Below are 57,671 nucleotides of genomic sequence, written 5' to 3'. Positions count from 1 at the left end.
GCCCAGCCCTGGCCGTTGAAAAGCTGGCCCGCGCGCGCGCCGTCGGCCGCGGTCTTCTGGTCGTTGAGTGCGCGGCCGTTGTTGTAGGTCAGCGACTTGACCGCATCGGAAATGCTGCCCGACGCCGGGTTGAAGCCCATCTCGAGATTGAACACGAAATCGAGGCCGTCGGCGATCGCCTCGGTGCCCTTCAGGCCGACCTTCGACTGGCTCATCGCGTTGTTGGTGATCGAGGTCACCGACTTGTTGCTGTTCTTCGAGACCAGATACTCCATGCCGATGTACATGTCATGGCTGTAGTCGGTGCCGTGGTTCTGGTAGGCCGCGCCGACGTCGACGGTGCCGTACAGCGTGATGCCGTTCCAGGTGAGATTGATGTCGTCGGCGAACGCCGACGCCGACGTAGCGAGGCCGGCGAGCAGCGCGGCGCACAGCAGGGTTTTCTTCACGGACACGGACGAGCGCGAATGGATGTTCTTCTTCATGGGTTGCCTCGGGGTAGTGAAAAGCCGGGAGAGGCAACGGCCGCCGTCGACGCCGCGCGCACCGTTGCTCTGGTGCGCGCATGGTAGAAACCGGATGTGACAGATTTTTTACGCGGCGGCCTTGGCGTTGGTAAAGCGGGGCGTGGCGAGCTGGCCCGCTACACGATCGGCTCGCGCCGCCGGCACACGATCCGCGCCCGCGTGCCGCCTTCGGCCGCCTCGTCGAGGATGAAGGCGAAGCCGTGCAGGCGCACGATCGCGTCGACCAGGCTCAAACCGAGTCCGCTGCCGGGCACATTGCGCGCCTCGTCGATTTGCGCTGGTCGGGCGCGATGCCCGGCCCCGAGTCGCTGACGCCGATCACCGGTTCCTCCTGCGTGCCGCCGAGTTCGACGCGAACGACGCCGTTCGGCTGCGTGAACTTGATCGCGTTGTCGATCAGGTTACCGATCGCCTCGAACAGCAGTTCGCCGTCGCAGACCACGGTCGGGCTCGCGGCGACGTCGAGCGCGAGCCGTGCGCCGCCCTGGACCGCGAGCGGCGCATAGAGTTCGACGAGCTTGCGCGCGATCGGTTCCAGCGGCGTCGGCAAGAACCCGGCGCGGCGCCGGCGGCTTTCGATTTCCGAGATGCGCGAGAGCGCGCGGAAGCGCGCCAGCAGCAGGTCGGTTCTGGGTCAGCGCATGGTCGAGCGCAGCATGGTGCGGCGACGCGTCTTCGAGCGACTGCGAAGTGCGGTAGATCGACGCGCGGAGCCGGGTGAGCGACGTGCGCAGGTGTTGCGCCGGCCGAGCGGCAGGCGCTGTGTATAGTCGCCGTCGCCGATGCGCCGCGCCGCGCGGCCGATCTCGCGGATGTGGCGCACCGCCGGCAGGCTGTAGAACACGCCGCCGAGTACGCCGAGCAGCAGGATCACCGCCGCGATCAGAAAACAGCCGCGTAGCAGCGACTGGCGGATTCTGTTCGAGCAGGGCCACGTCGCGCGCGACGACGAGCACGTTGCCGTCGGCGAGGGTCTGGCCGAGTGCGCGGATTTCCAGCGCCTGCGGAAACAGCGCCGCGTTGGTTTCCATCGGTAGCGCGTGCGGCTTGCCGTCCAGAAGCAGGCCTTGCGGCGCGCGCGCAAGATTGCCGGCCAGTACGCGTCCGTCCGGCGCGAACACGCCGAAGAAGCCAATGCGACGGACGTCGCGCTCGATCTCGTAAGCGATGTCCTTGTCGAGCTGGTCCACCCTGGCGCTCGAAAACACGTGCGCCTGGTTGCGCAGGATCTGGTCGACCTGCTGGTTCTGGTAATGCGCCGTCTGCCAGTAGATCAACGCGAACAGGCCGACCACCGCGAGCGCGAACAAGCCGCCGTACAGTAGGTCAGGCGGAAGCTCGTGATGCGCCAGAGTTCAGCCAGCATCGCCGAACACGTAACCCGAGCCGCGCACGGTCTGGATCAGCGGCGGACAGCCGGCCTGCTCGAGCTTCTTGCGCAAGCCCGCGATGTGGACTTCGATCAAGTTCGTGCCCAGATCGAAATGGTAGCCCCAGACGCTCTCGAAGATCATCGTGCGCGTCAGCGTCTACCCCGAGTTGCGCATCAGGAAATCGAGCAGTTGGTATTCGGTCGGCTTCAGGTCGAGATCGCGTCCGTCGAAGCTCGCGGCATGCGCCACGCGGTCGAGGAGCAGCCCCTGCACGCGCAACTGGGTCGGCTCGGCGGCCTGCGCCTGGCGGCGCAGCAGCACTTCGACACGCGCGGCCATTTCGTCGGAGGCGAACGGCTTGGTTAGATAATCGTCGCCACCCGCGCGCAGGCCGCGCACGCGCTCGTCGACGTCGGAGAGCGCGCTGATCATCAGCACCGGCGTGTGGATTCGACGCGCGCGCAGAGCGCTCACGACGCTGAGCCCGTCGATGTCCGGCAGCATGCGGTCGAGCGTGATTGCGTCGTAGTCGCCGCGCAGGGCGAGCTCCAGGCCTTCGCCGCCCGTTGCGGCGCGGTCGACCTGGAATCCGTGCGAAGTCAGCTCGGCCACGATTTCCTCGGCCGTGCTGTCGTCGTCTTCGATTCGGCGAGTCCGCGTCGAAATTCTCGCTGCCGGCGCAGGTCATCGAATTGCCGCTGCCCTCGATCCCGTTCGCACTGCCGTCAACTCTGCTCGAACGCCGCCCCGACATCGCGGCCGCAGAACGCCGCGCGGCCGCGGCGAATTCGATGATCGGCGTCGCCCGCGCCGCATTCTTCCCGAGCATCAGCCTGACCGCGACCGGCGGCTACGAGAACACCGGCGGCGCCGGTTGGCTGACCGCACCGAACGGATTCTGGTCGATCGGCCCGCGCTTCTCGTTCGCGCTGTTCGACGCCGGCAAGCGCCGCGCCATCGCCGCGCAGGCGCAGGCCGTGTTCAACGAAGCGGCGGACCGCTACCGCGACACCACGCTCGCCGCGTTCCGCGAAGTCGAGGACAATCTCGCCCTGCTCCACCTGCTCGACGAGGAAGCGAAGCAGGAAGACGCCGCGGTCGCCTCCGCGCAGAACGCCCTGCACCTCGCGACGGACCGCTACGAGAACGGCGCGGTCAACTATCTCGACGTGGTCGCCTCCCAAACCGCCGCGCTGCAGGCGCAGCGTAGCCTGATCGCGCTGCGCGATCGCCAGCTGCGCGCCAGCGTCGGTCTGATCCGCGCGGTCGGCGGCGGCTGGTCGGGCAGCGGTATGGCCGACGCCGATACCGCCAAGATGGCGAACCGCGGCGGCGGCCGACCAACCACAGCGGACTGATCGCCTTCGCAAACGGCCGCCCGGCCGGCTGCCCCCTTACCCAACGCATCGCGCCCGAAACATGAGCTTGCCCGCGAGTCCGCGATCGCGCCTGTAAGGAAATCCGCTTCGGCCCCGTCTACTGGCTCAACGCAGCGCAATATCGGTTTATCTTGCCTGCGCTACGGCCGGGACATACCGTAGGGGAAAGTCGAAGTGACGCACGAGGGGATTCCTGCGCGCGTCATATGACTTTTTCGCCACATCGATATGCCCGCCAGAAGCGGTGCCTGGGATGCCGCTCGAGTCGACGCAGAAACTTTCATCCACACCACGGAGTACATCGTCATGTCGAACAAACTGGTCAAACCCCTCACTCTCGCCATCGGCACGGGCCTGGTCGGCGCCTTCTCGCTCGCGCAGATCGCGCAGGCAAACCCGACGTTCCACCTGAACAGTCTGGTCGCCGGCTACACCCAGTCGGCGGTCGGCGATGAGGGCAAGTGCGGCGAAGGCAAATGCGGCGCCACCAAGGGCAAGAAGTGCACGGAAATGCCCGACAAGGCCGCGCAGGACAAGTGCATGGCCGACGCTCATGCCAAAGGTAAAGAAGGCTCGTGCAGCGCGGACAAGAAGGGCAAGGAAGGCTCCTGCAGCGGTCACTGAACGTAATGCTTCGTCCCGCCGCCATACACGGTGCCGGACTCGGCCTGCGGCGGTCCCTGCTGGGGCCGCTGCAGGACTGGCGTGCCTCGCGCGAGCGCAGTGACGACGACCGTGCCGGCGCGATCGATTTTTTCGAAGTCGCGCCGGAGAACTGGATCAACGTCGGCGGCCGACTCGGCAAGACGTTGCGTTCGTTCACCGAAGCGCATGCGTTCGTCTGCCACGGCCTGTCGCTGTCGCTCGGCGGCCCCGCGCCGCTCGACGAAACCCTGCTGCACAAGATCCGCCGCCTGCTCGACGAACACGGCGTTGCGATCTACAGCGAGCATCTTTCGTACTGCTCCGACGACGGCCATCTCTACGACCTGCTGCCGATCCCGTACACCGAGGCGGCCGTGGATTACGTCGCCGCGCGCATCCGCCGCGCGCAGGACATCCTCGACCGGCGCATCGCGATCGAGAACGTGTCGTGCTACGCCACGCCCGGACGCGAGATGAGCGAGGCCGATTTCACCAATGCCGTGCTGCGCGCCGCCGACTGCGACCTGCTGCTCGACGTCAACAACGTCTACGTCAACAGCGTCAACCACCGCTACGACGCGAAAGCGTTCATCGACGCGATGCCCGCCGAACGCATCGCCTACCTGCACATCGCCGGGCATTACGATGAAGCGCCCGACCTGATCGTCGACAGCCACGCCGCGCCGGTGATCGATCCGGTCTGGGACCTGCTCGATTACACCTACGCGCATTGCGGCGTGAAGCCGACATTGCTCGAACGCGATTTCCGCATTCCACCGCTGGCCGAGCTGCTCGGCGAACTCGACCATATCCGCGCGATCCAGTCGCCGCGCCAAGTTGAAACCGCTCTTCCCTTCGCCCGCCGGGAGAAGGTGGCGCAAAGCGCCGGATGAGGGTTCGGCATGCGACCGGGACTCCATGATGCGTGATCTGAACGCCACGCAGGACATGCAATTCCGCTTCACCGCGCACCTGCGCGATCCCGCGCACGCGCCCGCGCCGGCCGGCATCGAGGAGCGGCGCATCGGCGTCTACCGCGATCTCGTCTACGCGAACATGGAGAGCTTCATTTCCTCGAACTTCCCGGTTATCCGCACGCTGTATGCCGATGCGGAATGGGAAAGCCTCGCGCGCGAGTTCCTGCGCGAGCACCGCTGTCATACGCCGCTGTTCCCCGAATTCGGCCGCGAGTTCCTGCGCTGGCTGGAGACGCGGCAGGAACAGGGCCACGACGATCCGCCCTTCCTGCTCGAACTCGCGCACTACGAATGGGCGGAACTGGCGCTGTCGCTCGATGAAGCCGACATCGATTCGCTGCCGCACGATCCGCACGGCGACGTGCGGACTCGCGTCCCCGTCGTGTCGCCGCTCGCCTGCGTCCTCGCCTACCACTTTCCCGTGCATCGCATTTCGCCGCATTTCCGCCCTGCCGAAGCGCCGGCGGAACCGACCCTGCTGCTGCTCGTGCGCGGCCGCGACGATGCGGTGCGCTTCCACGAGATCAACGCGCTCAGCGCGCTGCTGATCGAACGGCTGCAGCGGAACGCGCGGGCCAGCGGAAGCGAATGCCTCGCCGCATTGCTCGCCGATTACGATACGGCCACCGCGGCCAACCTGCGCGCCGCGGGCGAAGCCATGCTGCGCGAGTTGAAGGAACGCGAGGCCATTCTCGGCACCCTTCCCGAATAGGCATGACCGCCGAACAAGGGCGGGCGCTGCGGCGAGGTTCGCGCCGACCACGCGCATTGTGGTCCCCGCCGCGGCCACGTATGCTCGCGCCATGTCTTTCGTCCCTTCCGCGAAATACGCCGAGCGCTTCCGCGGCTTCCTACCGGTGGTCGTCGACGTCGAAACGGGCGGCTTCGACAACGAACGCGATGCGCTGCTCGAGATCGCCGCCAGCGTCGTGCGCATGGACGAAGCCGGCATCGTCCATCCCGACGCGGTCGTATCGACCCACGTCGTGCCGTTCCCGGGCGCGAACATCGATCCGCGCGCGCTCGAAATCACCGGCATCGATCCGACCCATCCGTTCCGCGCGGCGGTCGAGGAGCGCGAGGCGCTCGACCTGATCTTCCGCCCGATCCGCCGCGCGCTGCGCGAATACGAATGCTCGCGCGCGATCCTCGTCGGCCACAACGCCTCGTTCGACCTCGGCTTCCTCAACGCCGCGATACGCCGCACCGGCTACAAGCGCAGCCCGTTTCACCTGTTCAGTTGCTTCGACACCGCCACGCTCGGCGGCCTCGCCTACGGCCAGACCGTGCTGAGCCGCGCCGTGCAGGCCGCCGGCTTCGACTGGAACGAGTCGGAAGCGCACTCGGCCGTCTACGACGCCGAGCGCACCGCGCTGCTGTTCTGCGAGATCGTCAACCGCTGGAAGACGATGAGCGATGCGCACCCCGCATAGGTACTGCTAACGCTCGTGCCGGCACCCTGTCTCTTTTCGCCGGAGACCCGAGCCATGCCCCTGACGCGAGAGCCGCGCTTGCATCCCGTCGCGATCGCCGATCTGCGCCCGACCCAGATCACCGTCGGCATGCGCGAGGTCGAGGCCAAGCGCAAGAGCTGGAAGCATCACCCTGCGGGCAAGAAGGCCGACTACCTCGGCAAGCACATGATCCCGGTCGTGTGGGGGCCGAAGGGTCGCTACTACGTGATCGACCATCATCATCTTTCGCTCGCGCTGCATCGCGAAGGCGTGAAGGACATCGCGGTCACCGTCGTCGCCGACCTGCGCAAGCTCGAACCGGAGGGCGTTCTGGATCAATCTCGACAATCGCGGCTGGATGCACCCGTTCGACGCCAAGGGCCGGCACTGCGACTACTCGGCGATTCCGAAAAAGATCACCGGCCTCGTCGACGACCCGTTCCGCAGCCTCGCCGGCGAACTGCGTCGCGTCGGCGGCTTCGCCAAGGACACGACCCCGTTCAGCGAATTCCTCTGGGCCGATTTCCTGCGCCACCGGATCAAACCAAAACTGGTCGACGCCGGTTTTGACACGGCCCTGGAAAAAGCGATGAAGCTCGCCAAGAGCGAAGACGCCGACTATTTGCCCGGCTGGTGCGGTCCGATCGTCTGACGGGAATCGGCAAGCGGATCAAGCCGGGGATGCCCCACGGGCATCCGGCGAAAGCGAGGCTAAATTCGCCGGCATCGCCTGTCGCTGCAGACCGGTTCTTGCGGCGCAGTCGCCGAAGGAATCACGCCGGCTCGGCCTCTTGCAGTGCCGCGATACGCTCCGCGATCGGCGGATGACTCGTGAACAGGCGCGCCACGCCGCCGTCGCCGGCGATGCCGAAGGCAACGAGCGCCTTCGGCAGGCCCGCGTCACCGTGATCGCCCGAGAGCGTGCGCAGCGCCGCGATCATGTTCGCGCGGCCGCCGAGTTTCGCACCGCCCGCGTCGGCGCGAAACTCGCGCCAGCGCGAGAACCCCATGACAATCATCGTCGCGAGCACGCCGAGCACCGTCTGCAGCACCATCGTGATGACGAAATAGCCGATGCCGTAGCCGCCTCCGCGATCGTCGCGGTTGCCCGAGATCGCGTTGTCGACGATGCCTCCGAGCACGCGCGCCAGGAACATGACGAAGGTGTTGACCACGCCCTGGATCAAGGCGAGCGTGACCATGTCGCCGTTCGCGACGTGGCTGATCTCGTGGCCGAGCACGGCCGAGACCTCGTCGCGACCCATGCCCTGCAGCAGCCCGGTCGAGACGGCGACGAGCGCGTGATTTCTGCTTGCGCCCGTGGCGAAGGCGTTCATCTCGGGCGCGTCGTAGACGGCGATCTCGGGCATGCCGATGCCGGCGTTTTTCGCGTGGCGCGCGACGGTGTCGAACAGCCACTGTTCGGCGGCGTTGCGCGGCGATGCGATGACCTGCGCGCCGACCGACATCTTCGCCATCGTCTTCGACATCAGCAGCGAGATGAACGATCCGCCGACGCCGAACAGCGCGCAGAAGACGAGCATGCCGGTCAGATTGATGCCGGCGTGCGCGTAGGCCCAGCGGTCGAGGCCGAAAATCGAGGCGACGACGCTCAGCACGAGCATGATCGCAAGGTTGGTCAGCACGAACAGGGCGATGCGCAACATGGTGCCTCTCGAATTCACTGCAATGTGGAAAACAGATTGGGATGCGCCGGGACCTTTCAACTCCGGCACGCCGTCGATCTTGCCTTCATTCACGCGTTGCACCCACAATCGCCGGCGTGCGCGCCAGAGCACGAAGGCCGCCTTGCCGAATCCCGAATCTCCATCCCCGAATCCCGGCGTCTACCGCGGTCGCTTCGCGCCCTCGCCCACCGGGCCGTTGCATTTCGGCTCGCTCGTCGCCGCCGTCGGCAGTTGGCTGCGGGCGCGTTCGCAGCGCGGCGCGTGGCTGGTGCGGATGGAAGACCTCGACCCGCAGCGCGAAGTTCCCGGCGCGGCGCGGGATATCCTCGCCACGCTCGCCGCCTTCGGAATGGTCCCGGACGAGCCCGTGGTTTGGCAACGCCGGCGCGAGCAAGCCCATGACGCCGCGTTCGCGCGATTGCGCGAACGCGTGTTCGTTTGTCGGTGCAGCCGCAGCGATCTCGACGCGCACGGCGGCCTGCACCGCGGCGCCTGCGTCGCGCGGCTCGACCCCGCGCGTGCGCCGGCGTGGCGCGTGCGCGTGGACGATCGCGATATCGGCTTCGACGATCTGCTGCAAGGGCCGTACTCGCAGAACCTGCTGCGCGACGTCGGCGATTTCGTCGTGCGCCGCGTCGAAGGCGGCTACGCTTACCAGTTCGCCGTCGTCGTCGACGATGCGGATGCAGGCATCACCGAGGTCGTGCGCGGCAGCGACCTGCTCGATTCGACGCCGCGCCAGATCTTCCTGCAGCAACTGCTCGGCCTGCCCACGCCGCGCTATCTGCATCTGCCGCTCGTGCTCGACCGCGCCGGAGCGAAGCTGTCGAAGTCGACGCGCGCACTGCCGGTCGATCGCAACGATCCGTTGCCGACCCTGCGCACCGCGCTCGATTTCCTCGGCCTGCGCGAGGCGGCACGAACGCCCGCGTCCACGCCCGAAACGCTGCTGGCCGTCGCCGCGGCGAGCTTCGAGCTTGGCGCAATGCGCCGAAAGTCCGATGCGTTCGCCGCCTTGGAGTGACCAGGCGAACGTGTACAATCGAACCAAAGATTCCGGCGGCTGATGCCCAGCCGCCCTATAACCGGAGGGAGACAGTCATGACGTCACGCACTGCACTCGTCACAGGCGGCACCGGCGGTATCGGCACCGCCATCGTCAAGCGCCTTGCAGGCATGGGCCACAAGGTGGCCACCAATTACCGCGACGAAGCGAAGGCCAAGGCGTGGGCCGACAAGCTCAAGGCGGCGGGCGTCGACGTGCTGCTGGTCAAGGGCGACGTCTCCGACCCCGCCTCGGCCGAGGCGATGGTCAAGGAAGTGGAATCCAAGCTCGGCCCGATCGACATCCTCATCAACAACGCCGGCATCACGCGCGACACGACCTTCCACAAGATGACCGCGCTACAGTGGCAGGAAGTCATCAACACCAACCTCAATTCGGTGTTCAACGTCACCCGGCCGATCATAGACGGCATGCGCAACCGCAAGTGGGGGCGCATTATCCAGATCAGTTCGATCAACGGCCAGAAGGGCCAATACGGCCAGGCCAACTACGCTGCGGCCAAGGCCGGCATGCACGGCTTCACGATCTCGCTCGCCCAGGAGAACGCGAAGTTCGGCATCACCGTCAACACCGTTTCGCCAGGCTACGTCGCCACCGAGATGGTCATGGCCGTACCCGAGGACGTGCGCAACAAGATCGCCGCGCAGATTCCGGTCGGCCGCCTCGGCGAACCCGAGGAAATCGCCTACGCGATCGAGTTCTTCGTCAAGGACGAGGCGAAGTGGATCACCGGCGCCAACCTCTCCATCAACGGCGGCCAGTACATGGGTTGGTGAGGCGGATCAGCAACGGCGGCTATCCGCCGAGACCGAACGCTTCCCCGAGGAATTCTTTCATCCGTGCGAACGCGCGCTTGGCCGTGCGCGCGTCGTACTTGCAACCGGGCACCTTGCCGTCGGCGCTCGGAATCGCGAAGCAGTGCACCGCGCCGCCGAAGTTGAGGAACTGCCAGTCGACGTTGGCGTCGCGCATTTCCTTCTCGAACGCAACGATCGAGTCGTCCGACACGAACTTGTCGTCGCCGCCGTTCATCGCGAGAATCTTGGCCTTGATCTCGTCCTTGAACGCCGGATCGCCGACGAGATTGCCGTGGAACGAGACCACGCCGGCCACGTCCGCGCCGCTGCGCGCGAGGTCGAGCGTGGCCGTGCCGCCGAAACAGAAGCCGAACGCGCCCCAGTGCTTGCCGTCGAGCGGTGCGTTGCCGGCCTGTGCCCGCAACTGCGCCAGCGCCGCATTGATGCGCGCGCGCAGGTCGTCGCGATGCGCGTACATCGTCTTCGTCGCCGCGCCGGCCTCGTCGGGATTCTTCGGCCGCGCGTCGAGTCCGTAGACGTCGGCGACGAGAATCACGTAGTCCTTGCCGGCGACCTGTTTCGCCAACGCAAGATTGTCGGCGGTGATGCCGAGCCAGTCCGGCGTCATCACAAGCCCGGGGCGCGGTGTCTTCACCGCGTCGTCGTAGACGAGTACGCTCTGCATCTTCTTGCCGCCGACGTCGTAGTCGACGTTTTTCGCGACCATCGCGGCGTGGGCGCTGTCGGCGACGCAAAGCGACAGCAGGAAAAGACGAACGGGAAACTTCATGGCGGCTCTCCTCGATGATCGAACACGACGAAACGGGATTTTCGCACAGCCTTTGATAAACTTGGGAAGGTCTGCACAACCCCATCCCGGGGTTGGCAGCCCGCGCCGAATCCGAAGTGAATTCGGATTCGGCTACGGCGAATCAAGCACTTGCGTGCTTGACTCGCCGAGCGAGCCATCCCTGACTCGCGGAAGCTCTGCATGTGCAGAACTTCCTTGCCACGCACTCCAGCCCGAAGCCAGAGACTACCCATGAACAAGAGCCGCCTGCTTGCCGCCGCTTCCGCCCTGACCCTGTCCGCGCTCGCCTTCGCCCATGGCAAGCCGGACGACGCAATCGACTACCGCATGGGCCTGATGACCGTGATCGGCTGGAACATCGACCCTCTCGGCGCCATGGTCAAGGGCAAGACGCCGTTCGACGCCGCCGATTTCGCCAAGCACGCCAACCGAATCGCCAATCTGAGCGACCAGATCGTCGAAGGCTTCCCGAAAGGCTCCGACCAAGGCCACACCGACGCCAAGCCGGACATCTGGGCGAACTGGGACGACTTCCAGTCCAAGGCCAAAGACCTCGACACGCAAGCCAAGCTGCTCGCCGAAGTGGCCAAGGCGAACGACGAGGCCAAGGACAAGGAGCAGTTCAAGAAAGTCGCCGAGACCTGCAAGGCTTGCCACGACAAGTACAAGAAGAAGGACTGAAGAAACGTCGTCGGCTTCGAGCTTCAGCCGCGAATGCTTTGGCTCGTAGTTTCCGCTTGCGCGGGAATGACGGAGTTGAAGTACGAAGCTGGCCGTTAGTTCGCGGCGCGGGATTTAGCTGCGGCGAGTTCTTGCCGTTGCTTGTCGACGAGCGCGAGGCTCGTCTCGCCGGCCTTGCCCGCCGCCGCGTACGCCGACTGCGCCGCATCGAGATCGGCCTCGGCATCCGCCCAGCGGTGCTGCAATGCGCGCAAGGCCGCACGCGCACGATATACATTGCCCGCGAATACATTCTTGTCGCCATCGGCGCTGCCCTTGGCGACGATCTGCATCATGGCGTCAAGCAACGGCTCCGCATCGACGGCTCGCCCCGCGGCGACGTAGGCTTTCGCGAGCGAGAGCCGTGCCATGGTGGTCAGCCGACCGGCACCGCCCTCCTGCGTTTGCGCCATCTGCAGCGCCTCCTCCTCCAGGCGCAAAGCTTCCTCCGGCTGCGTCGTCGCAATCGCATTGCCGAGGTTGATCAGGCTCCCGGTCAAGGTCAACGACGGTCCGTACAGTTCGCGGTTGAGCTCGACCGCGCGGCGCAGGTCCGCGACCGCCTCGTCGTCGCGACCGAGCGCCTTCGCCGCCTGCGCGCGGTTGTTGAGCGCGGCCAGGCTCGAACGCGTGCGCTCGAGGCCGAGCCGCTGCGCCATGCGATAGCTCTCGTCCGCGCGCGCGTAGGCCTCGGCATTGCGTCCGGCCTGCAACAATGCGATCGATTGCGCCGACAGCATCACCGCCACGTCGCGGTCGTCTTGCGCGCGCAGCGGGCGCAGCTCGGCGAGGCCGCGGTCGAGCGTGGCGATGGCCGCGTCGGTCTTGCCTTCGCTACGCTCGAGCGCGGCCTGCAGCACGCGGCTGTCGCCGAGCTTGTCGGCGTAGCGCTCGCGATCGCCGTTCCAGCACGCCTGTGCCTGGTCGAGCAGTTCGCGCGCGCGCTGGCGGTGGCCGCGGAAATACTCGGCCTGGGCCAGATCGTGGCGCGCGCTCGCCAACACCGGCGCATTGCGCTCGATCCCTGGCCATTGCAGCAGGCGTTCGAACAGCGGCGCCGCGCTGTCGGGATCGTTCATCAGCATGTGCAATTCGCCGAGCATCAGCGCCGTCGTCTGGCCGGTCTCGGGCCTGTCGGCGAACTGGGAGAAAATCGTGTCCGCACTCTGCTTGAGCAGATCGTTCGCGGTGAGCTTGGCCGCGTCGCGCTGTTCGCCTGCGTTGCGGAACATGAGCGCCACGTACTCGCGCACGGCGTTGGCGCGGCCGAGTTCGGTCAGCGCGACGTCGCGCTGGATGCGCGCCTGACGCGCCTTGTTCAACGCGACCGCCGCCGTCGCGAGCAACGCCAGCGCCGACAGCGCGGCCACCGCGACCGCCGCGCGATTGCGCCGCACGAACTTGCCCGCGCGATAGCCGAAGCGGTTGCCGGTCGCGCGCACCGGCGCGCCCGCGAGCCAGCGCGAAAGATCGTCGGCGAAGGCCTCGACCGAGGCATAGCGGCGCTGCGGTTCCTTCGCCAGCGCCTTGTCGAGGATGCGCGCGAGATCGCCGCGCACCTCGTACGCGTAGCTGCGTGCCGAGGTGCCGCGCGCGGCGAGGCGCGCCGCCGCGCCACCGTCGCGCGCGATCGCCTGCGTCAGCGGCTGCGGCAGCGCGTCGCGCACGACGCGCGCGGCGTCGGCCAGATCGCCGCGATCGAGCGCGTACGGCAGCACGCCGCCGACGAGCTGATAAAGGATCACGCCGAGCGAGTAGACGTCCGCGGCGACGCCGGCTTCCTCGCCGGCGAACTGTTCGGGCGCGGCGTACTCCGGCGTCATCGCCAGGCGCAGGCCGATCGTGCTCGACGCCGCGCCGTCGTCGCTGCCGCGCAGCAGGCCGGCGACGCCGAAGTCAAGCAGGCGCACTGCGCCGCTCTCGTCGACCAGCACGTTGCCAGGCTTGAGATCGCGGTGCACGACGAGCTGCGCATGCGCGTACTGCACGGCGGCGCAGGCGTCGAGGAACAGGCGCACGCGCGCGCGCACGTCGAGGCGGTGCGCATCGCACCAGTCGGTGATCGCCGCGCCCCGCACGAATTCGAGCGCGAACCACGGCCGGCCGTCCGGCGCGACGCCGCCGTCGACGAAGTGGGCGAGATTGGGATGATGCAGGCGCGCGAGGATGCGCCGCTCGCGCAGGAAGCGCGCCTGCACGTCGTCGAAATCGAAGCCGCGGCGGATCAGTTTGAGCGCCACCGTCTGGGCGAAATCCGCGCCCTGACGCTCGCCGCGGTAGACCACGCCCATGCCGCCGCGACCGACGCGTTCGATCACGCGGAACGTGCCGAGGCGCGCGCCGAGCAGCGGATCGACAAACTCCTCGCGATCGCGCGCCTGCGCATCGCCGTCGTCGTCCAGCGTGCGGTAGTCGCGCAACAGCGATTCCACTCGCGCGCGAACGCGCTCGTCGCCGCCGCAACGGCGATCGATCAGCGCCGCATGCTCGTCTGTGTCGAGATCGAGGCAGTCGCGGAAAATGTCCAGCGCGAGTCGCTCGGGATCGCTCACTTCACTCCCTCCCCGGAGTTTTCTGCTTTCGTTGCGCTACGCGTCGAGCCTCTGCTTCAGCCAGACGCGCGCGGCGGTCCAGTCGCGATGCGCAGTGCGCACGGTAATGCCGAGCGCGGCCGCCACCTCGTCCGTGTCGAGGCCGGCGAAGTAGCGCAACTGCACCACCTTCGCCATGCGCTCGTCGAGCGCCTCGAGATCGGTCAACGCGGCGTCGAGCGCGACTAGGTCGGTACCGTCGGGAATCGGCAGCTCGAGCGCCGCGGCGAAGTCATCGCGCTGCCACAGGCCGCCGCGCTTCTCGCGCGCCGCCGCGCGCGCGCGGTCGATCAGCACGCGGCGCATCATCACCGTCGCCGCGTTGAACAGATGCTCGGCCGAATCGAACTCGGCATGATTGCGGCCGAGCAGATGCAGCATCATCTCGTGGACCAGCGCCGTCGTCTGCAAGGTCGCATGCCCCGGATGCGCGCGCAGCAGCGCGGCCGCCGTGCGCCGCAGGTCGGCGTAGACCAGCGGCAGCAGCCGTTCCAGCGCCGCCTCGTCGCCGGCCTTCCAGCGCCGCAGCAAATTCTCGATGCTGGTTTCGTTCGCCGTCATCGCCACGCGAAGGTAACGCGCGCGGCGAGACGATGTAAAGGGTGCGCATGCCAGTCCGCGATCCCCGGAATCGCTAAAAGATGATCACCCAAAAAGATCCGTCCACTGGCCCGACATCGTCGCAAACAACGAGGCGGCTGCAGTTGCCGTTGTCGTCCTGATTGGACCAGCGGATCGCAAAATTCATTTTCGTCGGCGTGGCAGAGTCCACAACCGGGTTGATGACCACCGCAATGGGTGCAGACAGATTGAGCGTGGCCGAAACGAATCGGTGATTCACGGGAAATCCAAAATCCAACTCCGGTTTGCCCGTACCGTTGCGCGTTACGGTGAATCCGCAGCCAGCCGTACCCGGTGGCAATTGGGAATTGAAGCAGCGTGAAATTTCGTACTGATTGCCATCCCAGTGGACATATGCCATCGCCTTGACCCATCCGCCCTCATTGAGTGCTTGCGTCGCCGGGCCATTCGCATTCATCGCGTAACCCGAGGCGCTTTGGCCGTAGACACCATTGCCGCTGCCGTTGGCCACGCCGTGCACGCCGTCGCCGCCTTCGCCGTATCCGTAGACTCCGTTGCCCGTGCCATCGTGGATGCCGGCCACACCTGAGCTGCCGGTCGTCGTGTGGCCCTCCACGCCTCTGCCATCCGCGCTCACGCCATACACGCCCGCACCCGAGCCTTCGTGAATGCCGGCCACACCCGATCCTCCATTCACCGTGTGCCCTTGCACGCCATCCCCGTTCTCGCTCTTGCCATGCACGCCCGTACCGTCCATGCTTTCGCCGAACACGCCGTCGCCCGACCCGCGCCCGCCGCTGCCGTGCACGCCGGCGCCGCCCGTCGTCGAGTCGGTGGTGCCGGATACGCCCGTGCCGTCGTCGCTCGAACCGTAGACGCCCGTTCCCTGACCGCTGAAGCCACGAGTGCCGATGCCGTTGGCGGCATTGCTCTCGCCGTACACGCCGGAGCCGCTGTGGGCGACGCCTTTCAGCGCACCGCCCGCGCCGGAATTGGTCAGCGCGAACAGCGGACCTGCATCGCTCAGCGTCTGCGCATACGGCAGCGTGAAACCACTGCCACCGCCCGACATCGCCGCGCAAGCCCAAGCCGCGCCGGTCCATTGCGGCACCTGATTGGCCGCACAGCCCTGCGGCAATTGGTACGGCGGCGCCACGGCGAACGTGGTGCCGGTCAGCGTCAGTCCGGTCGCCGCGGTGTAGCTGCCGCCGCCCGCGTTCGCCGCGCACGGCCCGAGCTGGCCGCCCGCGCCCGAACACACCGGGGATGTCTGCTGCGCGCCCGCGGCGAGCACGGGAATCCACACTTCGCCCGTCTCCGCCACGCGCAGGCGCGCGTTGGCGCCGCTCGCGTCGGTGATCGCCACGCCGCCGCCCACGGCGGGTTTGATCGTCACGTCGGCGGCGAGGACGCTGCCCGTTGCAAGCAGGCAGGCAAGTGCAAGGCACGATAGAGGAAAGGCAGAATGCAGAAAATAAGTGCGCATGATCGAAGACCCCCGAACGGTCAGTAGACGAAAACCATGAAGTCGCCTTTGCTGTCGGATCCGCTCAAGTCGAACGAATTGACCACTACTGCATCCGGATCATTCGAAGCGCCAACCGCATACAGACCGGCGATCACCTTCGCAGCTTTGGCCTTCGCGTTGTAGAACTGAACGACGTTGGCAAAGCGATCGCTGAGGTCGAAACCGAAGTGCACATGCACTTCGCAAAATTCCCCACTGCAAACACCCTGTGCGCTCATCCCGCATGGCGCCGTCGACGCTTGAGCGGCAGCCAACTGCGAATTGAAACAGCGCTCGATTGTGTAGTCGACTCCTCCATCCCAATGGACGAACGCCATCGCCTTGACCCAACCACCCGCGCCGCGCGCCTGCGTTGCCGGGCCATCGGCGTTCATTGCGTAGCCGTTCGCGCTTTTTCCGTACACGCCATTGCCATCCGTGCTTTCGCCATGCAGGCCATCGCCGCTGTGTCGCGCAAGCCCATACACTCCGGCGCCCCCCGTCGTCGAATCGTTTTCTCCGTTCACGCCATAGCCGTCCTTGCTGTAACCATGAACACCGCTGCCGTAATCGGCTGAGCCAAGTACGCCGGCGCCGCCGGCTGCATTGCTGCTGCCGAGTACGCCAGGGCCGGTATCGCCGATACCTTCCAGACCCGCGCCTTGGTCGCCGGTATTGGTCAGCGAGAACAATGCCCCGTTATTTCTACTCGCCGTCTGCACATACGGCAGCGCAAAACCGCTGCCGCCGCCCGACATCGCCGCGCAAGCCCAGGCCGCGCCTGTCCACTGCGGCACCTGATTGGCCGCACAGCCCTGCGGCAATTGGTACGGCGGCGCCACGGCGAACGTCGTGCCGGTCAGCGTCAGTCCGGTCGCCGCGGTGTAGCTGCCGTCGCCCGCGTTCGCCGCGCACGGCCCGAGCTGGCCGCCCGCGCCCGAACATACCGGGGATGTCTGCTGCGCGCCCGCGGCGAGCACGGGAATCCACACTTCGCCCGTCTCCGCCACGCGCAGGCGCGCGTTGGCGCCGCTCGCGTCGGTGATCGCCACGCCGCCGCCGGCGGCGGGCTTGATCGTCACGTCGGCGGCGGCGGCCAGGCCGGTCGCAAGCAGAGCGACGAGCACAGTCAGGGCGAAGGGAGATACTGCAGGGAGTCGATGTGCGTGCATGGCGAATGTGTCCCGGAAAGGTCAATAGACGAAGATCATGAAAGAGGTTTTGGTGTCGTCTCCGTTCACGTATGCGATGTCGATGCAGCCCACATCCCCCGATGTGGTCGGCAATGCGTCGGGGTTGCCAACCTGAGAAAGTTCGACGGAAAGCCTGGTGCCGTCGTTGTTGAAATTGCTGAATGGCGTGACGCTGACGAAGCGATCGGTGATATCGAAACCGAAGTGCACGCAGGGCAATGACGGCGACGGCAGTTCGAGACTCATTCCGCACGGCGCCGTCGACGACTGCGCCGCCGCAAGTTGCGAGTTGAAGCAGCGCTTGATCGTGTACGCGTTGTTTTTCCACTCCACGAACGCCATCGCCTTGACCCAGCCGCCCGCACCGAGCGCCTGCTTTGCCGGACCATCGGCATGCATCGCGTAACCCGAGGCGCTCGATCCATACACGCCATCACCATTCATGCTCACGCCGTAAACGCCCGCGCCACCGCCGCTGCCGTACTGATGAGCTTCCATCGCGGGGCTGGCATCCGCCGCGTTCGATTCTGCGCGCACGCCGGTTCCGTGCTCGCTCGAACCGAAGACGCCTTGGCCGTTCGTGCTCTTGCCGGACACGCCCTTGCCATTGCCGTTGGCTTCGCCGTGCACGCCATCGCCGCCTTCGCTGTATCCGTACACGCCGCTGCCGTTGCCCTCGTGAATGCCGGCCACGCCCGATCCTCCGTTCGTCGCGCGCCCTTGCACGCCATCCCCGTTCGCGCTTTGGCCGCGTACGCCGATGCCCACGCCGCGGTCGCCGGCAATACCTTCGACGCCGACACCGCCGTAGTCGCTTTCGCCGCGCACGCCGACACCGCCCGCCGTCGACTCGGTGGTGCCGGTCACGCCCGTGCCGTCATTGCTGGAACCGAGAACGCCAATCCCCTGATCGCTGGTGCCGCGAACCCCGAAGCCGTTGGAGGCGTTGCTGGTGCCGAGCACGCCGGCACCGCTGCTGGCAACGCCTTTGAGCGCACCGCCCGCGCCGCTGTTGGTCAGCGCGAACAACGGGCCCGCATCGCTCACCGTCTGCACGTACGGCAGCGAGAAGCCGCCGCCGCTCACCGTCGCGCAGGACCATGCGGCGCCCGTCCATTGCGGTACTTGGCTGACCGCGCAGCCCTGCGGCAACTGGTACGGCGGCGCCACGGCGAACGCGGTGCCCGTCAGCGTCAATCCAATGCCGGCGGTGTAGCTGCCGCCATCCGCGCCGGCCGCGCACGGCCCGAGCTGGCCGCCGCTGCCGTAACACACCGGCGATGTCTGTTGCGCGCCGGTGGCGAGAACGGGAATCCATACTTCGCCCGTCTCCGCCACACGCAGGCGCGGGTTGGCACCACTCGCGTCGGTAATCGCCACGCCGCTGCCCGCGGCGGGTTTGATCGTCACGTCGGCGGCGTTCGCGGTCGTGGCGGAAAGCGCCAGCGCAAGCGTCAACATCGGGCGGTTCCGTCGATTGCGAATTTGTCGGATGCTCATGGAATTTCCCTCGATTCGTGAACGCGAAGCCGCAAAAAGAAATGAGGTGCATGGTTGCTCACCGCGTCAGGCTGGCCGTGGCGAGCGCGGATGCCGGGTGCTCGCGCAAGGCGGCGAGTTCGGCTTTGACGCGCGCCATGTCGCCGGCCAGTCTGCCCAGTTGCGTCAGTTGTGCTTGCTGCGCGGACAGCTGCGCCTTGAGCGCTGCGATTTCGCCGTCCTTCCGCACCAGCGCTGCGGCCATTCGCGCGTCCGCATCCTTCCATTGCGCGTGCAAGCCCTGGATCGCCGCCAGCGCCACGCCCTGCGCATCGCTCGCGGAGATGTGCTTGTCGTCGGCGTCGCCGAGATCGAATGCCGCCTTGAAGTCCTGCGCCATTGGGCCGATGTGCGCGTACTGCGGCGCGGTCTTGAACGCCCAGGTCGCCACCGGCAGCGCAACGACTTTATCCAACACCGCGCGCGCGTCGACCGGCACGATGTTCGTTTTCAGGTTGCGGTCGCTCGAACAGCTCCAGCCGGCCGAGCCGGGATTGCTCATTACGCAGCCGCCGGAGCCGTTTGCGCCCGAGTACATATAAATGCCGCCGGGCGCCACGACGGCGAAGCTATGGTCAGCCGGGCTGAAGGCGGCATTCTGGTTATCGCCGCTCCAGACAAAGGAATAATCCTTGGTCGCTCTGGCGTTTGCTCCCATCGCCGTGGACCAGTTGCCGCTGGCGGTCGTGAAAAAGCCCGTCGCCATGGAATAGTTGCCACTGGCGGTCGTGGCATCGCCCATCGCCGTGGAGAGGATGCCGCTGGCCTGCGTGTCGAAGCCCATCGCCGTGGATTCATAGCCGCTGGCGATCGTGTCGACTCCCAGCGCCACGGACCCGACGCCGACATTCGGATCGTCCCATTCCGTGCCATTGGCCATCCTGACTGCGTCCATCAAGTCATCGACATAGCCGGCACGGAACGCAGCCTTGGCCGGATACCACATCATGCGCGCGCCCACGCCGCTGGCCGGTATCGTGCCGACCGGCGTCTGGTGGTTGGCGATCGCGATGTTGACCGTCGCGTTGGTGGCGAGCACGCCGCCGTCGGGGAATACCTGCCAGTCGCTGGTGGCGGCCAGTGTGTCGATACCGGCGTAACGCAAGGTCTGATTGGCGATGCCCGACGGCAATGCCGCGCCGCCGCCCGGGTCGCCGGGGTCACCCTTCGGGCCTTGTGGACCGACGGGCCCGGCCACGCCTTGCTCGCCTTGCGGACCGGCGGGGCCGGGGTCGCCCTTCGGGCCTGTCGGACCTTGCGGTCCAACCGAGCCGCCCGCGCCCGGCACGCACGGGCCGATCTGGCCGCTCGCGCTGGCGCAGATCGGCAAAGCTTGTTGCTGACCGTTGACAACGACCGGCATCACGATCCCGCCGTTCTCATTCACGCGCAGGCGGGTCTGCTCGCCATTCGAGTCGGTGACGACGAAGCCGCTCCCCGGCGCCGGTTTGATCGTCATGTCCGCGGCAACGGCGCTGTCCGCGGCGGGTAGGCAAGCGAGAGACAGGCCGCAGGAAAGCAATGCAATGCGTAGCCCGGAGGAAGGCGCGGACAGGCCGGAATCCGGGATCGGGAGTGCCGCATTCCGCTGACGCTGCGTGCGGGCTGCCAACTTGGTTTTCTTATGGTTGTGCAGGGTCATGCGATATCTCTTTGAATGCGGACGAACGGGGAAAAACCGTTGTTCCAAATCGGTCGATCACGCATCGCGCTTTCTCCAGCCGAACCAGCCGAGCAGGAAGGCGAGCAGGATCGCGGCGAAGGGGCCGAGCGCGGGCGTCGGCACAGGTCCCCTACCCGTGCTGCCCGGATCCCCGGTCCCGGCGCTGCCGAACCAGTTGGTCAGATTGCCGCTGTCGATCGAGTTGTAGAGCGAGGGCAGCCCCGGCGCGATCGTCGCCTGGCTGGCGAGGTTATCGCGCGCATCAACGTAGGAAACGACCTGGCTGGCCGCCGCGGCGATGGCGAAACGCGCCTGCTGCCCCGCGCCGGAACTGAGCACGCGCAGCAGTTGCCCGGCCGCGCCTTGCAGCGTGAACGCATGGCTCACGCTCTGGGTGAGGCCGGCATCGAGCACGAGCTGCTTGCCCGCGGCGGTGCTGGCGGAGAAATCGTAGAACGCGCTCGATCCACCGAGCCGGCTCACGCCACTGCCGCAGGCGTCGACGATCTCCACGCTCGATGTGCCGGCGTTGAAGGTGCCGCTGTCGACGAAATCGCCACCGACCGCGAAGAGAGCGCTGCCGGCATCGAGCGTACCGCCGTTGATCGTCAGATTGGCGATGCCGCTCACCATCGCACTGCCGCCGGTAAGCGTACCGGCGACGGTGAGATCGCTGCAGGCCAGATGGATCGCACCATCGGCGAGATCCATCGACGCCCCGCTAGGCACGTCGATCGCGGCCCGGGCATCCACGCCGGCCAGACACAGGGCAAGAATGCCCGCATAGTTCGAGAATCGCACGATGCCGCCTCCCGTTGAATGCGGGAACCGGCATCCAAATCGCAACCGCGCGATTCACCCAAACATCGGCTCCCGTTAGGGGATACGCCGAGAACGGAAATTTTCGGACATGGAAGCGGCGCCCCGCGCGATGCGGGTGACGGCGGCTTCGCCTGCTACGGACCTTTTCAGCCGCCCGCGCGGCTCAATAGAGCGACCACCGCCACGACGGCCGCGAACAGCACAAGCGCCAGCCAGCCACTGACGAAGCGTAGCGATGGCGGGGAGTCGATGCGCTTGCGGCCCGTGATCATCGGCACGATTAGGTTGTCGTGCTTGACCAGCCAGTGCAGCAGCACGGCAGCAACATGCAGGGCGATCAGCGCGATCAGCGCCGTTTCGCCGAGATGGTGCAGTTTCGTCGCGAGCTTCACCGTCGCGCCCGATACGGCATCGACGAACGGGCCATCCTCGTCGATGCCGTCGCTCGTGAACAGGCCGCTAACGGCCTGCACGAGCACGCATGCCAGCATCGCGAGCACCGACCAGCCGCCGAGCGGATTGTGGCCGATATGCACTTGTGGATTTGTGGAAAACATCGCCTTGGCATAGCGCATGACGGCCGCCGGCCCGCGTACGAAATCGGCGAAGCGGCTGGTCTGCGAACCGGCGAACCCCCAGGCGATGCGGAACACGATCAGCGCCAGCGTCGCCCAGCCAAAACGATAGTGCCATTCCATCGATAGCAAGCCGAATTCGGCCGTGGCGAACTGCAGCGCGATCAGCGCGACGAGCGTCCAATGGAACAGGCGCGTGGGCAGGTCCCAGACGCGCTGCGATTTTTCTCCGGTACGCATCGCCATCCCGCTCAATTGAGGCAGGCCGGAAACTTCGGCAGCGCGGCGAAATCCGCCGGATCGCCCTGGGCGACGACGCGCGCCTTCTGGTTGGCGGCGATCTTCTCGATGCGTTCCATCGAGGCGAGCGCGTCGGCGCGACTCGTGCTGGTTGCCGGCACGCGGCGCTGGCCGCGGCTTTCGCGCAGCGGGTACAGACCGCCGGCGAGCAGCACCGCACCGGTCTTCTTCAAACGCAGCAGCAGCACCTGATGGCCCGGGGTGAGGCCGGGCGCCTTGAGGATGATGACGCGGCCGTCGCCGAACACGTCGAAGTCGCCGTCGATCCGTTTGACGTCGGCCGATTCGACGCCGGAGAACAGGCCGGCATCGACGCGCAACGGCGGCGGATCGGACTTCGCCCAGGCGAGTTCCTTGTCGTTGACGACCCACGTCGCCGTCTTCGCAAACAGATTGGCGTTGCCGACGTGGTCCTCGTGCAAATCCGCAAAGGCGACGACGCGGATGTCCTTCGGCGCGAGATTCAAGATGGCGAGCTGCGCGGCGAGAGTGACCGGCACCTGCACGTGCACGAGGCCGCCGAACGCGTCGACGCCCGTGGCTTGCTGCGCGTACCGGTCGCCGAGCCCGGCGTCCCACAGCATCCACCCTTGCGGATGGCGGATCAGGAAGCACGGCGTGAGGATACGCCCGGGCCTGCCGTCGTATTCGCCGGTGTCGGAGAACATGCCGAGGCTCTTGAAATCGAGATGGCCGCAGTCGAGCGCATAGAGGCGCACATCGGTATCGGGCGCGGGCGCCGCGGATTTCTGCGCCGGCTTGTCGGCGGGCGCTGCGGCAACGGCGCCGGCCGCAAGCAGGCCCAGCGACAACGAAAGCAGACGGCTTTTCCAGTTCGGCATCGATTTCTCCATTGCGGTCGCGGGCTGACGCGCAGCCATTGTGCAGAAGCCGTCATTGCGACCACAAGCTACGGTACGGAGTTCACCATTTCTTGCCTGTCATTCCCGCGCGCCTGCGCGGGAACGAAAAACGGAGAACGGGTTCAGGCGATGCCCAGTCCTTCGATTGCCGCGATCGCAGTCGGGTCGAACCCGGCCAGGCGCGCGAACTCCCGTCCGCGTTCGGCGTAATCGCTGAACTGGTCGAAGCTCGGCGCGCCCGGAGAAAGCACGATCGCACCGCCGGTCTCGGTCAGCGAACGTGCGCGCCCCACGGCAGCCGCCAGCGAGTCGGTCGACGCGAGCGCGACCGGCGTCTTGAGCGCCTCCAGCCTTGCAGCGATCGCGTCGCCATTCGCACCCAGGGTCACGACTGCATGCGGCGGATGGCGGCCGACGTGCTCGACGAACGGCGTCCAGTCGACACCGCGATCGAAGCCGCCGACAAGGATCGTCGAACGCCGCTCGCCGACGCTGCGCAGCGCCTCGATGGCGGCATACGGCGTCGTCGAGATGCTGTCGTTGACGTAGTCGATGCCGTCGCGTTCGCCGAGATATTGCAGGCGGTGCGGCAAGCCCTTGAACGAGGCGACGAAAGGCGCCGATGAAACCGCATCCTCGCTCGCGGCCTCGATCGCCGCGAGCGCCGCGCAGACGTTGAGCGCGTTGTGCGTGCCGGGCAACGGGATTTCACCGCGCGCCAGAACCCGTCGATCGGCGCGCCACAGCTCGCCGTCGCGCATGTGCCAACCCGAAACCTGGTTGAACGAATCGGCCAGGTCGCCTTGCGTCATCGCCACGAGCCTCTTTTGCCCGGCGTTGATGACCAGGCGTTTCGCCCTGGCGGCGATGCGCAACTTGTCGGCCGCATAGTTCGCGCCGTTCACATGCCAGTCGAGATGCTCCTCGTAGAGATTGTTGATGACCGCGACCGTCGGCGCGCCGTCGAAATCGCGCGTCTGGAAACTCGACAATTCGATCACCCACCAGTCCGGTTCCGCCGCGACGTCGAGCAGGTCGAGCAGCGGCATGCCGATGTTCCCCGCCAGCGCGGTAAGCCTGCCGCCGGCACGCAGCAGATGCGCTATCAGCGCGGAAACGGTGCTCTTGCCCTTGGTGCCGGTGATGCAGATCGTTCTCGCCTGCGAACGCTCGCCGAACCAGAGCGCGGTTCCCGAGGTGAAGCGCACCCCGGCATTTTCCGCCGTGCAATAGGGTTCGCGATACGGACTGATGCCCGGCGATTTGATCACGATGTCGAATGCCGCCAGAGCGGCTTCGTCGACCGGCGTGGTGACCACGAGGATGTTCGGCTTGTCGGAGGCGTTCGCGCTGCGAAAAGATACCCTCGCGTCCGCCACCAGTGCGGCCGCCTCCGCTTCGCTGCAGAACAACGTGACGTGCTGTCGCGGAAATCGGCGCCGCAGCACGGCGAGCGCCGCCCTCCCCTCGCGGCCGCAGCCCCAGACCGCGACGCGTTTGTGCTCGAGATCAGCGAGGCGCATTCGTTGCGGCGGCGAAGCGCGACGGAACGAAATGCTCGCCCGCCGACGCGAGCAACGGCTCTAGCGCCAGCCCGGCGCGGTCGAGCTGCGGCAGGATTTCTTTCGCGAAGCGCGCGACGAGCGCGTCCTCGCGCCACTCCGCGCGCTGCGTCAGCGCGTACATCGCCGCGCGCGACTCGCGGCCTTCGCCGACGCACTCGAACGGCTTGTGATCGCGGTATTCGAGCAGTGCGTCGAAACCGGGCGCGAGCGTCGCATCGTCGAGCAGGTTGCGACCGAAGATCTTCAACAGGCGCGGCTTGGCGACGAACGGCGCCAGCGCAAGAAAGACGAAATGGCACTTCGGGCACTGCCCGCACCAGCGGTCCGACGGATGCCCGCCGAGAATGCGGAAGTTGCGGTTGCAGCTCGAGAACGCGGCATCGTACTGCGAGTGCCTGGCGAACTCGCGCGCGACGTCGAGTTCCGACCACGGCCGCAACAACGAGAAGTAATCGAGGTCGGCAGCGACGTGCGCATGGATCTGATACCGCAGCAGGCGCTCGAAGTCCAGCGACTTGCTCCACTGGTGGTTGATCGGGCGGCCGAGGTATTCGAGCGTCGCGCTCGACGCCGAGCGTTCGTTGGAAAACGCGATCGCATCGTAGCCGTAGAGGATCGCCGCGCAGACCAGGATCGCCGAGTTGATCGCGGTCACCGGCACGTGGCCGTTGTATGCGCCGCGGCGATTGTATTCGAACAGCTCCAGCGCGATGTGCCGCCCGATGTCGAGCCGCGGCAAACCCGTGCGTTCGGCGCAGGCGGCGATCAGCGCCGAATCGCCGATCCAGACCGCGGTCGCGGGCTCGCCGATGCTTTTGCACAATTCCGCGCTGACGAGCGAATCCTTGCCGCCGCCGATCGGCAGCAAGGTGCGGCGCGGGAGATTGAGCTTCTTCCCTTCTCCCACCGGGAGAAGGTGCCCGAAGGGCGGATGAGGGAAAGGCGCTGCGGATGCCGGTGCCACTTCGGCCTTGGAAGGCTCTTCCCTCATCCGCCCCTTCGGGGCACCTTCTCCCGGTGGGATAAGGGAAGCAAGGCGCTCGCTCAGATCGAGTTTGTTCTGATAGGCGAATTCGGCCAGGCCGTTGAAATACAGTTCGTGCAGGAACACCGCCGTATCCGCGGCGAGCGCGCCGGTTTCGACGCGCAGTTCGGGCGCGATGCCGGCCTTGTAGTAGCTGACGCCCGCGATCAGATGCAGCAGGCGCAACGCCTGCGCGAACGCTGTCGCGCGCCCGGCCGGCAACGCGGGCGCGGCGGGAAACACGATACGCTCGGTCAGCAACGGTCCGTCATCGAACGCATACGACAAACTCGCCGTGCCGCTCGCCGCATCGAAATCGCAGGATGCGAAACGGAACACCCGCGCGTTGCGCGGGTCGGCAAAACGGTCGGCGGCCGGCAGGGTCACAACACCGTCTCTACCGCTCGTCCGCGCAGATTGTAGTCGGACGACATGACCGCGCCGTAGGCGCCGCCCTGGGCGATCAGGACCACGTCGCCCTCCTGCGACGGCGGGAGGCGGCGATGGCTGCCGAGCACGTCGCCCGACTCGCAGATCGGGCCGACGACCTGCACGAGCTCGGTCGCGGGCTCGTCGATGCGCGTGAGGTTGACGATTTCGTGATACGCCTCGTACAGCGCCGGCCGGATCAGCGTGTGCATGCCCGCATCGACGCCGACGTAGCGGAACTCGCCCTTGCGCTTCAACTGCGTGACGCGCGCGAGCAGCACGCCCGCGTCGGCGACGAGAAAGCGGCCCGGCTCGCTCCACAACTCGTACTGCGAATACGCGGCCTTGACTTCGGCGAGGCTGGCGCCGACGGCGGCGAGGTCGAGCGGCGCCTCGTCCGTGCGCGAAGGCACGCCGTAACCGCCGCCGACGTTGAGCGAACGCACCGTGCCGATCTTCTCGGCTAGGCTTGCGAGCTGGATGTGCACTTCCTTCCAGTGGTTCGCGTCGAGGATGCCCGAGCCCAGGTGCGCGTGCAGGCAGACGATGCGCACGTCGTGGCGCGCGGCGAGGCGCCGGAATTCGTCGAGCTCGTCGAGGGAAAGGCCGAACTTCGATCCCGCGCCGCCGGTCTTGACCTTGTCGTGGTGGCCGCGCGCGAAGTCGAGGTCGAGGCGCAGTTCGACCTCGCGCCCGGCGAACAGATGGCCCCAGTGTTCAAGCGGATGGAGGTTGTCGAGCGTCACGCGCGCGCCCGCGGCGATGCCGGCGGCGTAATCGGCGCGCGCGGCGAAGTTCGGCGTGTAGAGCAGGTCGACCGCTGCGCCGGCGGCCTCGCGCGCGCGCGCCAGCTCGCCGGGCGACACGCATTCGAGGCCGAAGCCCTGCGCGACGATTTCGCGCAGGATCGCCGGATGCGGGTTGGCCTTGATCGCGTAGAACCAGCGGTCGATCGCCTTGACCGTGCCGCGCAGCGCCTGCGCCTGCGCGCGCACCGTAGCGAGGTCGTAGACATAGTGCGGCGTCGCCTTGTCGGCAAGCGCAAGCAGCTCGTCGCGGCGCGCGCGCCACCACGGCGCATTCTGTACTTGTGGTTTTCTATACATATCCATCCAGCTCGGGCCAAATACGGCAGCGTCCTCCACGCGCATCGCCTCGGCCTTGATCAGCAGGTCGTGCAGCTGCGGTACGAGGTTCGAAGCCACGTTTTCGTCGACGACGAAGGTGAGGTTGAGGTTGTTCGACGATTGCGAGATCAAGTGTACGCGCAAGCTGCCGAACTCGGCGAGGACCGGAGAAAACTTGTGCAGCATCGAGCGCATGCCGCGGCCGACCAGCGTGATCGCCGCGCACGGCGCGATCACCTTGACCCGACAGATCACGGCGAGATCGGTGCAAAGCGCGGAGAGCACGTCGGTGTTGACGAGGTTTTCGGTCGGATCGAGCGAAACGGTGACATTGGTTTCCGCCGTACCCACGAGGTCGATCGACAGACCGTGGCGCTTGAAGATCTCGAACACGTCGGCGAGGAAGCCGACCTGCTGCCACATGCCGATCGACTCCATCGAGATCAGCGTGATGCCGGTGCGTTGCGAAATCGCTTTCACGCTCGGCAGCGCGTCGGCCACCGCGGCGCAGACCTCCGTGCCGGCGAGTTCCGGATGGTTGGTGTCCTTGATGGCGAGCGGCACGCCGGCCTCGCGCACCGGATTGATGCAGCGCGGATGCAGCACCTTGGCGCCGGTCGTGGCGATTTCCTGCGCCTCTTCGTAATCGAGCCGCGAGAGCAGGCGCGCGTTCGGCACACTGCGCGGGTTGGCGCTGAACATGCCGGCGACGTCGGTCCAGATCTCGACGATTTCGGCGTCGAGCAGCGCGCCGAAATAGCTCGCCGAGGTGTCCGAGCCGCCGCGGCCGAGGATCACGGTCTCGTCCGCGGCATTGCGCGCCATGAAACCCTGCGTGATGAACGTCGTGCCAAGCGCCGACAGCTTCGCGATCAACGCCTCATCGCGTGCCGTCGGTACCTGAGCGGACAGATAGCGACCCCACGCGCTCTGGTTCGGCAACGCTTCGCTCAGCAACTGCTCGCGCGCATCGAGCCGGCGCGTCGCGAGGCCCGACGCGGTGAGATAGGCCGCACCGAGCGTCGAGGACATCATCTCGCCGAGCGCGAGCACTTCGGCCTGCCAGGTCAGCGCGCCGTCGGCGCGACGCGGGTCGGCCAGAAGCCGTTCGAGCTTCGCCAGCCATGCGTCAAGGCCGTTCGCGTCCTCGAGTTCCAGTTCGGCGAACATGGCGCGATGGCGCGCAACGATCTCGTCGGCCACGGTTCGGCACTTGCCCGCGTCGGCGTGTCCGTCACAGATCGCCTTGAGCTTATCGGTCGTACCCGACAGCGCCGAGACGACGATGAGAACGTGTTTGCCCTGCGCCCGTTTGTCTTTGGCGATCGCCGCGATCTTGTCCCAGCGCGGCCGCGTCGAAACGCTGCTACCGCCGAATTTGAGCACGACCCACTGGGCGCCCGTAGCGGGCGCGGCATTCACATTCACGATGATTCCCGTTCTGGTTGGAGAAAAGGCAGAAAAGCGGGCCGCAATGGTAAGACCAAAAGCTGCGCCCGCACAGGGTGACGCACATGCAGTGCTACCTGCTCATCCAGGATATGTGACAGACCACCGCCCGATTGTCGCTGCGATTCGGCCTCTACTCATGTTCCAGACCGCGAACGGTCCGCAGGTCGCATGCGCGCCGGGCACCCGCGTCGCAGCGATTCCGCAGTTCGCGGCCGACCGCCTCGCACAGGATTCGTGCCGGACTGTCGCCCGCAACGGTGCGCGCACGGCGTGGATCAATTCGATTTTCGCGACCTGGGATGATCGCAAAAATACCCCTCAGTGCTTGAGCATGCGCCGCAGGCGTTCGATCGCCTGCAACTGCGCGAGCGCCTGGGCGAGTTCGGCCTGCGCCTGCGCGATCTCGACCGCGTCGGTGCGGTTGGCGAGCGCGCGTTCGGCCTCGTCCTTGGCCTTGCGTGCCGCCGCCTCGTCGAGATCCTTCGCGCGCACGGCGGTATCGGTCAGCACGGTCACGACTTGCGGCTGCACCTCGAGAATGCCGCCGGAGACGTAGAAGAATTGTTCGTCGCCGTTCTCCGCGATCACGCGCACCTGGCCCGGCTTGAGCCGCGTGATCAGCGGCGCGTGGCGCGGCGCGATGCCGAGCTCGCCCTCTTCGCCGGTGGCGACGACCATGGTCGCGTTGCCGTGGAAGATTTCGGACTCGGCGCTGACGATGTCGCAGCGGATGGTGGTTGCCATATCGATCGCTCCGGCCGGATCAGGCCGCCTTCTTCTCGGTCATCTTTTTGGCCTTCTCGAAGGCCTCGTCGATGCCGCCGACCATGTAGAACGCCTGCTCCGGCAGATGATCGCACTCGCCGTCGCAGATCATCTTGAAGCCACGGATCGTTTCCTTGAGCGAAACGTACTTGCCCGGCGCGCCGGTGAACACTTCGGCGACGTGGAACGGCTGCGAGAAGAAGCGCTCGATCTTGCGCGCGCGGCCGACGGTGGCCTTGTCTTCTTCGCTGAGCTCGTCCATGCCGAGAATCGCGATGATGTCCTTCAATTCCTTGTAGCGCTGCAGCGTGCCTTGCACGCGGCGCGCGGTCTCGTAGTGCTCCTGGCCGATCACGTTCGGATCGAGCTGGCGGCTGGTAGAAGCAAGAGGATCGACCGCCGGATAAATACCGAGCGAAGCAATGTCGCGCGACAGCGCGACGGTCGAATCCAAATGCGCGAACGTGGTCGCCGGCGACGGGTCGGTGTAGTCGTCCGCCGGCACGTACACGGCCTGGATCGAGGTGATCGATCCGGTCTTGGTCGAGGTGATGCGCTCCTGCAGGCGGCCCATTTCGTCGGCCAGCGTCGGCTGATAGCCCACGGCCGACGGCATGCGGCCGAGCAGCGCGGACACTTCGGTACCGGCCAGCGTGTAGCGGTAGATGTTGTCGACGAAGAACAGCACGTCGCGGCCCTTGCCGGAGGTATCCTTCTCGTCGCGGAAATACTCGGCCATCGTGAGGCCGGTCAGCGCGACGCGCAGGCGGTTGCCGGGCGGCTCGTTCATCTGGCCGTAGACCATCGCCACCTTCGACTCAGGCAGGTCCTTCAAGTTGACCACGCCCGCTTCGATCATCTCGTGATAGAAGTCGTTGCCCTCGCGCGTACGCTCGCCGACGCCGGCGAACACCGACAGACCCGAGTGCTGGGTCGCGATGTTGTTGATCAGTTCGAGCATGTTGACCGTCTTGCCCACGCCCGCGCCGCCGAACAGGCCGACCTTGCCGCCCTTCGCGAACGGCGCGACGAGGTCGATGACCTTGATGCCGGTTTCGAGCAGCTCGTTGGCCGCGGCCTGTTCGTCGTAGCTCGGCGCCGGACGATGGATGGTCCAGTGGTCCTTCGCATCGATAGGACCGACTTCGTCGATCGGGTTGCCGAGCACGTCCATGATGCGGCCGAGCGTGGCGCTGCCGACCGGCACCTTGATGCCGGCGCCGGTGTTCGTCGCGACGAGGTTGCGCTTCAAACCGTCGGTCGAGCCGAGCGCGATCGTGCGCACGACGCCGTCGCCGAGCTGCTGCTGCACCTCGAGCGTGATCGCGGTGCCGTCCACCTTGAGCGCGTCGTACACCTTCGGCACGGCATCGCGCGGGAATTCGACGTCGACCACGGCGCCGATGATTTGTACTACTTTGCCTTGGCTCATTGTTGTGACTCCAAAAAAGTAAAGCTGCTTCCCTTCTCCCATCGGGAGAAGGTGGCGCGAAACGCCGGATGAGGGAAAAGCCCCGCACTCTGGAAAGTCATCACCCGATCCGTCAGGCCCTTCCCTCATCCGCCCTTCGGGCACCTTCCCCCAGAGGGGGAAGGGAAAAACTATACCGCCGCGGCGCCGCCGACGATTTCCGAGATTTCCTGCGTGATCGCGGCCTGACGCACCTTGTTGTAGATCAGCGTCAGCGAATCGATCGCCTTCTTCGCGTTGTCGCCCGCCGCCTTCATCGCGACCATGCGCGCCGCGTGCTCGCTCGCGAGGTTCTCGAGCGCGGCCTGGTAGACCAGCGATTCGATGTAGCGCGTGAGCACGTGGTCGAGCACGGTTTCCGCGTTCGGCTCGTAGATGTAGTCCCAGTCGTGCGCCGTCTCGAGCTGCGCCGACGGCGGCAGCGGCAGCAGTTGGTCGAGCGTCGGTTTCTGCGTCATCGTGTTGACGAAGTCGTTGTAGGCCAGCGTGAGCCGGTCGATGCGCTTGTCCGAGTACGCATCGAGCATCACCTTGATCACGCCGATCAGCGCTTCGACCTTCGGCTTCTCGCCGAGATGCGACACGCTGCCGACGAGATTGACCTTGAGGCGCTTGAAGAATGCGTTCGCCTTCGTGCCGATCGCGACGACGTCGACCTCGACGCCCTTGCCCTGCCACTCGCGGATTTCGCCGAGCAGCTTGCGGAACAGGTTCGAGTTGAGGCCGCCGCAGAGGCCGCGGTCGGTCGACACGACGATGTAGCCGACACGCTTGACCTCGCCGCGCTCGACCAGGAACGGATGCTTGTACTCAGTGTTCGCCTTGGCGATGTGGCCGATCAGCTGGCGCATCGCGCGCGCGTACGGGCGCGATGCCTTCATCAGGTCCTGCGCCTTGCGGATTTTCGAAGCCGAGACCATTTCGAGCGCGCGCGTCACCTTGCGGGTGTTCTGCACGCTCTTGATCTTGGTGCGGATTTCTCTTGCGCCTGCCACGTTGTTCGGCCTTTTCGTTTTTCTTCCGTCATTCCGGCGAAAGCCGGAATCCAGTGACTTTTGCTCTTGATTCCAGCGCCGAAATCAGAGGCGCTGGATTCCGGCTTTCGCCGGAATGACGAGCAAAAGCTTTACCAGGAACCCGTCTTCTTGAACTCTTCGATGCCCTTCTTCAGCGTCGCCTCGATCGCGTCGTTCCAGTCGGCCTTGTCGTTCGCGGCCTTGAGCCAATCGGCGTAGTTCACCGCGAAATGCGCGTGCAGGCCGGCTTCGAACGGCAGGATCTGGGCGACCGGCAGGTCGTCGAGATAGCCCTTCTCCGCAGCGTACAGCGAGATCGCGAGCTGGCCGACCGAGAGCGGCGCGTACTGCTTCTGCTTCATCAACTCGGTCACGCGCTGGCCGCGTTCGAGCTGGGCGCGCGTCGCGGCGTCGAGGTCCGAGGCGAACTGCGAGAACGCCGCGAGTTCGCGGTACTGCGCGAGCGCGAGCTTCACGCCGCCCGACAGCTTCTTGATGATCTTGGTCTGCGCCGCGCCACCGACGCGCGACACCGAGATGCCGGCGTTCACGGCCGGGCGGATGCCGGCGTTGAACAGGTCGGTTTCGAGGAAGATCTGGCCGTCGGTGATCGAGATCACGTTGGTCGGCACGAACGCGGACACGTCGCCGGCCTGCGTTTCGATGATCGGCAGCGCGGTCAGCGAGCCGGTTCTGGCCCTTCACCGCGCCCTTGGTGAACTTCTCGACGTACTCCTCGTTGACGCGCGCGGCGCGCTCGAGCAGGCGCGAGTGCAGGTAGAACACGTCGCCCGGATACGCCTCGCGGCCCGGCGGGCGCTTCAGCAGCAGCGAGATCTGGCGGTAGGCCCAGGCCTGCTTGGTCAGGTCGTCGTAGATGATCAGCGCGTCCTGGCCGTTGTCGCGGAAGTACTCGCCCATCGCGCAGCCGGAGTACGGCGCGAGGTACTGCATCGCGGCCGAGTCGGACGCCGAGGCGGCGACGATGATCGTGTGGTCCATCGCGCCGAACTCTTCGAGCTTGCGCACGACGTTGGCGATCGACGACTGCTTCTGGCCGATCGCGACGTAGACGCACTTCACGCCCGTGCCCTTCTGATTGATGATCGCGTCCACGGCCAAAGCCGTCTTACCCGTTTGACGATCGCCGATAATCAGCTCGCGCTGGCCGCGGCCGATCGGGATCATCGAGTCGACCGACTTGTAGCCCGTCTGCACCGGCTGCGATACCGATTTGCGCGCGATCACGCCCGGCGCGACCTTCTCCACCGGCGAGGCCAGCTTGGTGTTGATCGGACCCTTGCCGTCGATCGGCTGGCCGAGCGCGTCGACCACGCGGCCGAGCAGTTCCGGGCCGACCGGCACTTCGAGAATGCGACCCGTGGTCTTGACCGTGTCGCCCTCGCGCAGATACTCGTACTCGCCGAGCACGACCGCGCCGACCGAGTCGCGCTCCAGGTTCAACGCCAACGCCGTGCCGTTACCCGGCAGTTCGATCATTTCACCCGACATCACATCGGCCAGGCCGTGGATGCGAATGATGCCGTCGGACACCGAGACGATGGTGCCTTCGTTGCGTGCTTCCGCGGCGAGCTTGACCTGCTCGATGCGGTTCTTGATCAGTTCGCTGATTTCGGAAGGGTTGAGCGTGGTGGCCATGTTTATGTCCTCTGCGCGCGTGCGCGATGAACGCAACGTCGCTTCTGGTTAATGTCAAAAGTCAAAGATCAAACGTCGATTGGATCGAAAGCCGTACCGCTGGCACTCCGACGACTTTTGATCTCTGACTTCTGACGCTCCGGCGGCGAGCGCCACCGGTTCGTCAATTCGCCAAGGTCTGTTCCAGACGAGCCAGGCGCCCGCGCACCGAACCGTCGATCACCACGTCGCCCGCGTCGATCACGGCGCCGCCAATCACCGAAGGATCGATGCGCTGGTCGAGTTCGATGCTGCGGCCGAAGCGCTTGGCCAGCGCGACCTTGATCGCATCGGCCTGCGGCGCGGGAACCTCGGTCGCCGAGCGCAGCGTCACCTTGAGCACGCGTTCGGACTCGCGCTTGAGATCCCTCGAACAGCGCGGCAACGTCGGGCAGAAGCGCCAGACGGCGGTTGTCCGCGAGCAGCGAAAGGAAGTTCGCGAACGCGCCACTCGCGGCTTCGCCCGGCGGCAGCAACAGGCCGACGAGCTCGTCGTTGGACAGACGCGGATTGCCGATCAGCGCACCGACGCGCGCGTCGCCGACGGCCTGAGCGGCGAACCCGAGGTTCGCCGACCACGCCGCCAGCGCATTCCCGTCGCGCGCGGACTCGAACGCTGCGCGCGCGTAGGGACGGGCCAAGGTCAAGGTTTCGCTCATGCGCTCAGATCTCGGCTACCAACTGGTCGAGCAAGGCCTTGTGTGCATCGGCGTTGATTTCGCGGCCGATGATTTTCTGCGCGCCCTGCACCGCGAGCGTGGCGACCTGGCCGCGCAGCGCTTCGCGCGCCTTGCCGACCATGCCGTCGATCTCGGTCTGGGCCGTGGCCTTGACGCGCGCCGCTTCGAGCAGCGCATCGGCCTTGGCCTTGTCGACGATCTGGTTGGCCTGCTGGTGCGCCTTGTCGACGATCTCGGCCGCCTGCGCACGCGCCTTCTTGATCTCGTCGGCCACGCGCGCGTCGGCGTCTTTCAACTCCGCTTGCGCACGATCGGCCGCGATCAAACCATCGGCGATTTTCTTCTGGCGCTCTTCAATCGCCGCAAGCAAGGGCGGCCAAACGAACTGCACGCAGAACCAGATGAGGATCGCAAATGCGATCGCTTCACCGATCAGTGTCGCATTGATATCCATCGCGACGTCCTTCTCTCAAGTGACTAGGTATCGAACGCGCGGCAAAGCACCGCGCATTCGACTTGCGGTACCGGCGCTCTTACTTGATCAGCGGGTTGGCGAAAGCGAAGAACATCGCGATCGCGACACCGATCAGGAACGCCGCGTCGATCAGGCCGGCGAGCAGGAACATGCGGCCCTGCAGCAGCGGCACCAGTTCCGGCTGGCGCGCGGCAGATTCGAGGAACTTCGAACCCATGATGCCGATGCCGATGCAGGCGCCGATCGCGCCGAGGCCGATGATGATGCCGATCGCAAGCGCCGTATTGGCCTGGATCAGTGCGATGAATTGATGTTCCATGACTTTCTCCTCGAAGTATAAAAATGCAAAACGTTAAAAAATATCAATGATGATCGTGCGCCATCGAGATGTAGACGACGGTCAGCACCATGAAAATGAAGGCCTGCAGGCCGATGATCAGAATGTGGAAGATCGACCACACCGTATAGCCGACGATGCCGAGGCCGTAGAGCAGATAGCTGCCTGCGGCGAACATGCCGGCAATCAGCATGAACACGAGCTCGCCCGCATACATGTTGCCGAACAGTCGCATCGCGAGCGATACCGGCTTGGACAGAAGCTCGACGAGGTTGAGCAGGAAGTTCGGAATCCACAGGAACGGGCTCGATCCGAACGGCGCAGTGAACAGCTCGTGGATGAAGCCGCCGAAACCCTTGGCCTTGAAGCTGAAGAAGATGATCAGGAGGAACACCGTGATCGACATCGCGAACGTCATGTTGACGTCGGCGGTAGGCACGGCGCGGAAATGACTGACGCCAAGATGGCCGAGCAGCCACGGCAGCAGATCGACCGGTAGCAGGTCCATCGCATTCATGATGAACACCCACAGGAACACCGTGAGCGCGAGCGGCGCCAGGAACTTGCGGTCGCCGTGGAATACGTCCTTCACCTGACCGTCGACGAATTCGACGACGAGCTCGACAAACGCCTGGCCCTTGCCGGGCACGCCCGAAGTGGCCTTGCGCGCCTTGAAATAGAAGTAGGCAAGAACGAGCACGCCGAGCACGGTCGACACCGCGAGCGAATCCAGATGCCACGACCAGAAGCCGCCCTCGCTGGCGTGCGGCGTCAAATGGGTCAGGTGATGCGTGATGTATTCGCTCAGCCCACCGCCGGATTCGGATACCGTACTCACCTATCGAAACTCCCTACGTACACTTGTCTAAATGGTTGCGCCAAGCGCATCAAACAACCGGATCCACGCTCTTTTCCGCGAAATGGCTCAACGAACAATTCCCGTTGCCGCCCAGAACGCAACTTGCGCCGCGATCACGCCGACGATCAACGGCAACGGTGCGAGATGAAATACCGCCAGCGCCAGATAGAGCATGAGCACCAGCCAACCCCACTTCGCTGCTTCGGCGACGAACATCGAAACCGCCGCACGCCTTGCCGAAACCACGCCGCCTGCGTAAAACCGCCACGCGAACAGCGCATTGCCAATTGCGACCGCCGCACCGCCGTATCCAGCAGCTATCCCCGACGGCCAGTCCCGCGCACAAAACCCCAAGCCGACCAATCCGGCGATGCCGAGTTGGAAGAACACGATCCGGACGGCATTGCGTCGGCCATGAGCAATGGAGTTCCGCATGGGATTCGGCTTCAAGATCGCGATGCCGAGAGGGCTGCGATGCTTTCGAAACTTGCGAAGCATCGTCTTATCGCAAAGCCGCGAGATTATACCCGGCGGCTATTTGCGGTCGCAAGACAAATGCGGCTTTGGTACAGGAGCGTCGCCGCATTCGCCGCCGCCTTGCGACATTGTGCCGCACCGCTGCCGAACCGCGTGGAACCGCCGCGCACTGCGCGCAAGAACGAGGCGCCCACTGCCCGCCCGGCAGGCACGATGGCTGTTGAAACGATCCCCGGCCGAGGTCGAGCCATGAGCGGAAAGCAGGCAATAAAAAAAGCCGGATGGCAATACCATCCGGCTGAACAAACGCTGCGGAATACTAAGGGGAGGGAGGGATTGCCGCAGCGCGATTCCGGGTTGCCCCGGGAATCCGGAATCAACGGGTCGTCTTCTTCGCCGCTGCGTTGACCTGTTTGGTGAAGTCGGTCGCCGCCGCATTGACCTGCTTCTTGAAGCTGTCGTTGGCGAACTCGAAACTGCCCTTGGCGATCTGGCTCAGCGCCTCACCGGTCTTGACCGTGATGCCGAACACTTCCTGGCCGTTCGCGTAGAACTTCTCGGCCGAATCCTTGACCAAGCTGACGCCCTTCGGAAAGATCGTCTTCAGGCCGTCGAAATCGCGCACTTCGGCGGCTTCCGAAAGGAAGTCGACGGTCGCCGCGACGTTGTTTTCCAGCGCCTTGAGGTTGAGGTTGGTGACGCGCTCCAGACCTTCCACGGCCAGCGTGTGCGCCTTGAACGCCGTATCGGCGAAGCTCTTGGAAAGGGCGAGAGCCTGGGTGTTGAAATACTCGGACATGATCGTAGCCTCGGATAAGAGTGGTTGGTGACTGGCGACCACTATACCGCAAGTTTTTGTGCATTGCAACAATCCCGATCCTGAACCCATTCGCCCACTCGAAAGCCATTGCGACAAAGGGTTTTCCCGATCGACGAGTCAACGGCCCCGCGTGAGATTTACGCGGTGCGTCACGAAGAAACCTACGGTTCCGAATAGGCGCAGCCGGCCGTACAGGTTTCGTGCACCACGATGCGGCTCAGCAACGGCAGTCCCGGCTTCAACACTTTCCAGATCCACGCGGCGAGCCGCTCGCTCGTGGGATTCTCGAGCCCTTCGATCTCGTTGAGATAATGATGATCGAGCCGCTCGAAGACCGGCGCGAACGCCGCCTTCACGTCGGCGAAGTCCATGACCCAGCCGGTTGCGGAATCCACCTCGCCCGACACGTGCACTTCGACGCGGAACGAATGCCCGTGCAGGCGCGCGCATTTGTGCGCCGGCGGCACGCCGGTCAGGCGATGCGCGGCTTCGATGTGAAATATCTTGAAAATGTCCATGGAAGAAATTCGTTTCGACGGCGCAATGCCAGCGCGACCTTGCAAAGCCGGGGATCAACTGCGTCGCGTCGACCTGTTTCGTGCGACAATGCGCCTCCTGTCGGCGGCACTTGGTGCGGTTTCCCCAAGACAGTGCGAGCGGATAGTATCGCCGCCCGCCAAGCATGCAAACGATCTTTACAAGATACGCGCCCGTAGCTCAGCTGGATAGAGTAGTGGCTTCCGAAGCCATTGGTCGGGGGTTCGAATCCCTCCGGGCGCGCCAAATCCTGGTTCCGGGACATCCCACTAAGTCCCGCAACCTCGCAAAAACCGCACTGTATTGCGGTTTCTACGTCTCAAGGCATCCGCCGTCTTCCGTTGAGATCCACGAAGAATGTGAGTACGGTAGTACGGTAGTGAGTACCGACGGCAACGCCGCCGTTGACACTCACAACTGCCATTCTCGCATGCTCACGGATACCAAACTTCGCACGCTCAAGCCGCGTTACGTCGTCTATCGCGTCGCCGAGTCGGGCGGCCTCGCAATCGAAGTCAAGCCAAGTGGTGCAAGGCTATGGCGCTACCGCTTTCGGTACAACGGCAAGGCGAGCATGACGAGCTTCGGCGAGTATCCGGCTACATCGTTGTCGGAAGCCCGCGCGCTGCGCGATCAGGCACGCAAGACATTGCGCGCCGGCGTCTCGCCGGTCGTGGCGGCGCGTGCGCAGCGTGCCGCCGCGCTGGAGCATGCCGGCAACACGTTTGCCGTCGTCGCTGCCGAGTTTCTCGACCAGCACGCGAAGTCGCTCAGCCCCGGCGGCGCCCTTCGTTCGCGTCGCCTGATCGAAAAGGACTTGAAGCCCTATCTCGGCAACATCGCCATCGCCGACGTGACCGCCAAGATGCTGATCGACGTACTGCGCAAGATCGAGAAGCGCGGAGCCATCGAAACCGCGCATCGTGCCCGGTCGCTCGCATCGCAGGTATTCCGTTACGCCATCGCTACCGGACGAACCGAACGCGATCCTTCGACCGATCTACGCGGCGCGCTCGAATCCCCGAACGTCGAGCACTTCGCCAGACCGAACCGGCGCAAGTCGCGCAACTGCTGCGCGCGATCCACGGCTACACGGGGCAACCGACTACCGCCGCCGCACTTAAGCTCGCGCCTCTTGTCTTCGTCAGGCCGGGCGAATTGCGCAGGGCACTGTGGGACGACATCGACCTCGACGCCGCCGAATGGCGCTACACCGCCAGCAAGACCGAGCAGCCGCACATCGTGCCGCTGGCGACCCAAGCCGTTGCGATCCTGCGCGAACTCCAACCGCTGACCGGGAACGCCAGCCCAAGCAAGCCGGGTCTGCCGCGCTATGTCTTTCCGAGCCTGCGCACGCGCGAGCGCCCGATTTCGGAAAACACCGTCAACGCCGCGTTGCGCCGCATGGGTTTCGACAAGGGCACGATGGCCGGCCACGGCTTCCGTGCGATGGCGCGGACGATCCTCGACGAAGTGCTGCACTTCCGGCCCGACTACATCGAACACCAGCTCGCGCACGCCGTCCGTGACCCGAACGGGCGTGCCTACAACCGCACGGCACACTTGGCCGAGCGGAAGAAGATGATGCAGGCGTGGGCGGACTATCTCGACGGGTTGCGCATAGGGAACGTCGTCCCTTTGCGCGCCGCTGCGTGAGGTAGAAGCTAGAAGTTTCACCACGTCGAAGCATCGTCTTCGCAGTCGGCGAGAACGAGTCTCGTATGGCCCGTACCACCCGCTTCGCGCTCGGCCCAGAACGCTTCTGACCTAGCGGCTCTCGGCGCTTCGAGTCGCACTCTGGCCGCGTCGCTAACCGCCCGTCGAGCACGTCGTCGCGCATGTCGAAGAATCAAAGCCTTGTTCTCGTTGTAGTGACGGAAACCGCGTCACGACAAGGATTCCGGGCGAACGTGTAGTCGGTGTTGCTGCGTTGTAGTCGCGCAACGCCTTGTGCCATGCGGGTTGGCGCGACCTCAACTACACACCCTTTTATCTTGAAACTATGAGCACTCGCCTTCGGAATGGCCTCTCCGGGATTTGCCCGGGAACATTCCTGTGACTTTACGGAGGGTTGCTCATGCTCTTTGTCGGCCTGGATACACACCAGAATTCCTCGACGTGCTGCGTGCTCGACGCACGCGGCAACCGCATCGAGGGGCGCACCATCCGCGGCTCGTGGCTGGAGACCGCACACTACCTTGCCGCTGTCCGACAGCGACGCCAACAGGCGATGTCGGTGTGCTACGAAGCATCGTGCGGATACGGGCCCGATCCACGACCATCTGCGCACGTTTTGCGACCACGTGGTCGTCGCTCATCCGGGCCGCCTGCGCCTCATCTCGCGGGCCAAGCGCAAGAACGATCGGGTCGACGCCGAGAAGCTGGCCAAGCTGTTGTTCCTCGACGAAGTGCCGCAGATCCACGTGCCCTCGCCGGACGTGCGTGCATGGCGCGAACTCATCGAAGCGCGGCACCGCTAGGTGCAGACCAGGAACCGCGTGCAGAGCCAGATTCGCGCCTTGCTGCGCGGCTACAACATCCGTCCGCCGACCGTGGCTTCGGAGACCGAATCGGTGCTTTTCAAGGTACTGTGGACGGCACGCGGCTGCACCTGGTTGCGCAGCGTGTCGTGGCCGAACACGTCCGCAGCTCTGCGCTGCGAAGTGCTCGCGGACGAACTCGATCTGTGTGATCGCACGATCAAGCGGCTGACCGCCGAACTGGATCAGCGTGCTGACGCGCACCCCGGCGTGCAACTGGTGTGTTCCATCCCCGGCGTTGGCCCGCGAACGGCCTCTGGGCCGCATTGGTTTTCGCGAGCTGGCCGCGCCCGTCCCAAAGCGATCCTTCAAGGCCCACGCGGCAGTTGTCGCCCAACGCGGCCGACAGCGCGCAAATGCGCATCTGATTCGAACCTGCGCCCAGGACCGACCAGTGATGAACAGGCGATCCGCCGTGCGCTTCATGTGCAGCATGTCTTCGGCGTATGCGTCGATGCCGCGATCCAGAAAATGCGCGGTCGTATACAGATGGCCGATGTCATAGCACTCGATCTCGAAGCGCGTGATGGCCTGTCCGTGTCTGTTCTCGAGCTCATGCTGCGGGCAATGCCACACTCGCTCGAGCGGCCTTGATCTGGGCTCGTTCATTCCGCTGCGCACGCGGAAGATCGATACGGTGGTGCGCCGACGGCAACCTCACAAGATTTGCTCCAGTTCCGGAATGAGCTTGAACAGATCGCCGACGAGGCCGATGTCGGCGACTTCGAAGATCGGCGCCTCGGCGTCCTTGTTGATCGCCACGATGGTGCCGGCGTCCTTGATCCCGGTCAGGTGCTGGATCGCGCCCGAGATGCCGATCGCCACGTACAGCTCCGGCGCGATGATCTTGCCGGTCTGGCCGACCTGCAGGTCGCTGGGCACGTAGCCCGCATCGACCGCCGCGCGCGAGGCGCCGACCGCCGCGCCGAGCTTGTCGGCGAGCTGGAAGACGATCGCGAAGTTCTCCGCCGAGCCGACGCCGCGGCCGCCGGAGACCACGCGATTGGCGCTTTGCAGGTCCGGGCGGTCGCTCTTGCCCTGCGCCAGTTCGACGAAGCGCGTGTGCGTGGGCAGTTCGACATTGACGTTCAATGCTTCGACCGGCGCGCTGCCGCCGTTCGCCGCGGCCGGCCACGACGCCGTGCGCACGGTGGCGACCAGGATCGGGTCCGCCGGCGCCTGCACCGTGACGATCGCGTTGCCCGCGTAGATCGGACGCGTGAACGTGTGCGCATCGACCACGCTCATGAGGTCGCTGACCTGGGCTACGCCGAGCAGCGCGGCGACGCGCGGGGCCACGTCCTTGCCGAACGTGGTCGACGGCGCGAGCACGTGCGTGTAACCCTGTTTCGCGATGTCGACGACCTGCGGTGCATAGACCGCGGCCAGCGCATGCGCATTCGCCGCGTTCGCCACCGTGAGCACTTTCGTCACGCCCGCGATCGTCGCCGCCTCGGCGGCGATCGCCTCGGGCGCCTCGGCGAGCACGAGCACGTCGATCGCCTCCGGCTGGATTGCCTGTGCGCAGCTGACGCAGCGCGCCGTGCTCGGATTGAGTTTGCCGTTGAGGTGTTCGGCGAGGATGAGAATCTTGGACATCGGAATTTCCTTTAGCTCTCCTTCTCCCACCGGGAGAAGGTGGCGCGGTAGCGCCGGATGAGGGAAGAGCCTTGCACTTTCGTAATGCCTTCAAGGGTGGAGAGGCTTTTCCCTCATCCGCCCTTCGGGCACCTTCCCCCGGCGGGGGAAGGGAAGCTAGAGCAGTCCTTTGGTCTTCAGCGCCGCGACGAGTTCGGCGGCATCCTTCACCCTCACGCCCTTGCTGCGCTTCGCCGGCGGGGCGTAGTGCGTCGTCTTCAGCGTATCGCCCGAGGCGACGCCGAGATCGGCGAACGGGATCGTCTCCAGCGGCTTGGCCTTGGCCTTCATGATGTCCGGCAGCTTGATGAAGCGCGGCTCGTTCAGGCGCAGGTCGGTGGTGATCACGGCCGGCAGGTCGACTTCGATCGTCTCCAGGCCCGCGTCGACTTCGCGCGTGACCTTGGCTGCGTTGCCGGACACCTCGACCTTGGAGGCGAACGTCGCCTGCGGCCGATTCCACAAGGCGGCCAGCATCTGCCCGGTCTGGTTGCAGTCGTCGTCGATCGCCTGCTTGCCGAGCAGGACGATCTGCGGTTGTTCTTTCTCGATCAGCTTGAGGAACACACGTGCCGCGGTGAGCGGCTGCACGGCGTCGCCGGCGACGACGTGGATGGCGCGATTCGCGCCCATGGCCAGGCCGTTGCGCAGATGCGCCTGGGCGTCGGCCGGCGCGATCGTGGCGACGATCACCTCGCTTGCGATGCCCTTCTCGCGCAGACGCAGCGCCTCTTCGAGCGCGATGTCGTCGAACGGATTGGCCGACAGCTTGACGCCGTCCGTCACCACGCCCGAACCGTCGGGCTTCACTTGAATGCGCACGTTGTAATCGACGACGCGCTTGTAGCCGACAAGAATTTTCATCGGAACGTCTTACCTATCGAAACCAGCGAGCACGATTTATTTGTCCGCCATGGCGAAAGCGCGGCGCAACGCGGCGCCGATGGATTCGATCGCGGTAGCGGCCTGCGCGATGGCGCCGTCCATCAGCAGGAAGGCGTGGATCTGCCCCTCGAAATCATGCAGTTCGACGGACACTCCGGCCGCCTGCAGCTTGTGCGCGTAGGCCACGCCCTCGTCGTGCAGCGGATCGAAGCCGCAGACGATCACGCAGGCCGGCGGCAGGCCGGCGTGGTCGCGCGCGAGCAACGGCGAGCCACGCCAGTCGTCGAGATCGGCCGCACTGCTGGCGTAGTGATCGACGAAGTAGCGCATCAGCGCGTCGGTGAGGAAATAGCCCTCACCGCGCGAGCGACGGCTCTGCGTGCCGCCGTGCAGATCGGTGACCGGATAAAGCAGCACCTGCAGCGCGAGCCGCGGCCCGCGCCGGTCGCGCGCCAGCAGCGAGACGACCGCGGCGAGATTGCCACCCGCGGAATCGCCGCCGACGGCGATGCGCGACGGACCGAGCCCGAGCGACGGCGCGTGCTGCGCGACCCAGCACGTCGCGGCGTAGGCGTCGTCCACTGCGGCGGGAAATTTGTGCTCGGGCGCGAGCCGGTATTCGACCGAGACGACCGCGCAGCGGGCCGCATTGGCGATGCGCCGGCAAAGCGCGTCGCAGATCTCGATGTCGCCGATCACCCAGCCGCCGGCGTGGAAATAGACGAGCACGGGCAGCGCCTCCGTGGCGGCGCTGCCGCGCGGGCGATACAGGCGCAGCGGGATCGGGCCGTGCGCACCGTCGGCGGCGAGATCGCGCACTTCGGCGACCGCGGCCTTCGGCGCCTGCAGCCCGAGCAGCGCCTTCAGCGCTTCGCGCGCGGCGGGCGGATCGAGCTGGTCGAGCGTGGGCGCGCCCGAGCCGGCCAGCAGCGCGAGCACCTGGGAGGCGGCGGGATCGAGCGTCGGGGCGGTCGTGCTCATGCCGGCGCGCGCCAGTTGTAATCCTTCGACTCCGCGGCGAAACGGACGAAGTAGTCGATCGCATCCGGGTTCTGCATTGCGTCGCAGCTCGCGGCCTTTTCGAGCGGCCAGCCCATCAGGATCTTGCGCACGGGTACCTCCATCTTCTTGCCGGTCAGCGTGTACGGAATCGCGGCGACGGCGTAAATCCTGTCGGGCACGTGGCGCGGGCTGCAATCCGCGCGCAGGCGCTGGTTGATGCGTTTCTGCACGTCCTCGGTCAATTCGAAGCCGGGCTTGAGCTTGACGTAGAGCGGCATGAAGAAGTTGCCGCCGGGCAGTTCGATGCAGACGATCAGGCTGTCGGCGACTTCGGCCACCTGTTCGACTGCGCGGTAGATTTCGGCCGTGCCGATGCGTATGCCGTAGCGGTTGAGCGTCGAATCCGAGCGGCCGTAGATGTAGCAACCGCCACGCGCGTTGATCTTGATGAAATCGCCGTGCCGCCACACGCCGGGGAACGTATCGAAATACGACTCGTGATAGCGCTTGCCGTTTTCGTCGTTCCAGAATTTGACCGGCATCGACGGGAACGGCTGGGTCACGACGAGTTCGCCGACTTCGTCGATCAACTCCTTGCCGTCGTCGCTCCACGCATGCACGTCCATGCCGAGCAGACGCGTCTGAATCTCGCCGGCGTAGACGGACAGGGTCGGCGCGGCGCCGACGAAGCCCGAGCAGATTTCGGTGCCGCCCGACTGCGAAGTCACCCAGAGGTTCTGCTTGACGTTGCGATAGCACCAAGCGAAAGTTTCCGGCGTCGACGGCGCGCCCGAAACCAGCATCGATTCGAGCCGCGAGAGATCGTACTGCTTGCCGGGTTCGAGCCCGGCTTTCTCCATGATCTGGATGAAGGTCGGGCTGGCGCCGAACGAGGTTGCGCCGGTCCTGGCCGCGAGTTCCCAGAGGAAATCGAGGTTCGGCCAGGTCGGGCTGCCGTCGTAGAGCACGATCGAGGAGCCGGTCAGCAGCGCCGAGAGCAGCAGGTTCCACATCATCCAGCCGGTCGTCGAATAGAAGAACATCGTCGAGCCGGGCCTGAGATTCATGTGGAAGTGCATCTGCTTGAGATGCTCGACGAGCGCGCCGGCATGGCTGTGCACGATCGCCTTCGGCAGGCCCGTCGTGCCCGAGGAGAACATGATCCAGATCGGATGATCGTATTCGACGCGTTCGAACTGGAATCGATCGGCGCGCACCTCCGGCGCGCTCATCAGATCGCTCCAGCGCTTCACGCCGCGCAGGTCGGCCGGCATTCTCGCATCGGCCTTGACGCCGCCTTCTTCGAGGCAGGGCAGCCAGACGATGTGCTCGAGCATCGGCAGCGCGCCCGCGATCTGGCGCACCTCGGCCTCGCGTGCGAACGTCTTGCCGCCGAAGCAGTAGCCGTCCGCGGCGAACAGCAGCTTCGGCTCGATCTGCGAGAAACGCTCGATCACGGTCTTCACGCCGAACTCGGGCGCGGCCGACGACCAGATCGCGCCGATCGCCACGGTCGCCATCATCGCGATCGCGGTTTCCGGCACGTTCGGCATGTAGGAGACCACGCGGTCGCCGGACTTCACGCCGAGCGCGCGCAACTGCGTGGCGAGCTTGCGCACCGCGGCGGCCAGCTCGTGCCAGGTCATGCTCGTCAGCGGCCGGAACTCGGTGAGATGGCGCACGGCCACTTCGTCCGCATCCGCACCGACCGCGTGACGCAGCATGTGCTCGGCGTAGTTGACGCGCGAACCTTCAAACCACTTCGCGCCCGGCATCACGCGCCGGTCGAGCACCTGCTTGTACGGCGCGCTCGACGCGACCTTGAAGAAATCCCAGATCGATCCCCAGAATTTCTCGATCTCGGTGACCGACCAGCGCCGCAGCGATTCATAGTCGCAGACGTCGGCGCGGCCCGAATCGCGCAGCCAGCGGATGAAATGCGCGACGTTGGAATCCTCGGCGAATTCCGCGCCGGGTGTCCACAGCAGTTGACCTTCGCTGACCATCGTTTTCCGCCTCGTTTACTGCGCCGTGAATCCGCCGTCGACGACGAACTCGGCGCCGGTCTGGTTGCGCGAATCGTCACTGGCGAGATACAGGCACATGTTGGCCACGTCTTCCGGTTCGCACAGGCGCCCCAAGGGGTGCAGCTTGGCCAGCGCCGCGAGAAACGCCGGCTGGTCGCCGCTTTCCCTGGCGACGCCGATCACCATGTCGGTGGCGATGAACGTCGGATGCACCGAATTCACGCGGATCTCGTAGCCCGACTTCGCGCAATGCAGCGCCGCCGACTTGGTGAAGATGCGCACGCCGCCCTTGGACGCGTTGTAGGCCGGAAACGCTTCGCTGCCGACGAGGCCGTAGATCGAGGATATGTTGATGATCGAACCGCCGCCGCGCAACTTCATCGCCTTGATGCCGGCGCGCGTGCCGAGGAACACGCCGTCGAGATTGACGCTGAGCGTGTCGCGCCAATCCTTGAGCGTGCAATCTTCGACGTTGCCCATGCGCCCGATGCCGGCGTTGTTGATCAACGTCGTGAGTCCGCCGAAATCGGCGAGGACCTGGGCGACGACCTTGTCCCACGCCGCCTCGTCGGTCACGTCGAGCGCGTAGGCTTTCGCGTTCGCGCCGATCTGCGCCGCCACCGTCTGCGCCGCATCGACGTCGATGTCGGCCAGGGCGACCTTCGCGCCTTCCTTCGCGAATAGGCGACCCATGGCCGCGCCGAGCCCGCGCGCGCCGCCGCTGATGAGAGCCACTTTGCCGTTCAAACGTCCCATTGCTGCACCTCGAAGTCGGATAGTGAAATTGGCCGCTTTCAGCGCAGCGCGGCGAGTTTGTCGAGCACGGTTTCCGGCTTTGCGTCGGCCGGAATCGCCGCATAACGGAACGGCGCGGCCGGGGCCGAGCCCTTGCCGCTCCAGTATTCCGCGGGAACGACGACGCCCTGGCGCTTTCCATGCGCCGCGCCGGGCGCGATCGTGAAATCGATCGCCCCAGCCACCGCCGCATCGACCGTCCCCTGAAGGTGCAGGCCCACGTCCCAGCGATAATTGCGCGCGACGTTGATGACGGCCTGATACAGCGCGACCTGGTCCGCGCTCTGCGGCGTGAAATCCGCTGCCTCCTGCATCGACAGCGCGTCGACGCTGTTGGCGAATCCGCGCAGGAAATCGGCGACGTATACCGATGCGCTGTCGGCATCGTCGTCCTCGACGTCGACCGTCGCGCCGCCGTGGCCCTGGGCGTAGGCGGTGCCGAGCCACGCGCGCGGCGACGGCAGCACCAGGGCAAGGGCCGCGCCGGCCATGCTCGCGCGCAGGCCGTTGGCCACCTCGACCAGATGCGCACGCAGCGCTTCGTCGGAGAGCAACGTCTTGAGCGGAAAGCCGACGCGCGATTTCGAACCCATCGCCGCGCTCAAGCCGGGATTCGCCTCGATCCACGCCGCGCACGCCGGCGCGAGCGGGAACGCGACGACGTCGGACTTGAGCAGCCCCTGCGCGCGCGCCAGCAGCGAGATGAACTCGGCGGTGCTGAGCCAGGGCACCACGCCCCTGGAAAGTAGCGCGGCCGCATAGCCCAGATGGTCGAGCCATACGGTGGTCGCGCCGGAATCGAGCTTGTCGAGCAGTTTTCCCATGACGATCGATCCTCAGTGCGCAGTGAATCCGCCGTCGATCACCAGTTCGGAACCGGTGACCCACTTGCTGGCGTCGGAAGCGAGATAGACGATACCGTTGGCGACGTCGGCCACGTCGCCGAAGTGCCCGATCGGGTGCATCGCCAGCACCGCCTTCTCCGCGGTTTCATAGTCGGGGGCGAGGCCGAGGTCGACGAAGTGCTTGATGAAATTCATGCCCATGTCGGTCCGGATGATCGCCGGGTGCACCGAATTGACGCGCACGCCGTTGCCGAGCTGCGCGCACTCGACCGCGGCGGCCTTGGTCATCGTGCGCACCGCGCCTTTCGAGGTGTGGTAGGCGATGTGCCCGGGCGTGCCGATGATGCCCGCGACCGAGGACAGGTTGACGATCGAGCCGCCGTTGCCGTTCGGCTTCGCCATCGCGCGCACCGCATGCTTGATGCCGAGGAACACGCCGTTCACGTTGACGTTCATCACGTTGCTGAAGTCTTCGAGCGTACAGTTGGCGACCAGGGCCGCCGTCTCGATGCCGGCGTTGTTGACGAGAATGTCGAGGCCGCCGAATGCCTTTCTGGCGGCGGCCACGGCCGCTTCCCATTCGGACTCCACGGTGACGTCGTGCTTGACGCAGGCGGCCTTGCCGTCGCCGGCCTGGATCTTCGCCGCCGTTTCCTGCGCGTCGAGCACGTCGGTGACCAGCACCGCCGCGCCCGCGTTCGCCAGCACGCGCGAAATCTCCGCGCCGATGCCGCGCGCGGCGCCGGTCACCAGGGCGACTTTGCCGTCGAGGCGAAAATCATTGTTTTGGGTTGTCATGGATGGGCTCGTCGGATACTTGGGATTGCATCATTCGCATGTCGTCGGCGCTCGGCCGTGCGCGCCTGCGGTCAGGCCGCGCCGAGGCGCATCAGCGCGGCGTTGGTCAGATACTTCTCGTAGATCGCCGCATCGTTCGCGCTCGTGCGATAGCCGCCGGGAAGCTCGCGCACCTGCTCCAGCCGCGTCATGCGTCCGGTCTGCATGTCGAAGGCGTGCACGTGCGCCCACGACCAGTACGCATGCTTGTGGTCGTTGAACTGCTTGTCGCCGTCCTGATACAGCGCATAGGCGCCGTCGAACGAGCGGTACGGCGTGCCGCGGCGATCGTAGGAGACCATGCCGATCGGCAGGCCGGTGCGCACGTCGAACCAGACGCGCTTCTTCGACACCGGCGCGCGCGGAAACCTGACCGGCTCGGCCTCGACGACGATCGCCTCGGGCACGAGCTCGACCTTCGTGTCCCAGAACGTTTTGCCCTTCGGGCCGCCGTGCGTGGCGTGCTCCCAGTTCGGATGCGCGCCGTTCCAGTTGCCCGACACCGCGGCGAGGAACGGCCCGCGCCCGACGACGCGGTAGTTGCCCCAGGTGTAGAGCGGATCGCCCGCCGCCCAGGCGTCGGAGAGATAGAGATTCGATCCCGGCATCAGCCCTTCGAAGCGCTGGTTGGTCGGGTAGGTGCGGATGCGCTTGAACTCGGGCAGATAGCCGCACAGGTAAGGCATCTCGCGCTGATCGTAGGGCCAGATGTTGAGGAACGAAGTGCCGCGCGCGTTCTGCGGCGAGGTGAAGAACACGGACTGGTAGCGCAGCTTGTCGTCGTGCCCCGGCCAGTACGGCTTCGGATCGAGACTGACGCGCGCGACCGGCTGCATCTCGGCCCAGCCGGACTGGTATTCGTAGGCGGGCGTGCCGTCTTCGATCAGGTCGGTTTCCTTGACCGCGTAGAACGAGGCGTCGTGCCGTCCCCAGCTCAGGGTCAGTCCGGCGAACAGTTCGATCGCACTGGTGGCGTCGGGGAACGGATTGCCGCCGATCCACGGCTTGCCGTCCCTGGTGACGACGTTGCCGTCCTTGTCGAACTGCGCCTGGCCGCGATTGCGCACGGTCGCTTCGAGATATTCCCACGGTCCGAGCTGCATCAGCTCGGTCGTGGTCTTGACCACGCGCAGACGGCGGCCGAGCTTGGCGATCTGCTCGTAGCGCACCGGTTCGAGCAGATCCTTCACCTTGTCGACGTTCGCCGCCGTGATCTCGTCGCCGGTGCCGATCGCGCCGTGCGTGTAGTCCTCGATCGACAGCAGCTCGTGCGGATAGGCCTTCTCGATTTCGCCGTGCGCGTCGATCGCCTGCCACAACGGCATCAGCACACCCGCTCCCGCACCGCCGCGTGCGAGCTTTTCCAGAAACGTGCGGCGGCTGTAGGAACGCGGATAACGGATTGGACGCATGCGCCCTTCTTTACGATTTCGAACTTGATTCCCGTGCAAATCGAGGTGACTGCGAGGAGCGACGGCATGCCACCGCCGTCCCCTGATGCGCACCGCTCCGCACAGGCTCACGACTGCCGCCGCTCCGGCCTTCCCTCGGTCAGAACTGATAGGTGACGCGCGCCGACACTTCGTTGCCGAATTCCAGACTGCCGAACATGTTCTTGTTCTGGTTTCCGCCGAGGCGCGCATTGATGTAGTTGTAGAAGAACTCGGCGCTCCAGTTGCCGCTCGGCTTCCAGCGCACGGCCGGCTGGATCAGCACGCCTCCCTGCAGGTCGTAGAGCACCGCGAAGTCGAAACGCCAGACCAGGTTCGGGAACGGTTGCTGGGCCGCGAGCACGAGCGCCTTGAAGCCGCCGCTGTAACCGGTCGCGTTCGCGAACTCGGTGCCGCTGTAGCCGCCGCCGTCGCGGCTGCCGATGTAGCGCCCGAACAGATCGCTCTTCGACTTATACATGAACTCGGCGACGAGATAGGTGGCCGGCAGGTTTTCCGAGAAGCGCTGGTATTTCTCGAGCGAGATGTTCGACACCCACTCGTTGGTCCTCAGGAAGTTGACGTTGATGTCGGGTGCGGTGAACGTGCGGTTCGGCGTGTACATGACTTCCCAGTTCAGGATCAACTGGTCGGTCAGCGAACCGGGCGCGCCGGAGAACGTGTAGGTAAGGCCGGCGCCGATGTTGTCTTCCTGCTTGTAGTCACGCGCGAGATGGCCACGCATTCCGCCCGCGGACTGGCCGCTAAGCAAGCCGCCGGCAAGCTGAAAGAACTGATTCAACTCCGCGCTGGCGTATTGGTAGTTCGGCACGGGCACAGCACCGAGCTTCTGCGAGCAAGCGAAATCATTGATCGCCGCGTTCAATCCCTGCACGCCGTTGAGGCGTGCGCTGGCGGCGGAATAGAACCACTCGTTCGACGTCCATACGCCGCTCGGATCAACCTCGAACGGGGAACAGGCCATCAACGCGCCCGAACCCGGCAGGCCCGGAATATCGCGATTCACACCCGACTGAGTCCAGCGGTAGACGCCATCGGGATTGTAGCGATGCGCATACATGAACTGCAGGCCAAGATCGCCGACCGTGCCCTTGGCGCGGATGCCCTCGTTGAATTTGTCGTCGTATTGCGCGTAGAGATCATGGATCGTGAACTGGGAGGGAATGACGTTATAGGGCGTGTTCGGATTGCCGAGGATTGAAGGCTGGAATTTTTCCACGAAGCCGTCGATCAGCCAGCCGTTGTCGAACTGCAGCGAGGCGCGCACGGCGAGGGACGGCACGCGCTTGTCGGAATACTCTTCCGGCGCATAGTCGATGATCGAGTGGCGGCGCAGGTCGAGGCCGTTGGGCACGTCGAGCACGCGGAAGAACAGCGACTGGCCCCAGGCGATCTGCTGATTGCCGACGCGCACATCAAGCGGCCCCTGGTTGTATTCGAGGAAGAACGCCGGCAGGTCGATCATGTAGCTCGATCCGGACCATTCCAGCGGGTTCGGCCGCGCGTTGCCCGCCGTGTGGTATTTGTACAGATTCGGCTCGCCGTAAACGTAGCCGATGGAATGACTGTTCACCGCACCCGGATCGAAATTGTCGTACCAGTCCGGGTCGTACAGCGCGCGCAGCTTGATGACGCCGGTCAACGCGTCGTTGAAGTGCATGGTCGCATCCAGCTGCGCGCGGAAGGCCTGCAGGTTGAGCCGGGCATCGTCGCTGCCGCCGTTGCGCGTGACGGTGTCGGTCGCGATCGGACTGACGCGCTCGATCGGCACGCCGTTCTGGCGCATTCCTAGCTGGTTGTACGGGTTGGATTCCTTGGTGTTGATCGCGGTTTCGGAACGGATGAATCCACCGAATTGCACGCCGGAACCGCCCGACGATCCGCCGCCGCCGCTGCCGCTGCCGCTATCGCTCAATGCGTCAGACGTCGTGGCCGGATCGGCCGAAGAATCCGACGCGGGCGCGGCCGCGAGCGATTGCGCGATGGCAAGGCTCAACGCACCGAGTCCCACGGCTATCTTGTTCTGCGACTTCATACTGTTCTCCTCCAACAAGCAATCGGTAGTAGATCGTTATTCGGCACGGCTCGCCGGTTCGGCGGCCCGCCTCTTTGGATGCCGCCAGCTGCCCAGCTTCAGTTGCCCAATTTCAGGATGTGCGCGGTCTGTCCCACCGCGACCACATCGTTGGCCCCGGGCGCGGCGGCAAGACCCGTGTACCAAAGGCCGCCGCCATCCGCCGAGGCGGTCAATCGCTCCCATGGCTTGCCGTCGTCGCGACCGGCGAAGAGTTCGTGCATGCCCGTCGCGTAGATCGAACCGTCCGCGGCGAGCGCGACCGCGAGCAGGTTGGTCTTGACGCCGGTGTCGACGTCGTTCCAGGTGGCGCCGCCGTCGGCGGTGCGGATCACCGCGCCGTCCTGGCCGACGGCATAACCGACGCCGTTCGCGCCGAACTTCAGGCCGAACAGCGTCGCCTCGCCCTTGTGCCTGGATTCCCAGGTCGCGCCGCCGTCGGTCGAGCGCGCGACGATGCCGAATTCGCCCGCGGCCGTGACGGTGCCATCGGCGCCGACATGCACGGCGTAGAGGTTCGGATCGGCGCCGTCGCTCGAATAGTCCTGCCACTTCGGCGCGACCGATTCCCAGTTCGCGCCGCCGTCGGTCGAGCGCAGCAGAGCGCCGAACGAACCGACGGCGATCGCCGTGGCGCCATTCATGGAGACCGCCAGCAGCCGTTCCTTGCTGACGGTCTGGTTGACGGCACTCCACGCGCCTTTTTCGTCGCGCACGACGATCGCGCCTTTCTGGCCGACCGCGATCGCCCGCTTGGCGTTGAAGGCCACGCCGAACAAGGCGGCGTGCTCCGGCGATTCGACGGCTTTCCACGTCTTGCCGCCATCGCCGGATTCGCGGATGTCGCCGTTCGCGCCGACGGCCACGCCGTTGGCGCCGTCGAACGCCACGGCGAACAACGCCTGGTGGGCGGTGCCCGAGGAGACGTCGGCGACCGGACCGGCCTCCGTTTCGGCGGCCCGCACCGAGACGGCGCCACCGAGAAGCACGGCGCACGTCACGGCAAGCACGCGAATGCGCGGCATCGCGATCATGCGGAACCCAGGCGCTGGATCGCCTGCACGGTGAGGAACTTGTTGTACACGTCCATGCCCTGCGTGCCGTACTGGCTCTTGTAGCCGCCCGCGACTTCGCGCGCCTGCACGAAGCGGCTCATGCGGTTGGACTGGATGTCGTGGCTCAAGACGTGCGTCCACGACCATGCCGGATGCTTGCCGTCCTGCACGGTGGTGTGCTCGTTGGAGTACTGCGCGTAGCCCGGCTCGAACGACTTCCACAGCTCGCCGCGGCGGTCGTAGGTGTTGTAGGCGACGTACATCATGTTGCGCGCGTCGATCCACACGCGCTTCTTGCTGACCGGCGCGCGCGGGAAGCCGGTCGGCTCGGCGTCGACGACGAGCACTTCGGGCACCAGTTCCATGAAGGTGTCGAAGAAGGTCTGGTTCTTCGCGCCGCCATGCACGTCGCGCTCGTAGTTGTCGAGCTTGCCGCCGCGTCCGCCCATGAAATTGCGCGAGCCGATGGAGCCGAGGAACGGCTTGCGCTCGACGATCTTGTAGTTGCCCCAGGTCAGCATGGGATCGCCCGCGGCCCAGGCGTCGGAAAGGAAGAACGTGATGCCGGGGACGAGCGGCTCGAAGCGCTGATTGGTCGGGAAGTCGCGCACGCGCTTGAACGCGGGCAGGTATCCCTTCAGTTCGGGGAACTTGCGCTGGTCATAGCTCCAGATGCTGAGGAACGACGTGCCGGCGGTGTCGTTCGGCGCGGTGAAGAACACGGTCTGGTAGCGCAGGATGTCCTTCTTGCCTTCCCAGACCTTGTCGTCGGCGCGGGCGGTGCAGTTGAGTTCGCACCAGGGAAAGTCGTACTGGTAGGCGGTGCCGCCGTCGGGGCCGATGTCCCAGTCGCGGACGGCGTACTGCGAATAGTCGTGGCGGCCCCAGCTCAGGGTCAGGTTGGCCATCGCTTCGTTGCCGTCCTTCGCATCCGGGAACGGCAGGCCGCCGATCCACGGTTCGCCGGCGTCGGTGACGACGTTGCCGTTGGTGTCGAACTTGGCCTTGCCCTTGTTGCGCACGGTGGCTTCGAGGTATTCGTACGGGAAGAGCTTGCTGACGTCCTTCGTCGACTCGACGATGTGAATGCGGCGACCCATCGTCTTGACCTGTTGATAGGCGATCGGATCGAGCAGGTCCTTCACGGCTTCCACGTTTTCCGCCGTGATCACGTCGCCCGGCTTCACCTTGCCCTTGGTGTAGGCCTCGATGTGCAGCAATTCGTCGGGGTAGGCCTTGCTCGCGTCGGCCGCGTTGGCGATGTGCGGCCAGAGCGGCGCCAGTACGCCGGCTCCGGCACCAATCGCGGCCTTCTGCAGGAGCATTCTGCGTCCGTAATCGAAGTCGAACTTCTTGATGTGCATACGTCTCTCCTCGTTACTGGTTCGGCTTGCGCCGTGGATGCGCGAATGCGTGAAGCGGTGGTCGCGAAGCGCGCGGTGTGGAACAGGTTGGTCAGGTCGATGCGGGCGCCGTCGACCGGCCGGCCGGCGTGTCGCCGTAAATCTCGCCTTCGTCCGCCGTGTACGCCGACAGGTCGACGCCTTCGCCGACGAGCAGGTCGGTGCGGCTGACGAACTTCGGCTTGACGAGATAGACGAGCAGCGGCAGCAGGACGAGCGCGAGCACCATGTTGATGATCATCGTCAGCACGAGCAGCAGGCCCATATTGGCCATGAACTTCAGGCTCGACAGGAAGTACCAGGGCAGGATGCCGATCACCATGATCGAGGCGGTGAACATGATCGCCTTGCCGGTCGTGGTCAGCGCCGCGGTGATCGTCTTGCCCCAATCGCCCGGATGCGCGTGGTATTCCTCGCACAGGCGCGAGAGCAGATAGATGCCGTAGTCGATGCCGACGCCAACGCCGACGCAGGCGACGAGCAGCGAGTTGATGTCGAGGCCGATGCCGATCAGGTGCATGCCCGCGCCGAGGATGAAGTTCGCGCAGTTGACCGGGATCAGCAGGATGACGCCGGCGACGAACGAGCGGTAGGCGAAGCTGCAGCCGAGGAAGATCGCCAGGTTGAGCAGGCCGAGGATGACCCAGTGGTAATGCTCGACGACGTTGTTCATCGACTGCTGCAGGGCGATCGTGCCCGAGCCGAGCAGCACCTTGAAGGTGGGGTGGTCGACGCCGACGGCGTCGACCGCTTTCTTCGCCGCGGCGAGCGCGGCGTCGACGGTGCCCTGCTTGTTGTCCTTGTACCAGAGCGAGACGGTGCCGTTCTGCTGGTCGAAGTCCATCACGTTCGAGTAGGCCTTGGAACTGGTACCCATCAGCACCGCGTTGGCCGCCGCGTTCGCCGCCTTGTCGTCGTCGTCGAGCGGCAGCCATTTCGGATTGCCGCCCGCGAACAGGCGGTTGCCTTCCATCAGGTAGTCGCTGAACGAGAGCGTGGCGCGCGGGGGATTGGGCCCCGTCTCCATGAGGTTCTGCAGACGCAGCATGGTCAATACCGCATCGGCCTGGTGCATCAGGCGGTTGCCCTGCTTCTGGTCCTTCGATTCGAGCACGATCTCCAGCGTGTTGACGCCGGGGAAGTTCTGGTTGATCGTCGCCACGCCGCGGTTGTACTCGGCGATCGGCCAGAGCAGGTCGCTGCCTTCGGCGGGATTGCCGATCTTGATCTGCAGGAAGGTGTAGGTCGCGCCGATCGCGACGATCGCCGCGATCGCGGCCGAGATCGGCGCGATGCGTCCGAACGACAGCTTGGCGGTGTTGCGCAGCAAGACCTGGAAGCCGTGGTCGAGACCGCCAGGCTTGCCCTTGCCGATCAGCCGGTCGACGTTCTTCGGCGCGGGCAGCGAGGCGAGCAGCAGCGAAATCAGGATGACGCCGGTCGGGATCAGCCAGATCGCCCAGAAGCCGCAGAACAGGGCGAAACGCTCCATCGCCGGAATCGGCGCGATCGCGATCAGGAAGATGCCGACGATGTCGGTGAAGATGCCGAGCACCGAGGGTGCCATCATCACGCCCATCGTTATCTCGGCCGCCTTCACGCGGTCCTTCACGTGCGCGTAGATTTCGTAATAGCGCTCGGTGAACTGCACGCAGTGCGAGAACGAGCGCGCGACGAGCAGCAGCGGCACGACCATCAGCAGCGGCTCGATCGGCGAGCGCAGCCAGCCGACGAAGCCGAAACCCCAGATCGCCGCAACCGCGCTGGTCACGATCGGCGTGACCACGCCGACGACGTTGCGCATGTAGAGCACGAGGCAGAGGATCAGCAGGCCGATCGTGGCCAGCGCGATCCACAGCATTTGCGCTTCGTACTGGTAGATCCAGCCGGTCAGCGCGGGCTGGCCCGCCATGTAGACATCGTGATCGCCGTCGCGCGCCTTCTCGACGATGCTCTGCACGTACTTGAACACCTCGCCGTAGTCGAGGCGCTGCTCGATGAACGTCGCATTGATCAGAGTCGCCGATTCGTCGCGCGAGATCAGGAACGTGCGCGCGTTCGGGCTGCGCTCGACGCGCGAATGGAAGTCGCCGATCTCCTCGGCCGTGGCGGGCACCTGGTCGCCCATCAGCGGGCGGATGTCGATGCCGGTCGGCGTGGCTTCCGCGTAGCGCGCCTTCTCCGTCGCGATCGAGAGGATCTGGTCGTGGTCGACGCCGGGCGCCAGGTCGATGTCGCGGGTCAGTTGCCAGACTTTGGCCAGGGTCTGCGCGCTGTAGATGTCGCCGGACTTGCGCTTGACCATGATCGTCACGGTCAGCGGGTTGCCGAAGTTGTTATGGTTCTTGAATATCTGGACGTAAGGGTCGTTCTTCGGCAGCAGGTCGGAGAAGACCGTGCGGATCTCCACGCGCGTCATGCCGGCGATGAAGAAGAGGGTGACGATGGCAAAAACCGCCGCGGTAAGCCGGCGATGCGCCATGACCCAGCGCGCCATGCGCGACCGCAGGTTCAAAACGCACTCCCCTTCCGCAACGGAATCATTGCTGCGTCGACTCGCATTTGCCCTCCCGATTCTTGTGTCTGGGTTGTTTCACCCATCTGGCCATAGGCGGCGACAATAGCGGCGCGCAGGAATGCGGTATTGAAAAAAGTCGGCGGCGTTCTTGCAAAAAAACCCGGCCTCGCCTGTAATCCCGACTTCGATCAATATCCCCGTAACGGCGCGCGGCGTCGCACTTGGCACCGCGGAAGCCTATAGATCGCCGCCTGCCCTGCGAACCACACCTATGGGTAAATCGCTTCCGGAGTTCGGGTGGAGTAAGTTGCGGCAAACAAAAACAGAACGGGAGTGAAGCAGTTCAGGGAGCGAACCTTCACGAGGGACCAGCTGACCATGAAAGACACCACGAAGACCTCGGGTGTGCGCCAGAAACCATTGGTGACGACCAAACTGCGTCCGCCGAGAAATCGCGGGGCGCTGATCCGACGGCCGAAGCTGATTGCTGCATTACAGCAAACCCTGAATCGCAAGCTTGCGCTCGTTCACGGCCCCGCCGGCTACGGCAAGACCACCCTCGCCGCGCAGTGGTTCGAGGAACTCGGCGCATCGGGCGTCGCCGCGTCTTGGCTCGCCATCGATGCGGCGGACAACGACATCAACCGCTTCCTCGCCTATCTCGTCGAGTCGATCCACGTGGCCGATCCCGAACTGGGCTCGGGGCTGCACGAAGTCATCGAGGCGAATCCGCGCAGCGGAGTCGACTTCGTGCTCGACGGCCTGGTCAACGACTTTTCCGTCCTCGAGGGAAACTT

The 57,671-nt window shown here is 65.5% G+C and carries 52 protein-coding genes, 1 tRNA gene and 5 pseudogenes (2 of these 58 cut by a window edge); 15 read left to right on the top strand and 43 right to left on the bottom strand.

Features of this window, described 5'->3' with window-relative positions; translation table 11 throughout:
• The 3 genes from QM741_RS12825 to QM741_RS12815 all read right to left on the bottom strand — a co-directional run.
• Positions 1–485: the start of a porin gene (locus QM741_RS12825; protein ID WP_415208071.1), read on the bottom strand. Its footprint begins 934 nt before the window's first position; only the first 485 of its 1,419 coding nucleotides appear in the window; it begins with the start codon at positions 483–485; its stop codon lies off the left edge, out of view.
• Between the two features lie 271 nt (positions 486–756).
• On the bottom strand, positions 757–1,077 hold the full coding sequence (locus QM741_RS12820) for a sensor histidine kinase (RefSeq protein WP_415208070.1): 321 nt from the start codon (positions 1,075–1,077) through the stop codon (positions 757–759).
• Positions 1,078–1,161: 84 nt separating this feature from the next.
• Entirely contained in the window at positions 1,162–1,401 is a 240-nt protein-coding gene (locus tag QM741_RS12815; RefSeq protein WP_415208069.1) for a hypothetical protein, read from the bottom strand.
• Between the two features lie 166 nt (positions 1,402–1,567).
• Here QM741_RS12815 and QM741_RS12810 point away from each other — a divergent pair, with 166 nt between their 5' ends.
• On the top strand, positions 1,568–1,852 hold the full coding sequence (locus QM741_RS12810) for a hypothetical protein (RefSeq protein ID WP_415208068.1): 285 nt from the start codon (positions 1,568–1,570) through the stop codon (positions 1,850–1,852).
• A 30-nt stretch (positions 1,853–1,882) separates the two neighbouring features.
• On the opposite strand, the pseudogene QM741_RS12805 reads toward QM741_RS12810, so the two are convergent.
• Positions 1,883–2,566 (bottom strand): annotated as a pseudogene (locus tag QM741_RS12805) (response regulator transcription factor).
• Here QM741_RS12805 and QM741_RS12800 point away from each other — a divergent pair.
• The 7 genes and pseudogenes from QM741_RS12800 to QM741_RS12770 all read left to right on the top strand — a co-directional run bounded on the left by QM741_RS12800 (position 2,467) and on the right by QM741_RS12770 (position 7,007).
• Positions 2,467–3,258, top strand: a complete 792-nt coding sequence (locus tag QM741_RS12800) for an efflux transporter outer membrane subunit (protein ID WP_415208067.1) — start codon at positions 2,467–2,469, stop codon at positions 3,256–3,258. The pseudogene QM741_RS12805 and the gene QM741_RS12800 sit on opposite strands and share 100 nt — an antisense overlap.
• A 327-nt stretch (positions 3,259–3,585) precedes the next feature.
• Complete coding sequence (locus QM741_RS12795) at positions 3,586–3,903, top strand: hypothetical protein (RefSeq protein ID WP_415208066.1); 318 nt, start codon at positions 3,586–3,588, stop codon at positions 3,901–3,903.
• 5 nt (positions 3,904–3,908) lie between these two features.
• On the top strand, positions 3,909–4,817 hold the full coding sequence (locus QM741_RS12790; protein ID WP_415208065.1) for a DUF692 domain-containing protein: 909 nt from the start codon (positions 3,909–3,911) through the stop codon (positions 4,815–4,817).
• 28 nt (positions 4,818–4,845) lie between these two features.
• Positions 4,846–5,613, top strand: a complete 768-nt coding sequence (locus QM741_RS12785) for a DUF2063 domain-containing protein (RefSeq protein ID WP_415208064.1) — start codon at positions 4,846–4,848, stop codon at positions 5,611–5,613.
• A 91-nt stretch (positions 5,614–5,704) separates the two neighbouring features.
• Entirely contained in the window at positions 5,705–6,334 is a 630-nt protein-coding gene (gene rnt, locus QM741_RS12780) for a ribonuclease T (protein WP_415208063.1), read from the top strand.
• Positions 6,335–6,388: 54 nt separating this feature from the next.
• Positions 6,389–6,634: pseudogene (locus QM741_RS12775) on the top strand (ParB-like protein); the annotation flags it as partial.
• 79 nt (positions 6,635–6,713) lie between these two features.
• Positions 6,714–7,007: a ParB-like protein gene (locus QM741_RS12770; RefSeq protein ID WP_415208062.1), complete on the top strand. Its 294-nt coding sequence runs from the start codon at positions 6,714–6,716 to the stop codon at positions 7,005–7,007.
• A gap of 121 nt (positions 7,008–7,128) precedes the next feature.
• On the opposite strand, the gene htpX is transcribed toward QM741_RS12770, so the two are convergent.
• A complete protein-coding gene (gene htpX / locus QM741_RS12765) occupies positions 7,129–8,022 on the bottom strand; it encodes a protease HtpX (protein ID WP_415208061.1) in 894 nt (297 codons plus the stop codon).
• Between the two features lie 142 nt (positions 8,023–8,164).
• Here htpX and gluQRS point away from each other — a divergent pair, with 142 nt between their 5' ends.
• A complete protein-coding gene (gene gluQRS / locus QM741_RS12760) occupies positions 8,165–9,067 on the top strand; it encodes a tRNA glutamyl-Q(34) synthetase GluQRS (protein WP_415208060.1) in 903 nt (300 codons plus the stop codon).
• A 77-nt stretch (positions 9,068–9,144) separates the two neighbouring features.
• The gene (gene phbB / locus QM741_RS12755) at positions 9,145–9,885 is read left to right on the top strand and encodes an acetoacetyl-CoA reductase (protein ID WP_415208059.1); all 741 of its coding nucleotides are present in this window, start codon (positions 9,145–9,147) and stop codon (positions 9,883–9,885) included.
• A gap of 19 nt (positions 9,886–9,904) precedes the next feature.
• Here the strand turns inward: phbB and QM741_RS12750 are convergent, their stop codons facing one another.
• Positions 9,905–10,696 carry a dienelactone hydrolase family protein gene (locus tag QM741_RS12750; protein WP_415208058.1) on the bottom strand — a complete coding sequence of 264 codons (792 nt, stop codon included), beginning with the start codon at positions 10,694–10,696 and terminating at the stop codon, positions 9,905–9,907.
• Between the two features lie 252 nt (positions 10,697–10,948).
• Here QM741_RS12750 and QM741_RS12745 point away from each other — a divergent pair, with 252 nt between their 5' ends.
• Positions 10,949–11,398, top strand: a complete 450-nt coding sequence (locus QM741_RS12745; protein WP_415208057.1) for a c-type cytochrome — start codon at positions 10,949–10,951, stop codon at positions 11,396–11,398.
• A 95-nt stretch (positions 11,399–11,493) separates the two neighbouring features.
• Here QM741_RS12745 and QM741_RS12740 read toward each other — a convergent pair whose 3' ends face one another.
• From QM741_RS12740 to queD, 23 genes and pseudogenes are all read right to left on the bottom strand, one after another.
• Entirely contained in the window at positions 11,494–13,989 is a 2,496-nt protein-coding gene (locus QM741_RS12740) for a protein kinase domain-containing protein (RefSeq protein WP_415208056.1), read from the bottom strand.
• A gap of 36 nt (positions 13,990–14,025) precedes the next feature.
• Positions 14,026–14,589 (bottom strand): ECF-type sigma factor, encoded by a 564-nt coding sequence (locus QM741_RS12735; protein WP_415208055.1) that lies wholly within the window; start codon positions 14,587–14,589, stop codon positions 14,026–14,028.
• 73 nt (positions 14,590–14,662) lie between these two features.
• On the bottom strand, positions 14,663–16,006 hold the full coding sequence (locus QM741_RS12730) for a hypothetical protein (RefSeq protein ID WP_415208054.1): 1,344 nt from the start codon (positions 16,004–16,006) through the stop codon (positions 14,663–14,665).
• Between the two features lie 110 nt (positions 16,007–16,116).
• Positions 16,117–17,289: a hypothetical protein gene (locus tag QM741_RS12725; RefSeq protein WP_415208053.1), complete on the bottom strand. Its 1,173-nt coding sequence runs from the start codon at positions 17,287–17,289 to the stop codon at positions 16,117–16,119.
• Between the two features lie 21 nt (positions 17,290–17,310).
• Complete coding sequence (locus QM741_RS12720) at positions 17,311–18,771, bottom strand: hypothetical protein (protein WP_415208052.1); 1,461 nt, start codon at positions 18,769–18,771, stop codon at positions 17,311–17,313.
• 97 nt (positions 18,772–18,868) lie between these two features.
• Positions 18,869–20,491 carry a tail fiber domain-containing protein gene (locus QM741_RS12715; protein ID WP_415208051.1) on the bottom strand — a complete coding sequence of 541 codons (1,623 nt, stop codon included), beginning with the start codon at positions 20,489–20,491 and terminating at the stop codon, positions 18,869–18,871.
• Between the two features lie 57 nt (positions 20,492–20,548).
• On the bottom strand, positions 20,549–21,313 hold the full coding sequence (locus tag QM741_RS12710; RefSeq protein WP_415208050.1) for a hypothetical protein: 765 nt from the start codon (positions 21,311–21,313) through the stop codon (positions 20,549–20,551).
• Between the two features lie 167 nt (positions 21,314–21,480).
• Positions 21,481–22,149, bottom strand: coding sequence for a cytochrome b/b6 domain-containing protein (locus QM741_RS12705; RefSeq protein WP_415208049.1), 669 nt, complete (start codon positions 22,147–22,149; stop codon positions 21,481–21,483).
• Positions 22,150–22,160: 11 nt separating this feature from the next.
• The gene (locus tag QM741_RS12700) at positions 22,161–23,051 is read right to left on the bottom strand and encodes an N-acyl homoserine lactonase family protein (protein ID WP_415208048.1); all 891 of its coding nucleotides are present in this window, start codon (positions 23,049–23,051) and stop codon (positions 22,161–22,163) included.
• Positions 23,052–23,194: 143 nt separating this feature from the next.
• On the bottom strand, positions 23,195–24,595 hold the full coding sequence (murD, locus tag QM741_RS12695; protein WP_415208047.1) for a UDP-N-acetylmuramoyl-L-alanine--D-glutamate ligase: 1,401 nt from the start codon (positions 24,593–24,595) through the stop codon (positions 23,195–23,197).
• Positions 24,582–26,048 carry a UDP-N-acetyl-alpha-D-muramoyl-L-alanyl-L-glutamate epimerase gene (murL, locus tag QM741_RS12690; protein ID WP_415208046.1) on the bottom strand — a complete coding sequence of 489 codons (1,467 nt, stop codon included), beginning with the start codon at positions 26,046–26,048 and terminating at the stop codon, positions 24,582–24,584. The genes murD and murL overlap by 14 nt, the downstream gene beginning before the upstream one ends.
• Positions 26,045–28,639 carry a bifunctional aspartate kinase/diaminopimelate decarboxylase gene (locus tag QM741_RS12685; RefSeq protein ID WP_415209122.1) on the bottom strand — a complete coding sequence of 865 codons (2,595 nt, stop codon included), beginning with the start codon at positions 28,637–28,639 and terminating at the stop codon, positions 26,045–26,047. Before QM741_RS12685 ends, murL begins: the two co-directional genes overlap by 4 nt.
• Positions 28,640–28,987: 348 nt before the next feature.
• Positions 28,988–29,413, bottom strand: coding sequence for a F0F1 ATP synthase subunit epsilon (locus QM741_RS12680; protein ID WP_415208045.1), 426 nt, complete (start codon positions 29,411–29,413; stop codon positions 28,988–28,990).
• A gap of 19 nt (positions 29,414–29,432) precedes the next feature.
• Complete coding sequence (atpD, locus tag QM741_RS12675; protein ID WP_415208044.1) at positions 29,433–30,866, bottom strand: F0F1 ATP synthase subunit beta; 1,434 nt, start codon at positions 30,864–30,866, stop codon at positions 29,433–29,435.
• Between the two features lie 170 nt (positions 30,867–31,036).
• The gene (gene atpG, locus QM741_RS12670) at positions 31,037–31,900 is read right to left on the bottom strand and encodes a F0F1 ATP synthase subunit gamma (RefSeq protein WP_415208043.1); all 864 of its coding nucleotides are present in this window, start codon (positions 31,898–31,900) and stop codon (positions 31,037–31,039) included.
• Between the two features lie 131 nt (positions 31,901–32,031).
• A pseudogene (gene atpA / locus QM741_RS12665) lies at positions 32,032–33,580 on the bottom strand (F0F1 ATP synthase subunit alpha).
• Between the two features lie 163 nt (positions 33,581–33,743).
• Positions 33,744–34,278 (bottom strand): annotated as a pseudogene (locus tag QM741_RS12660) (F0F1 ATP synthase subunit delta).
• A 4-nt stretch (positions 34,279–34,282) separates the two neighbouring features.
• The gene (locus QM741_RS12655; protein WP_415208042.1) at positions 34,283–34,753 is read right to left on the bottom strand and encodes a F0F1 ATP synthase subunit B; all 471 of its coding nucleotides are present in this window, start codon (positions 34,751–34,753) and stop codon (positions 34,283–34,285) included.
• A 79-nt stretch (positions 34,754–34,832) separates the two neighbouring features.
• Positions 34,833–35,093: a F0F1 ATP synthase subunit C gene (gene atpE / locus QM741_RS12650; RefSeq protein ID WP_415208041.1), complete on the bottom strand. Its 261-nt coding sequence runs from the start codon at positions 35,091–35,093 to the stop codon at positions 34,833–34,835.
• Between the two features lie 43 nt (positions 35,094–35,136).
• On the bottom strand, positions 35,137–35,949 hold the full coding sequence (atpB, locus tag QM741_RS12645) for a F0F1 ATP synthase subunit A (RefSeq protein WP_415208040.1): 813 nt from the start codon (positions 35,947–35,949) through the stop codon (positions 35,137–35,139).
• Between the two features lie 87 nt (positions 35,950–36,036).
• Positions 36,037–36,468 (bottom strand): ATP synthase subunit I, encoded by a 432-nt coding sequence (locus QM741_RS12640; protein WP_415208039.1) that lies wholly within the window; start codon positions 36,466–36,468, stop codon positions 36,037–36,039.
• A gap of 355 nt (positions 36,469–36,823) precedes the next feature.
• A complete protein-coding gene (locus tag QM741_RS12635; protein ID WP_415208038.1) occupies positions 36,824–37,246 on the bottom strand; it encodes a phasin family protein in 423 nt (140 codons plus the stop codon).
• A gap of 182 nt (positions 37,247–37,428) precedes the next feature.
• Positions 37,429–37,785, bottom strand: a complete 357-nt coding sequence (gene queD, locus QM741_RS12630) for a 6-carboxytetrahydropterin synthase QueD (RefSeq protein ID WP_415208037.1) — start codon at positions 37,783–37,785, stop codon at positions 37,429–37,431.
• Between the two features lie 188 nt (positions 37,786–37,973).
• Between queD and QM741_RS12625 the strand changes: the two genes are divergently transcribed.
• From QM741_RS12625 to QM741_RS12615, 3 genes and pseudogenes are all read left to right on the top strand, one after another.
• Positions 37,974–38,050: transfer RNA gene (locus QM741_RS12625), tRNA-Arg, on the top strand.
• A 184-nt stretch (positions 38,051–38,234) separates the two neighbouring features.
• Positions 38,235–39,460, top strand: a pseudogene (locus QM741_RS12620) (tyrosine-type recombinase/integrase).
• A gap of 542 nt (positions 39,461–40,002) precedes the next feature.
• On the top strand, positions 40,003–40,284 hold the full coding sequence (locus QM741_RS12615) for a hypothetical protein (protein WP_415208036.1): 282 nt from the start codon (positions 40,003–40,005) through the stop codon (positions 40,282–40,284).
• A gap of 50 nt (positions 40,285–40,334) precedes the next feature.
• Here QM741_RS12615 and QM741_RS12610 read toward each other — a convergent pair whose 3' ends face one another.
• The 14 genes from QM741_RS12610 to QM741_RS12545 all read right to left on the bottom strand — a co-directional run bounded on the left by QM741_RS12610 (position 40,335) and on the right by QM741_RS12545 (position 56,871).
• The gene (locus QM741_RS12610) at positions 40,335–40,502 is read right to left on the bottom strand and encodes a hypothetical protein (protein WP_415208035.1); all 168 of its coding nucleotides are present in this window, start codon (positions 40,500–40,502) and stop codon (positions 40,335–40,337) included.
• A gap of 2 nt (positions 40,503–40,504) precedes the next feature.
• A complete protein-coding gene (locus QM741_RS12605) occupies positions 40,505–40,708 on the bottom strand; it encodes a 3-keto-5-aminohexanoate cleavage protein (protein ID WP_415208034.1) in 204 nt (67 codons plus the stop codon).
• A gap of 293 nt (positions 40,709–41,001) precedes the next feature.
• Positions 41,002–41,943 (bottom strand): electron transfer flavoprotein subunit alpha/FixB family protein, encoded by a 942-nt coding sequence (locus tag QM741_RS12600; RefSeq protein WP_415208033.1) that lies wholly within the window; start codon positions 41,941–41,943, stop codon positions 41,002–41,004.
• A gap of 156 nt (positions 41,944–42,099) precedes the next feature.
• Positions 42,100–42,846, bottom strand: a complete 747-nt coding sequence (locus QM741_RS12595) for an electron transfer flavoprotein subunit beta/FixA family protein (RefSeq protein ID WP_415207369.1) — start codon at positions 42,844–42,846, stop codon at positions 42,100–42,102.
• A 36-nt stretch (positions 42,847–42,882) separates the two neighbouring features.
• Positions 42,883–43,848, bottom strand: coding sequence for an alpha/beta hydrolase (locus QM741_RS12590; protein ID WP_415208032.1), 966 nt, complete (start codon positions 43,846–43,848; stop codon positions 42,883–42,885).
• Positions 43,845–45,875 (bottom strand): acetoacetate--CoA ligase, encoded by a 2,031-nt coding sequence (locus QM741_RS12585; protein ID WP_415208031.1) that lies wholly within the window; start codon positions 45,873–45,875, stop codon positions 43,845–43,847. Before QM741_RS12585 ends, QM741_RS12590 begins: the two co-directional genes overlap by 4 nt.
• Positions 45,876–45,890: 15 nt before the next feature.
• Positions 45,891–46,652, bottom strand: a complete 762-nt coding sequence (locus tag QM741_RS12580) for a glucose 1-dehydrogenase (protein WP_415208030.1) — start codon at positions 46,650–46,652, stop codon at positions 45,891–45,893.
• 38 nt (positions 46,653–46,690) lie between these two features.
• Positions 46,691–47,515: a hypothetical protein gene (locus tag QM741_RS12575; RefSeq protein ID WP_415208029.1), complete on the bottom strand. Its 825-nt coding sequence runs from the start codon at positions 47,513–47,515 to the stop codon at positions 46,691–46,693.
• A 12-nt stretch (positions 47,516–47,527) separates the two neighbouring features.
• Positions 47,528–48,334, bottom strand: coding sequence for a glucose 1-dehydrogenase (locus QM741_RS12570; RefSeq protein ID WP_415208028.1), 807 nt, complete (start codon positions 48,332–48,334; stop codon positions 47,528–47,530).
• A gap of 71 nt (positions 48,335–48,405) precedes the next feature.
• Positions 48,406–49,785: a DUF1329 domain-containing protein gene (locus QM741_RS12565; RefSeq protein ID WP_415208027.1), complete on the bottom strand. Its 1,380-nt coding sequence runs from the start codon at positions 49,783–49,785 to the stop codon at positions 48,406–48,408.
• Positions 49,786–49,924: 139 nt separating this feature from the next.
• Entirely contained in the window at positions 49,925–51,859 is a 1,935-nt protein-coding gene (locus QM741_RS12560) for a DUF1302 family protein (protein WP_415208026.1), read from the bottom strand.
• A 98-nt stretch (positions 51,860–51,957) separates the two neighbouring features.
• Positions 51,958–52,932 (bottom strand): WD40/YVTN/BNR-like repeat-containing protein, encoded by a 975-nt coding sequence (locus QM741_RS12555; protein ID WP_415208025.1) that lies wholly within the window; start codon positions 52,930–52,932, stop codon positions 51,958–51,960.
• Positions 52,929–54,317: a DUF1329 domain-containing protein gene (locus QM741_RS12550; protein ID WP_415208024.1), complete on the bottom strand. Its 1,389-nt coding sequence runs from the start codon at positions 54,315–54,317 to the stop codon at positions 52,929–52,931. The genes QM741_RS12555 and QM741_RS12550 overlap by 4 nt, the downstream gene beginning before the upstream one ends.
• 91 nt (positions 54,318–54,408) lie before the next feature.
• The gene (locus QM741_RS12545) at positions 54,409–56,871 is read right to left on the bottom strand and encodes an efflux RND transporter permease subunit (RefSeq protein WP_415208023.1); all 2,463 of its coding nucleotides are present in this window, start codon (positions 56,869–56,871) and stop codon (positions 54,409–54,411) included.
• A 381-nt stretch (positions 56,872–57,252) separates the two neighbouring features.
• Between QM741_RS12545 and QM741_RS12540 the strand changes: the two genes are divergently transcribed.
• Positions 57,253–57,671 carry the 5' portion of a LuxR C-terminal-related transcriptional regulator gene (locus tag QM741_RS12540; protein WP_415208022.1) on the top strand. Its footprint extends 2,353 nt past the window's final position, so the window shows 419 of its 2,772 coding nt (coding positions 1–419); it begins with the start codon at positions 57,253–57,255; its stop codon lies beyond the right edge, outside the window.

The organism is Rudaea sp. (assembly GCF_047601565.1).
Taxonomy (GTDB): domain Bacteria; phylum Pseudomonadota; class Gammaproteobacteria; order Xanthomonadales; family Rhodanobacteraceae; genus Rudaea.
This window is presented reverse-complemented; position numbering and strand designations above follow the sequence as displayed.

What these genes read in the sequence shown, in the direction of transcription:
- queD (WP_415208037.1), bottom strand. Translation starts at nt 37,785, where the DNA reads ATGGACATTTTCAAGATATTTCACATCGAAGCCGCGCATCGCCTGACC.
- QM741_RS12725 (WP_415208053.1), bottom strand. Translation starts at nt 17,289, where the DNA reads ATGCACGCACATCGACTCCCTGCAGTATCTCCCTTCGCCCTGACTGTG.
- QM741_RS12640 (WP_415208039.1), bottom strand. Translation starts at nt 36,468, where the DNA reads ATGCTTCGCAAGTTTCGAAAGCATCGCAGCCCTCTCGGCATCGCGATC.
- QM741_RS12635 (WP_415208038.1), bottom strand. Translation starts at nt 37,246, where the DNA reads ATGTCCGAGTATTTCAACACCCAGGCTCTCGCCCTTTCCAAGAGCTTC.
- QM741_RS12790 (WP_415208065.1), top strand. Translation starts at nt 3,909, where the DNA reads ATGCTTCGTCCCGCCGCCATACACGGTGCCGGACTCGGCCTGCGGCGG.
- QM741_RS12550 (WP_415208024.1), bottom strand. Translation starts at nt 54,317, where the DNA reads ATGCACATCAAGAAGTTCGACTTCGATTACGGACGCAGAATGCTCCTG.
- phbB (WP_415208059.1), top strand. Translation starts at nt 9,145, where the DNA reads ATGACGTCACGCACTGCACTCGTCACAGGCGGCACCGGCGGTATCGGC.
- atpD (WP_415208044.1), bottom strand. Translation starts at nt 30,866, where the DNA reads ATGAGCCAAGGCAAAGTAGTACAAATCATCGGCGCCGTGGTCGACGTC.
- QM741_RS12565 (WP_415208027.1), bottom strand. Translation starts at nt 49,785, where the DNA reads ATGCGTCCAATCCGTTATCCGCGTTCCTACAGCCGCCGCACGTTTCTG.
- QM741_RS12750 (WP_415208058.1), bottom strand. Translation starts at nt 10,696, where the DNA reads ATGAAGTTTCCCGTTCGTCTTTTCCTGCTGTCGCTTTGCGTCGCCGAC.
- QM741_RS12555 (WP_415208025.1), bottom strand. Translation starts at nt 52,932, where the DNA reads ATGATCGCGATGCCGCGCATTCGCGTGCTTGCCGTGACGTGCGCCGTG.
- QM741_RS12700 (WP_415208048.1), bottom strand. Translation starts at nt 23,051, where the DNA reads ATGCCGAACTGGAAAAGCCGTCTGCTTTCGTTGTCGCTGGGCCTGCTT.
- QM741_RS12600 (WP_415208033.1), bottom strand. Translation starts at nt 41,943, where the DNA reads ATGTCCAAGATTCTCATCCTCGCCGAACACCTCAACGGCAAACTCAAT.
- QM741_RS12585 (WP_415208031.1), bottom strand. Translation starts at nt 45,875, where the DNA reads ATGGTCAGCGAAGGTCAACTGCTGTGGACACCCGGCGCGGAATTCGCC.
- QM741_RS12745 (WP_415208057.1), top strand. Translation starts at nt 10,949, where the DNA reads ATGAACAAGAGCCGCCTGCTTGCCGCCGCTTCCGCCCTGACCCTGTCC.
- atpE (WP_415208041.1), bottom strand. Translation starts at nt 35,093, where the DNA reads ATGGAACATCAATTCATCGCACTGATCCAGGCCAATACGGCGCTTGCG.
- htpX (WP_415208061.1), bottom strand. Translation starts at nt 8,022, where the DNA reads ATGTTGCGCATCGCCCTGTTCGTGCTGACCAACCTTGCGATCATGCTC.
- QM741_RS12680 (WP_415208045.1), bottom strand. Translation starts at nt 29,413, where the DNA reads ATGGCAACCACCATCCGCTGCGACATCGTCAGCGCCGAGTCCGAAATC.
- QM741_RS12580 (WP_415208030.1), bottom strand. Translation starts at nt 46,652, where the DNA reads ATGGGACGTTTGAACGGCAAAGTGGCTCTCATCAGCGGCGGCGCGCGC.
- QM741_RS12770 (WP_415208062.1), top strand. Translation starts at nt 6,714, where the DNA reads ATGCACCCGTTCGACGCCAAGGGCCGGCACTGCGACTACTCGGCGATT.
- QM741_RS12715 (WP_415208051.1), bottom strand. Translation starts at nt 20,491, where the DNA reads ATGACCCTGCACAACCATAAGAAAACCAAGTTGGCAGCCCGCACGCAG.
- QM741_RS12720 (WP_415208052.1), bottom strand. Translation starts at nt 18,771, where the DNA reads ATGTTGACGCTTGCGCTGGCGCTTTCCGCCACGACCGCGAACGCCGCC.
- QM741_RS12735 (WP_415208055.1), bottom strand. Translation starts at nt 14,589, where the DNA reads ATGACGGCGAACGAAACCAGCATCGAGAATTTGCTGCGGCGCTGGAAG.
- QM741_RS12560 (WP_415208026.1), bottom strand. Translation starts at nt 51,859, where the DNA reads ATGAAGTCGCAGAACAAGATAGCCGTGGGACTCGGTGCGTTGAGCCTT.
- QM741_RS12595 (WP_415207369.1), bottom strand. Translation starts at nt 42,846, where the DNA reads ATGAAAATTCTTGTCGGCTACAAGCGCGTCGTCGATTACAACGTGCGC.
- murD (WP_415208047.1), bottom strand. Translation starts at nt 24,595, where the DNA reads ATGCGCCTCGCTGATCTCGAGCACAAACGCGTCGCGGTCTGGGGCTGC.
- QM741_RS12795 (WP_415208066.1), top strand. Translation starts at nt 3,586, where the DNA reads ATGTCGAACAAACTGGTCAAACCCCTCACTCTCGCCATCGGCACGGGC.
- QM741_RS12705 (WP_415208049.1), bottom strand. Translation starts at nt 22,149, where the DNA reads ATGCGTACCGGAGAAAAATCGCAGCGCGTCTGGGACCTGCCCACGCGC.
- QM741_RS12605 (WP_415208034.1), bottom strand. Translation starts at nt 40,708, where the DNA reads ATGCGCATTTGCGCGCTGTCGGCCGCGTTGGGCGACAACTGCCGCGTG.
- QM741_RS12575 (WP_415208029.1), bottom strand. Translation starts at nt 47,515, where the DNA reads ATGGGAAAACTGCTCGACAAGCTCGATTCCGGCGCGACCACCGTATGG.
- QM741_RS12590 (WP_415208032.1), bottom strand. Translation starts at nt 43,848, where the DNA reads ATGAGCACGACCGCCCCGACGCTCGATCCCGCCGCCTCCCAGGTGCTC.
- QM741_RS12655 (WP_415208042.1), bottom strand. Translation starts at nt 34,753, where the DNA reads ATGGATATCAATGCGACACTGATCGGTGAAGCGATCGCATTTGCGATC.
- QM741_RS12570 (WP_415208028.1), bottom strand. Translation starts at nt 48,334, where the DNA reads ATGACAACCCAAAACAATGATTTTCGCCTCGACGGCAAAGTCGCCCTG.
- QM741_RS12785 (WP_415208064.1), top strand. Translation starts at nt 4,846, where the DNA reads ATGCGTGATCTGAACGCCACGCAGGACATGCAATTCCGCTTCACCGCG.
- rnt (WP_415208063.1), top strand. Translation starts at nt 5,705, where the DNA reads ATGTCTTTCGTCCCTTCCGCGAAATACGCCGAGCGCTTCCGCGGCTTC.